The sequence below is a fragment of the Azospirillum sp. UENF 312511 genome (genome assembly GCF_058780635.1).
In genome coordinates, this window is record NZ_JBSNCG010000005.1 from 1,019,730 (window position 1) to 1,076,841 (window position 57,112).

Genomic DNA, 57,112 nt, shown 5'->3' on the forward strand with positions numbered 1-57,112 from the left:
GCTTGTCCTGCCCCTTGCGAGCGGTCCCCAGATTGAACCACACCGCCGGAGCGTTCGGCGCCACCGCCGCTGCCTGACGGCCCAAACGCTCCGCCTCCGCGAGGCGTCCCAGTTGGAACAGCACTGCCGAGAGGCTGAGCAGCGTGTCCGGACTCGCCGGATGCAGCGACCGCGCCTGCTCGAGCACCCCGGCGGCCCGGTCATAAGCGGCCATCCTGAACAGGGTGTTGCCGATGTTGAGCAGGATTCCGGGGTGATGCGGATCGCAACGACGCGCCCGCTCGAACGCGCTCATGGCGTCGTCGTAGCGCTGGCTTCCGAAGGCGGCGTTGCCGACCGCCGCATGGAGGTCCCGCCCGAACCCCGCGATCTGCGGAGTCAGGGCGGCGCCCCTGGTCGCCTGTTCGTACAACGCGACGGCGCGTGCCAAATCGCCTTTCTGGGCCAAGGCCAGGGCGTCCGACAGTTTGCGCATGTCCGGCGAAGGGCCGCCGGGATGCCTGTTCTTGTTCATGGTCGATGCAACCCGAATTGCGTCGTTTCGCACAACAGAACGGGCCGCGCCGCGATCGCCGCGGCCCGGTCCGCAAGAGCCGAACCGCCGGCGCGGAACGCTCCATTAGGTTATGCTAACGCGACGCCGCCCCGGGGAGCAGAGCGTTGTTGTCGGGCCTGCCTTTACACGCATGCCGTGCCCGGACCGTCAGGCGTCCCCGGCGATCTCCGCCAGAAGCTGGACCTGGAAGGACAGCAGGAAGGCCGCCCGCTCCTGCGCCCGCGCCCGGCCGGCCGGGGTCTGCATGGTGTTGGGAAGCAGCAGCAGCTTCGCCTTGAAATGGTCCAGCGCGTATTGCAGGTCGTCCAGCGGGCGGGTCTCGGCCATCGGGTCCTCGCCGTGGAACAGCGCCCGCTTCATCAGGCCGGAGGTGGCGAAGCAGCGGGCGATGCCGATGGCCCCCAGGCTTTCCAGCCGGTCGGCGTCCTGGACCAGCTTCGCCTCGATGGTCAGCGGCGGGATGCCGGCGGAGTAGCTGTGCGCCTCGATGGCGTGGCGGGTGGCGGGAATCAGCGCGTCCGGGAAGCCCATGCCGCGCAGAACCTCCTCCGCCCGGTCCGCCGACAGGCGGGAGGCGCGGCTGCGGTCCGGATGGTCCTTGGGCACGTTCACGATGTCGTGGAGCAGGGCCGCGGCCAGCACGACGAGCATATCGGGCGGCGGTCCGCCCTCCCGTTCGGCCTCCGCCGCGGCCAGAGCCTTGGCGGTGCGCCAAACGCGAAGAAGATGGTCGATGTCGTGGGCCGGGTCCTCGGCCGCGTTGGAACGCAGCCATGTGGTGATGGAGCTTTCCCAAACATCGACATCGCTGAGCACAACATCTTTTGGCATGAGCGCTCGTCCTCTTTCGTGCTTTTTACATAATATGGGGATGGGCAGGGCTGTTGTCCCGAAATCATTTGTGGGCGGGCATCCCCCACCCCGAATCGGGACTCCCAAATCAGGCCCCCCTTATCCGGAATGGTTGCGTCGCGCCGAATGCCCGATGACCACGGACCGTCCCGCCGTTAAGGTGACGCCCGCCCGGAACGGGCCGACCGACAGGCAGAGGGGAGACATGCAGCCGATCATTCAGGTGCGTGGGCTGGAAAAGACCTACGCCACCGGCTTCCAGGCGCTGAAGGGGGTCGATCTCGACATCCGCCGCGGCGAGATCTTCGCCCTGCTGGGACCGAACGGGGCCGGCAAGACGACGCTCATCAGCACCGTCTGCGGCATCGTCAACGCCACCGCGGGCACCGTGACGGTGGACGGGCACGACATCGTGCGCGACTGGCGCGCCGCGCGCTCGCTGATCGGCCTCGTCCCGCAGGAACTGACGACCGAGGCGTTCGAGAGCGTCTGGGCCACCGTCAGCTTCAGCCGCGGGCTGTTCGGCAGGCCGCCCGATCCCGCCCACATCGAGAAGGTGCTGAAGGACCTGTCCCTCTGGAACAAGAAGGACAGCAAGGTCATGGCGCTGTCCGGCGGCATGAAGCGCCGCGTGATGATCGCCAAGGCCCTGTCGCACGAGCCGCGCATCCTCTTCCTCGACGAGCCGACCGCCGGGGTGGACGTGGAGCTTCGCCGCGGCATGTGGGAGATGATCGGGCGGCTGCGCGACAGCGGCGTGACCATCATCCTGACCACCCACTACATCGAGGAGGCGGAGGAGATGGCCGACAGCATCGGCGTCATCTCCAACGGCCGCATCGTGCTGGTCGAGGACAAGGCCGCGCTGATGCGCAAGCTGGGCAAGCGGCTGCTGACCCTGCAGCTCCAGAACCCGCTGGAGTCCATCCCGGCGGAACTGGCCGGCTACCCCCTGACCCTGTCCGGCGACGGGCGGGAGCTGGTCTACAGCTTCGACACGCAGGACGACCAGACGGGCATCGCCCGGCTTCTCCGCAAGCTCGGCGACCACGGCATCGATTTCACGAACCTGCACACCGAGGAAAGCTCCCTCGAGGAGATCTTCGTCAGCCTTGTGAAGGAGCGGGCATGACCTCCCCCATCAACCTTCATGCGGTCAAGGCCATCTATCTGTTCGAGCTGGCCCGCACCTGGCGCACGCTGTTCCAGAGCATCGCGGCGCCGGTGATCTCGACCTCGCTCTACTTCATCGTCTTCGGGGCGGCCATCGGCGGGCGCTTCACGGCGGTGGACGGGGTGAGCTACGGCGCCTTCCTGGTGCCCGGCCTTGTCATGATGTCGGTGCTGACGGAAAGCGTGTCCAACGCCTCCTTCGGCATCTACATGCCGCGCTATTCCGGCACGATCTACGAGGTGCTGTCGGCCCCGATCTCGGCCTTCGAGACGGTGCTCGGCTATGTCGGGGCGGCGGCGACCAAGTCGATGATCCTCGGCGTGCTGATCCTGCTGACCGCCCGGCTGTTCGTCGATTACTCGATCCAGCACCCGGTCTGGATGGTCGCCTTCCTGGTGCTCACCTCGGTCACCTTCAGCCTGTTCGGCTTCATCCTGGGCGTCTGGGCGGACGGCTGGGAGAAGCTGCAGATCGTGCCGATCCTGGTCATCACGCCCCTGGCCTTCCTCGGCGGCAGCTTCTACTCGATCAGCATGCTGCCGCCGCTGTGGCAGAAGATCACCCTGTTCAACCCGGTCGTCTATCTGGTCAGCGGCTTCCGCTGGAGCTTCTACGGCCAGGCCGACGTGCCGGTGGGGATCAGCCTCGCCATGACCGCGCTGTTCCTGGCGCTCTGCCTGACGGCGGTCTGGTGGATCTTCCGCACCGGCTACAAGCTGAAGAACTGATCGGCACGGATGGCGGGGGTTATGCCCCGCCGTCCAGCATCCCGTGGGCGCGGTGCCACTCCTCCAGGGATGCCGGCGGGTAGTCGTCGCTGCGCTCGTCCCCCGGCCCGGCCTCGACCGGGACCCAGTTGGCCTTCGACCCCAGCATCATGTGGACGTGGGCCGGCGCCACCGGCAGGGGACTGTCGATGGCGCTGGCGAAGGGGTGGACCAGCTCCGGCCAGCGCGGGTCGATCACCCACAGGGCGGAGCCGCAGCGCGCGCAGAAGCGCCGCTCGCCGGGGCTTTCCTCGCCGTCGATGCGGGCGTGGAAGACGGAGATGTGCTCCGCCCCCGTCACCTCCAGCGTGTCGGCCTTGGCCCCCAGATTGATGGCGTAGCCGCCCCCGCCCGCCGTCTTGCGGCAGATCGAGCAGTAGCAGCGCAGGTAGGGGACCGGCGCGTAGGCGTCCACCGAGAATCGCACCGCGCCGCAGTGGCAGGACCCGTCGAGCTTCATCCGTCCTCTCCTCCCGTCCTCGGGCGCCCGGCTGCGGCGCCGCACCCGTCCAACCCGCCCGGTCCGGGAAAGTTTCCGGGGGGACGCCACCCTTACACGTCGACCACAGGGGCCATCGCCTCGGCCATCGCCAGCAGGGCGGCGTCCTGGAAACGCGGCGCCACCAGCTGCACCCCCACCGGAAGCCCGCGCGGCCCGCGGCCGCAGGGCATGGCGAGGCAGGGGACGTGCAGCACCGTCCAGATCGAATTGAAGATGTGGTCACCCGTGGTGTGCAGCCCCTCCGGCGCTTCGCCCGGCGCGGGCGGGGTCAGGATCACGTCGATGGACTCGAACAGGGCGGCGAAGCGCGGCCGGCAGGTGTCGGCCACGTCGTAGGCCTCGGTCAGGGTGCGCGCGGTGATGCCGTGGTTGTGCTCGCAATGGTCGGCCAGTTCGGGATGCAGCCGGTGGCGGTCGCTGATGTAAAGGTCGAGGAAGGATGCCCGCCCTTCGCCGCGGCGGATCACGTCCTGCACCTCGGCCAGGGTTGAGAACTCCTCCGGCAGTTCGAAGGGCACGACCACCGCGCCGGCCTCCTCCAGCCGCTTCGCGGCGAGCAGCAGCGCCGCCTCGCCCGCCGGCTCGATGCGCGACCAGACGGGGGAGCGGCAGAGCCCGACGCGCAGCCCCGCCAGGGTGACCGGCGGCGTCTTGCCCATGCCCTCCAGCTGGAACGCTTCGGCCATCAGCGCGAGGTCGGCGACCGAACGCCCGTACCAGCCGAGCGTGTCGAGGGACACCGCGTAGTGCTTCATCCCCTCGCGGCTGACCACGCCCCAGGTCGGCTTGAAGCCGTAGATGCCGTTGAAGGCGGCGGGGCGGATGTGCGAACCGCCGGTCTGGGTGCCGAAAGCCAGCGGCACATGCCGGTCCCCCACCGCCGCCCCCGACCCGGAGGAGGAGCCGCCCGGCGTGTGGGCGAAGTTGACCGGGTTGCGCGTCGCCGCCTTGCGCCCGCCGGAGGCGAACTCCACCGTGTCGGTCTTGCCCAGCAGGATTCCCCCGGCGCTGCGCGCGATGGCCACGCAGGCGGCGTCGCGGGCCGGTCGGTGACCCTGGAAGATCGGCGAGTTCTGGGTGGTCGGCAGGTCGGCGGTGTCGATCACGTCCTTCACGCCGAAGGGCAGGCCGTGCAGCGGGCCGGCGGCGGGGCGCTTGTCGGCCTCCCGCGCGGCGGCCAGCGCCAGGGCGGGATCGACGGTGATCCAGGCGCGCACCTGCGGATCGCGGTCTTCGATCCGCTCCAGGCAGGAGCGGACCAGCGCCTCGCTGGTCAGTCGGCCGTCGCGGATGGCGTGGGCGGCCTCGCTGGCCGTGAGTTCGAACGGTTCCATGGCGGGTCCTTTCGGTGAGTCAGGCGGGCCGGAGACTCGAAGGGGAAGGGCGGGGCGCTGGCGGTGGTGGTCGGTCGCCGCCTGGAAGGCCGCCCCGGCGCGGAAGACCAGCGGCTCGTCGAACCAGCGCCCGACGATCTGCATGCCCACCGGCATCCCGTCGCCGTCGAAGCCGCAGGGCACCGACATGGCGGGCAGGCCGAGCGCGCCGAAGCCGTAGGTGAAGCGGCTGACCGCCCGCGTCGCCTCGATCATGTCGCCGCTGTCGTAGATGCGCGGGGCCACGATGGGGGTGGTTGGGGTGAGGATCAGGTCCACCCGCTCGAACAGCGTGCGGAACCGCAGCTTCCAGGAGGCCAGCCAGCGCCGCGATTCCGCGTACTGCACGCCGCTCACCGGCAGGCCGAGCTGCAGGCGGCGCAGCACCTCCGGCCCGATGGACTCCGGCGCGGTTTCCATCTTGTCGAGGTGATACTGCGCCATGTCGGCGACGAGCAGCGAGAAGGCGGTGCGGGCCTGCGCCACCTCCGCGTCCTCGATGGTGACGTCGACCAGGACGGCGCCGGCCTTCTCCAGCACCGCCGCCGCGGCGCGCACCCGCTCCGCCACCGCGGGCTGGAGGGCGTCGAAGTAGAAGTTGCGCGGCAACCCGATGCGCGTGCCGGCGATCCCCGCCTTCAAGTCCGGCAGGAAATTGCCGAGCGGGGCGTCGACCGAATTCGGGTCCTCCGGGTCGTAACCGGCGATGGCGGCGAAGGCGCGCGCCACGTCGGCGACGGAGTAGGCCAGCGGGCCGACGGTGTCGAAATCGACGCTGCACGGGATCATGCCGGTGTTGGACACCCGGCCGACGCTGGGCCGCAGCCCGACCACCCCGCAGAGTGCCGCCGGGATGCGGATGGAGCCGCCGGTGTCGGTGCCGATGGAGACCCGGCACAGCCCGGCGGCGACCGAGGCCGCGGACCCGCCGCTCGACCCGCCGGGCACCCGTCCGGTGTCCCAGGGATTCCGGCAGGGGCCGTGATGCTCGTTCTGGTTCGTCGAGCCCAGGCAGAATTCGGACAGGTTGTTGCGTCCGACCAGGATGGCCCCGGCGTCGCGCAGGCGGCGGATCAGCGGGGCGTCCCGATGCCCCATCCGGGCGAAGCGGCCGGAGGAGCCGTAGCTGGTCGTCTCCCCGGCCAGTTCGAAGCAGTCCTTGACGGTGACCGTCACCCCGTCCAGCAAGCCGGGCCAGTCGCCGGCCGCCCGCGCCTCGTCCTGCGCCCGCGCCCGGCGGATCGCCCCGTCGGCGTCCACCGCCAGCAGGGCGTTGACAATCGGGTTCAGGCTTTCGATGCGGGCGAGGCGGGCGCGGGTTTCCGCCTCGCTGGCGCCGGGCATGGAAGGGCTGCCGCCGCCGGACCGGGCCGGATGCGTTGTCGAAAGATCGGACATGCGTTGCTGCTTTCCGCTCGCGTGCCGGATGGCTTCGGACGAACTGCTCCGGCGACGGCCTGTTGAAGTCGCTTGGTTGCGCTTGGGTGTGGAACCGCCGGGTCAGGCGGCGTCCGCCAGCGCCAGATGGGCGATGACCGCATCCAGCGGCATCACGTCGGCGTATTTCTTGCCCATGTCGAACAGGTTGGCGCGGTGCGGCTCCTCAGCCCGGTCGCCGACGCACTCCTCCACGATGATCGGGCGCAGCCCGTGGGCGGAGGCGTCGATCACGCTGGCCCGCACGCAGCCCGAGGTCGTGCAGCCGGTGACCAGCAGCGTGTCGACCGCGTTCGCCCGCAGCCAGGACGACAGGGCGGTGCCGAAGAAGGCCGAGGCGTGCTGCTTGCGCACGATGAACTCGTTGGGCAGCGGCGCGACCTCCGGAGCGAAGGCGACGTCCGGGGAATTGGCGGTCAGGGTCAGCAGCGACGGAATCTTCTCGCCGAACGGGCCGATGCCGCCCGGAGCCTCCGGCGCGATGAAGCAGGCATGGGCGATTGGCATGCCCAAGGGGCGGACATGTCCGAGCAACTTTCCCGTGGCGGTGATGGCGCTGTTGATGTTGAAGCCGCCGAAGGCGTCCTCGCGCGTGAAACCGATCTGGAAGTCGATGACGAGGAGGGCGCACTTGCGGCCAAAGCCGAGCGGCTTGCCGATGCCCTGGCGCTCGTAGATGGAAAGATCGCTCATTTCAGGAGGTTCCTTCTTCCGCTGCTGCGCCGCATCACGGGCGCCCAATCAGCATACAACGAGGTATTTTTGCATTCAAAGTCCATAGTTTCACCATTTCAAACCTGCCTCTGCCCGCCTTTTGCGCAGATATGCATATTGCTGTATTCATAAGCAATGCCACGAAATACATCGCTAAATACCTGATTTAGAATGATTTATAGGCGGCCTGCGACAGTCCGTCGCAGGGTGGCACGATTCCTGCGAATTTGGTCGGGCATAAGGGTCCAGCGCAGATTGTGTGCAAAAATAGACCGGACAAATCTTGGCGCTGCCCGTAAAATCTTTGACACAGAGGAGCAGGCTTATGGACGGGATCAATCGCAAGGAACGGGCCGGCCAGATCGAGCGGAGCGGCGTCAACCGCCGCCAGTTCGGCACGTTGCTGGCCGCCGGCGCCCTGGTGGCGGGCAGCGGCTGGCCTCTGCCGGCGTCGGCGGCACCGCCGGTCCTGCGGGTGCGCATCGGCAGCGACATCGGCAACCTGGATCCCGCCCGCATTTTCCAGATCGAGAACCAGACGGTCGCCACCCAGATCTTCAACGGGCTGGTCAAGTACGACGAGGCGAGCAACGCCATCGTCCCCGACCTCGCCACCGGCTGGGACATCTCCGGCGACGGCACCGTCTACAGCTTCGCCCTGCGCAGCGGCGTCACCTGGCACAAGGGCTTCGGCCCCTTCACCTCCGACGACGTGAAGTTCTCGTTCGAGCGCGTGCTCGACCCGCAGACCGGCAGCAGCTACAGCGGGCAGCTCGCCTCCATCAAGTCCATCGAGACGCCGTCCCCCGACAAGGTGGTCATCACGCTGAAGGAGCCGAATTCCGGCTTCCTGCACAAGGTGTCGGCCTTCAACCAGGGCTGGATCGTCAGCCGCAAGGCGCTGGGCGAGATCGGCGACAAGGCCTTCGCGCTGAACCCCATCGGGACCGGCCCCTTCGTGTTCCAGAACTGGGCGCCGGGCCGCGAGGTGAAGCTGTCCGCCAACAAGGACTATTTCGCGGGCGCGCCCAAGGTCGAGGAGGTGCAGTTCCGCGTCATCAAGGACGAGACGGCGGCGGCCATCGCCCTGGAGAACGGCGAGATCGACATCTTCTTCGGCCTGCAGCAGCCGGAGGTCATCCAGCGCCTGAAGGGCGGCGGGCTGGTCACCGTGCTCGACCGCGACGCCAACCACACGATCAACCTCGTCCTCAACACCTCGATCAAGCCGCTGGGCGACGTGCGGGTGCGGCAGGCGATCCACCACGCCATCAACCGCAAGGCGCTGATCGACGGTTTCTTCAAGGGCACCAAGTCGGAGGCGAGCGGCGTCCTGACCTCCTCCTTCCAGGAATTCACCGATCAGGTCCCGCTGTTCCCCTACGACCCGGCGAAGGCCAAGGCGCTGCTCAAGGAGGCCGGTGTGGGGTCCTTCACGCTGGACCTCGTGGCGCCGGGCGCCAACCCCTACGACAAGATCGTCGTGCCGATCGCCAGCGACCTCGCCGCCGTGGGCATCGACGCCAAGATCAAGGTGCTGGAGCGCGGCGCCTACCTCCAGGCGCGCAACAAGGGCACGGTCCCGACCTGCATCACCGGCGTCGTCGGCGCCCCCGACCCGGACAGCCCGATCCTGTCGCTGTTCGCCAAGTCCTCCTTCCCGCCGGGCCTCAACACCGCCCATTACGAGGGCATCGAGGACATGATCGCCGCCGCCCGGCAGGCCCAGGGCGACGCCGCCCGCAAGGAGGTCTACGGGAAGATCCAGGCCAAGGTGATGGGCGACGTGCCGGTGGTCCCGCTCTACGCCGACCACCTGTTCATCGCCCATACCAAGAAGGTCTCCGGCTTCGTCCAGAACTCCCTGTTCACGATGAGCGCCTATCCGGTCTCGCTGCTGGAGGCGTGACGATGGACCGGCTTCTTCGCCAACTCTCGCAGCTCGCGATCACGGTGTTCGGCATCGTGACCGTGACCTTCTTCCTGGTCCGGATGATCCCCGGCGACCCCGCCCAGTACATGCTGGGCGACTACGCCACCGAGGAGGCGCTGGCGACTCTGCGCGCCCAGCTCGGCCTCGACCAGCCAGTCTACGTGCAGTACGGGCTCTACGTGCTGCGCGCCGTCACCGGGGATTTCGGATCGTCGGTGGTCACCGGCCGCCCGGCGCTGGAGGAGATCCTGTTCAGCCTCCCGGACTCCGCGATCCTGGCCTTCGCCGGCCTCGCGGTGGCGGTGGCGATCGGCATCCCGCTCGGCATTCTCACCGCGGAGCGGCAGGGATCGTGGAGCGACATGCTCATCATGATCGTGGCGCTGTTCGGCATCTCCTTCCCGGTCTTCTGGCTCGGCCTCGCCTCCGTCCTGCTGTTCTCGCAGGAGCTGAAATGGTTCCCGGCGCTGGGGGCCAGCTCGGGCGGCGGGTTCCTCACCCACCTGCACCATCTGGTGCTTCCGGCGGGCGTGCTGGGCATCTCGGTCGCCGCCTACATCACCCGCCTGACCCGCTCGGCGATGCTGGAGGTGCTGGGCCAGGACTGCATCCGCGTCGCCCGCGCGATGGGCGTGCCGGAGCGCCGGGTGGTGTGGCGGCTGGCGCTGAAGAACGCGCTGGTGCCGATCCTCGCCATCGTCGGGGTGACCTTCGCCTGGTCGCTGGGCAGCGCCATCCTGATCGAGGTGGTGTTCAGCCGGCCCGGCATCGGCTCGATGATCCTGAAGGCGGTCTCGGCCCGCGACTACCAGCTCGTCCAGGCGGGCGTGCTGGTGCTGGCCGTGGCCGTCGTCCTCGTCAATAGCCTGCTCGACCTCGCCTACGGGCTGGTCGATCCGCGCCTGTCCACACGGTGACACATGGCAGCCACAGCAACCCTCTCCGCGTCCGCTTCGGCGCGGCGGTCGTCCCTGATGCGCTATTTCCGCCATCCGGGCTTCCTGATCGGCGTGATCCTGCTGACCCTGCTGCTGATCGTGGCGGTGGCGGCCCCCTGGATCGCCCCGATGTCGCCGCTCGAAACCGACCTCGCCAACACGCTGGCCCCGCCCTCGGCCGCGCATCTCCTGGGCACCGACCAGTTCGGGCGCGACGTGCTGTCCCGCCTGATCTGGGGCACCCGCATCTCCCTCCAGGTCGCCGTCGCGGTGATGGCTCTGTCGCTGTCGCTGGGGATGGTGATCGGCGCGGTCGCCGGCTTCTTCGGCGGCTGGGTCGAGCGGGTGACCGTCTCGATCATCGACATCCTGCTGGCCTTTCCCGGCTTCCTGCTGGCGCTGGCCCTGGTGGCGGCCCGCGGCTCCTCGCTGGAGTTGGTCATCATCGCGGTGGCGCTGGCCTTCACGCCGCGGGTCGCCGCGGTGATGCGGGCGGTCGTCCTGACGATCAAGCCGCGCACCTACGTCGAGGCGTCCCGGGCCATCGGCATGGGCACGATGCGGCTGCTGTTCCTGCACGTCGTGCCGAACAGCCTGCCGCCGGTGATCGTGGTCGCCACGGTCAGCGCCGCCACCGCCATCCTGGCGGAAGCGGGCTTGAGCTTCCTCGGCCTCGGGGTCCAGCCGCCGGCCCCGACCTGGGGCAACGTCATCGCCGACGGGCAGAGCTTCCTGGCCTCCAACCCGCTGATCTCGCTGTCGGCGGGGATCTGCATCGCGGTGATGGTGGTCGCCCTGAACCTGCTGGGGGACGGCCTGCGCGACACGCTCGACCCGCAGATGCGCCGCTCCTCCGGACGCGTGCTGTGAGGACGCCCCCCATGCCAAACAAGGCCATGCCGAACCTTCACCCCGTGGCGCCGGCGGCTCCCATCGCCTCCGCCACGGCCCCCCGCCCGGTCGCGCTGGAGCTGCGCGATCTGACCACGGTCTTTCCCGGCGACGACGGACCGGTCACCGTCATCGACGGCGTGTCGCTCGCCGTGCGGGCCGGCGGCACGCTGGCGGTGGTCGGCGAGTCCGGATCGGGCAAGTCGATGACCTTCCTCTCCGCGCTCGGCCTCGTCGCGGCACCCGGCCGCGTCCGCCGCGGCGAGGTGCGGATCGACGGTGCCGACATCCTGCACCAGCCGCCGGAGCGGCTGCGCCGCCTGCGCGGGGCGGTCATTTCGATGATCTTCCAGGACCCGCTGACCGCGCTGAACCCCGTCTTCACCATCGGCGAGCAGATCGTCGAGGTGCTGCGGGCGCACCAGCGCATCGGCCGCGCCGCCGCCCGCGCCCGCGCCATCGAACTGTTGGCCCGCGTCCAGATCCCCGACCCGGCGCGGCGGGTGGACGACTACCCGCACCAGCTCAGCGGCGGGCAGCGCCAGCGCGTGCTGATCGCCATGGCCATCGCCCTGTCGCCGAAGATCCTGATCGCCGACGAGCCGACCACGGCGCTCGACGTGACGGTGCAGGCGCAGATCCTCGACCTGCTCGCCGACCTCCAGGCGGAGACCGGCATGGCGCTGGTCCTCATCACCCACGACCTCGGGCTGGTCGCCAGATACGCCGACGACGTGGCGGTGATGTACGCCGGGCGGCTGGTCGAGACCGGCTCCATGGAGGAGGTTTTCACCAGGCCCCGCCACCCCTACACCCGCGCGCTGTTCCGCAGCATTCCCCGCCTCGACGGCCCGGTGGACGAGGAGCTTCCGGCCATCGAGGGCCAGCCGCCCAACGTCGCCCGGCTGCCGCCCGGCTGCGCCTTCGAGCCGCGCTGCACGGTCGGCCGCGGGCGGGCGGACTGCTGCACCCGGCGGCCGCTGCCGCTGGCCGGCGACCGCTCCGGCCACCGCAGCGCCTGTTTCCACGAAGACCTGCCCGACCGGAAGGAGGCCAGCCGATGAGCGACACCCTCTCCGCACCCCCTCCGGCCCTGGAACTCGTCGACGCCACCCGCGTCTTCACCCGCCGCGGCGGCCTGTTCAAGGCGGCCGGCAAGGCGGTGCGGGCGGTGGACGGCGTGTCGCTGACCATCCGCGCCGGCGAAACCCTCGGCCTCGTCGGCGAGAGCGGCAGCGGCAAGAGCACGCTGGGCCGCCTTGCCCTGCGGCTGGTCGAGCCGACCAGCGGGCGGCTGCTGGTCGACGGGCGCGACGTGACCGGCGTGTCGAAGGCCGAGATGCAGGCGATGCGGCGCGACATCCAGATGGTCTTCCAGGACCCCTACGGATCGCTCGACCCCCGCGTCACCATCGGCCAGAGCATCGCCGAGCCGCTGAAGGTCCATGGCCTGTGGGACAGCGACGGGCCGCAGAAGGTCGCCGGGGTGATGAGCCTCGTCGGGCTCGACCCCTCGCACGCCGACCGCTACCCGCACCAGTTCTCCGGCGGCCAGCGCCAGCGCATCGGCATCGCCCGCGCCCTGACGCTCGACCCCAAGATCCTGGTGCTGGACGAGCCGGTGTCGGCGCTCGACGTGTCGATCCAGGCGCAGATCATCAACCTGCTCCAGCGCATCCAGCGGGAACGCGGGCTGTCCTACCTGTTCATCGCCCACGATCTGGCGGTGGTCCGCCACGTCAGCCACCGCATCGCCGTGATGTATCTCGGCAAGGTCGTGGAGATGGCGGAGCGCGACAACCTCTACCGCCGGCCGCTGCATCCCTACACCGTCTCGCTGCTGGCGGCGGTGCCCATCGCCGACGTGCGGATGCGCAACCGACGCCGCACCTCGGTGACGATGGGCGAGATCGGCTCGGCCACCAACGTGCCGCCGGGCTGCCGCTTCCACCCGCGCTGCTATAGGGCGCGGCTGGTCGCCGCGGCGGGCGGCGGGCCCACCGAGCGCAGCGGCGACGCCCTGCTGCCGCGCGCCTGCCTGATCGACCAGCCCGCGTTGAAAGCCTGCGGCGGCGCCGATCAAGTCGCCTGCCACTTCCCCGAAACACCGGAAACCCGCTCCGAGGTCGCCACGGCGGTCCTTCAGGACATCGGCTATCCGCCCATCCGCCCCATCACCCTGTAATCGGCCCCCTGCAATCGGCTTAAGGATCATCCTATGTTCAGCGTCACCGACGAACTCAAGGACAACTATTCCGGCGTCTTCCAGAACCGGATCGGCTTTGGGCGGAAGGCCGCCATCATTTCCATCGACTTCATCGACTTCTACACCCAGCCCGGCGCTCCCTTCTTCGGGCAGGGGGTGGTGGACGCGACGATCGCCAGCGTGCCGCTCTACGCCGCCGCCCGCCGCGCCGGCCTGCCGGTCATCTACACCAAGGTCGTCTATGACGCGGCCGGGACCGAGGGCGGCATGTTCGTCAAGAAGATCCCGGCGCTGCGCGCCTTCACCGCCGACAACCCGCTGGCCGAGTTCGACGCCCGCGTGACGCCGGAGCCGCAGGACGTCGTGCTGGTCAAGCACCATTCCTCCGCCTTCTTCGGCACGCCGCTCAGCACCATGCTGCGCGTGATGGAGTGCGACACGGTGATCCTCACCGGCTGCTCGACCAGCGGCTGCGTGCGGGCCACGGCGGTGGACGCGGTGTCCCACGGCTTCCGCGTCATCGTCCCCGCCGAATGCGTGGGCGACCGCCACCAGGCCCCGCACGATTCCGCCCTGTTCGACATGAACGCCAAGTACGGCGACGTGCTGCCGGTGGCGGAGGTGATGGCCTACGTCGAGAAGCAGGCCGAGGCCGTGGCCGCCTGATCCCTCCCAACCGCCTCTGACCCCATCCGAACTGTCCATCCGAACTTTATGGAGCGGTGGCGCGCCCGCGGCCGACCGGCGGGCGCGCCCCTGAGCAATCTGCCGACATGATGCCCCTTTCCAATCCCCTCCAGTGGTGCCTGCTGGTGGGGGCGACCCTCCTGTTCACCGCCCTGTTCATGGTGGCCGGCCTTCCCGGCGCGACGCTGCTCGGCCCGATGGCGGCGGCGATCCTGCTGGGGGTGCGCGGCGCCTCCATCGAGCTGCCCAAGCGCTTCTCCTGGCTGGCCCAGGCGCTGACGGGGGGTGTCGTCGCCCGGTCCATGGACGTGACCATCCTGCATGACGTGGCGCTGCACTGGTTTCCCATGCTGATGGCGCTGTCCACGATGCTGGCCGGCGCGGTGCTGGTCGGCTGGCTGCTGGAACGGTCGGGCCGCTTTCCCGGCGGCACCGCCCTGTGGGGAACCATGCCGGGCGCCGCCCCGGCGATGATCGCCATGGCCGGCGATTTCGGCGGCGATCCGCGCTTCGTCGCCGTGATGCAGTATCTGCGGGTGATCGTGGTCGTCGTCCTGGCCTCGCTCGTCTGCCATTTCCTGCTGGGCAGCGTTCCCACGCCAATCGGCGTTCCGGGCGCCGTTCCCGGTGCCGTTCCCGCGCCATCGGCCTCCGTCGCCTCGACGCTGGCGCTGGTGGCGGTCGCGCTGGCCGGCGGGTGGGCCGGCACCGTGACACGGCTTCCGGCGGGGCCGCTGCTCGGCCCGATCCTGCTCGGCGGCACCCTCAACATGACCGGGCTGGTGGTGCTGGATTCGCCGTCCTGGCTGATCGCCGTCGCCTTCACGATCATCGGCTGGACGACCGGCCTGCGCTTCCGGCGGGAGTTGCTGCGCGATCTGGTGGCGTCGGTGCCGCTGATGCTGCTGTCCACCTTCGGTCTGGTGGCGATGTCGCTCGGCTCCGCCTGGCTGCTGGTCACGCTCACCGGCAAGGACCCGCTGACCGCCTATCTGGCGACCAGCCCCGGCGGGTTGGATTCGGTGACGGTGGTGGCGTTGGGCAGCGCCGCCGACGTGCCCTTCATCCTCACCCTGCAGACTTTGCGGCTGTTCGGGACGATCCTGATGAGCGTTCTGCTTGTGCGATTCCTGCGCCGCCGATAGAACGCAATCCCTTGCCCCGCCATTTTCCAACCGCCGGCGCCCGACGCCCCGGCCGGAGGACACCGTGACCCCGTTCAGCGATGAGAAGGCGACCGGGACCGTCCGGTCCGAGCAGGTCGGCTCCATCATGACCGCCCTGCGCAACCGGGTGCTGGAGGGCAAGCTGCTCCCCGGCACCAAGCTGAAGGAGGCGGAGCTGGCCGCCCAGTTCGGCGTATCGCGGACCCCGATCCGCGAGGCGCTGGTGGCGGCGGAGCGGGAAGGGCTGGTCACCTACGAGACCAACCGCGGCTACACGGTGCGCCAGTTCACCCGGCGCGATCTTCTGGAGAGCTATGAGATGCGCAGCCTCCTGGAGGGGCACGGCTGCCGCATCGTGGCGGAGCGCGGCCTGCCGCTCGACGTGGAGCGGGCGCTGCGCAACGGCCTCGACCGCGCCGAGGCGCTGATATCCGGCGACAGCCCGCTGGAGGGAGAGGCGCTGGAGCAGTGGCGCCTGTTGAACCAGCGCTTCCACACCACCCTGATGGGGCTGGTGCCGAGCGGGCTGTTCAACCGCTCCTTCCAGACCGTCTACCGGGTCCCGAAGATCTACGACGTCCTGGAGATGGAGAAGGACGGCCCCACCCTGCGCCAGTACAACGAGGAGCACCGCCGCATCCTCGACGCCATCGCCCGCCGCCAGAGCGGGCGGGTGGAGTTCCTGATGCGGGAGCATCTCCAGGGGCCGTGCGATTTGCTTCTCCGCCGGATGGATGAGGCGCCGGGCGGCTGAGGGGGCGTGTTGCTGTGCTGACGGTGCCCCCTCCCTAACCCTCCCCCTCTACGAGGTGGAGGGGAGTGCCGCCGCTTCGCAAAAGGCACCCTCTCCCGCGAAGCGGGGGAGGGCCGGGGTGGGGGAAACCCTGCCATTTCATGCACTTACCGACCCACCATATACGCGTCGTATATTCCACGCCCCCCACCACCCCCCTCGAATCTATACGCGCATCGGGCGCAGCCTGATCGTGCCGGACACAGCCGTGCCGGCATCCGATCCACGCTGACGCGCGTCCAACTGTCAGGACGCGCCCCGGAGGCAACCATGCTGGACATCATCGCGCTGGCGATCACCGCGGCCTTCTTCGCCGCGTCCATCGCCTATGTGCACGCCTGCGACCGCTTGTGAGGGGGGCTGGGCCATGATCGTCGATTACGCGCTCGGCGGCCTCGTCGCCGCCGGGTTGCTGGCCTACCTCGTGTACGCCCTGATCCGCCCTGAACGGTTCTGAGGAGACTTTATGACCGTCAGCGGCTGGATTCACATCCTGCTCTTCGCCGCCCTCGTGGCCGCCGTGGCGCGCCCGCTCGGCGGCTACATGACGCGGCTGTTCAACGGGGAGCGCACGCTGCTCTCGCCGCTGCTCGGACCCGTCGAGCGCGGGCTCTACCGTTTGGCCGGGGTGGACGCGAAGGCGGAACAGCATTGGGTGACCTACGCCGTCGCCATGCTGCTGTTCAACGTCGCCGGGCTGCTGCTGCTCTACGCGCTGCAGCGCCTGCAGGGCGTTCTGCCCCTGAACCCCACGGGCATGGCGGCGGTCCCCGCCGACCTCGCCTTCAACACCGCCGCCAGCTTCGTCACCAACACCAACTGGCAGAATTACGGCGGCGAAAGCACGATGAGCCACCTCGTGCAGATGGCCGGGCTGACCGTGCAGAACTTCGTGTCGGCGGCGACCGGCATCGCGCTGGCCGTGGCGCTGGTCCGCGGCTTCACCCGCAGCGCGGCGCGGACGGTCGGCAACTTCTGGACCGACCTGACCCGCGGCACGCTCTACCTGCTGCTGCCGCTCAGCCTGCTCTACGCGCTGTTCCTGGTGTGGCAGGGCGTGCCGCAGACGCTGGCCGGGACGGTGGACGCCACCACGCTGGAGGGTGTCAAGCAGACCATCGCGCTCGGCCCCGTCGCCTCGCAGGAGGCGGTCAAGATGCTGGGCACCAACGGCGGCGGCTTCTTCAACGCCAACTCCGCCCATCCCTTCGAGAATCCGAACGCCCTGACCAATCTGGTGCAGATGCTGTCGATCTTCGCCATCGGCGCCGGGCTGACCAACCTGTTCGGGCGCATGGCCGGGGACGAGCGGCAGGGCTGGGCCATCCTGGCCGCCATGGGCCTGCTGTTCTTTATCGGCGTCGCCGCCGTCTATTGGGCGGAAGCCCAGGGCAACCCGGCCTTCGCCGCCCTCGGGCTGGACAACGCCGCCGGCAACATGGAGGGCAAGGAGACCCGCTTCGGCATCGCCATGAGCGCCCTGTTCGCCGCAGTGACCACGGCGGCCTCCTGCGGCGCGGTCAACGCCATGCACGACAGCTTCATGCCGCTGGGCGGCATGGTGCCGATGGTCAACATGATGCTGGGCGAGATCATCGTCGGCGGCGTCGGAGCCGGCCTCTACGGCATGCTGCTGTTCGCCATCGTCACCATGTTCGTCGCCGGGCTGATGGTCGGGCGCACGCCGGAGTATCTGGGCAAGAAGCTGGAGGCGAAGGAGGTCAAGATGACCATGCTCGCCGTCCTCTGCCTGCCCTTGATGATGCTGGGCGGCACCGCCTTCGCCGTGGTGCTGGACACCGGCCTTGCCGCACTCGCCAACGCCGGGCCACACGGCTTTTCGGAGGCGCTCTACGCCTACGTCTCGGCGGCGGCCAACAACGGCAGCGCCTTCGGCGGGCTGTCGGGCAACACGCTCTGGTACAACCTGACGCTGGCCGCCGGGATGCTGGTGGGCCGCTTCCTGGTCATCGTGCCGATGCTGGCGGTCGCCGGCTCGCTCGCCGCCAAGACGCGCAGCGCGGCCTCGGCCGGCACCTTCCCGACCCATGGCGGCCTGTTCGTCGGGCTGCTGGCCGGCGTCATCCTGATCGTCGGCGGCCTGACCTTCTTCCCGGCGCTCGCCCTCGGCCCGGTGGCCGAGCATCTGGCGATGCGCGCCGGCCTCCTCTTCTGACCGGGGACCTTCCATGGACACCCATTCGAAAACCGCCACCCGGACTCCGGCCTCCACGCTGCTGGACCCGGCCATCCTCCTGCCCGCCGTCGCCGGCTCCGTCCGCAAGCTCGACCCGCGGCTGATGGCCCGCAACCCGGTGATGTTCTGCGTGGAGGTGGTGGCGGCGCTGACCACGCTGCTGTTCCTGCGCGATCTCCTGACGGGCGCCGGGCTGACCGGCGCTGGGAGGATCGGCTTCTCCCTGCAGATCGTGCTGTGGCTGTGGTTCACCCTGCTCTTCGCCAACTTCGCGGAGGCGGTGGCGGAGGGCCGCGGCAAGGCCCAGGCGGCCAGCCTGCGCCGCACCCGCACGGAGACCACCGCCAAGCGGCTGGCGGGTGAGGGCTGGGAGAGCGTTCCGGCCACCCTCCTGAAGCCCGGCGACCTCGTTCTGGTGGAGGCGGGCGACCTCATCCCCTCCGACGGCGAGGTGGTGGAGGGCGTGGCCAGCGTCAACGAGGCCGCGATCACCGGCGAATCCGCCCCGGTCGTCCGCGAATCCGGCGGCGACCGCTCCGCGGTGACCGGCGGCACGCAGGTGATCTCCGACTGGATCAAGGTGCGGATCACCGCCGCCCAGGGCAACACCTTCCTCGACCGCATGATCGGGCTGGTCGAGGGCGCGCAGCGGCAGAAGACGCCCAACGAGATCGCGCTGAACATCCTGCTGGCCGGCATGACGGTCATCTTCGTCATCGCCGTGGCAACCATCCCCAGCTTCGCCGCCTACGCCGGCGGGTCGGTCGGGGTGCTGGTCCTGGCGGCGCTGTTCGTCACGCTGATCCCGACCACCATCGGCGCGCTGCTGTCGGCCATCGGCATCGCCGGCATGGACCGTCTGGTCCGCTTCAACGTGCTGGCCATGTCGGGCCGGGCGGTCGAGGCGGCGGGCGACGTGGACACGCTGCTGCTCGACAAGACCGGCACGATCACGCTGGGCAACCGGCAGGCGGCGGAGTTTCTGCCGATCTCCGGCGTGGCCGACCGCGACCTCGCCGACGCCGCCCAGCTCGCCTCGCTGGCCGACGAGACGCCGGAGGGCCGCTCCATCGTCGTTCTGGCGAAGGAGAAGTACGGCATCCGCGCTCGCGACATGGCCGGGCTGCACGCCCGCTTCGTGCCCTTCACCGCCCAGACGCGGCTGAGCGGCATCGACAGCGACGGCGTGACGATCCGCAAGGGTGCGGTGGACGCGGTGCTGGCCCATGTGCGGACCCTCGGTACGGGCGCCGCCCACCAGGGCAACACCGTCACCGCGCTCCGCCCCGATCCCGCCCTGGAGGCGGCGGTGCGCGAGGTCCAGGCCATCGCGGAACGCGTCGCCAAGTCCGGCGGCACGCCGCTGGCCGTCGCCCGCGACGGCAGGCTGCTCGGCGTCATCCACTTGAAGGACATCGTCAAGGGCGGCATCCGGGAGCGCTTCGCGGCGCTGCGCCAGATGGGCATCAAAACGGTGATGATCACCGGCGACAACGCCATGACCGCCGCCGCCATCGCGGCGGAGGCCGGGGTGGACGATTTCCTGGCCCAGGCGACGCCGGAGATGAAGCTGCAGCTCATCCGCGACGAGCAGGCGCGGGGCAAGCTGGTCGCCATGTGCGGCGACGGCACCAACGACGCCCCGGCGCTGGCCCAGGCCGACGTCGGCGTGGCGATGAACACCGGCACCGTCGCCGCCCGCGAGGCCGGCAACATGGTCGACCTGGACAGCGACCCGACCAAGCTGATCGAGATCGTGGAGATCGGCAAGCAGCTGCTGATGACCCGCGGCGCCCTGACCACCTTCTCCATCGCCAACGACGTGGCGAAGTACTTCGCCATCATCCCCGCCATGTTCCTGGCCTTCTACCCGCAGCTGGGCGCCCTGAACGTGATGGGGCTGGCCAGCCCGGAGAGCGCCATCCTGTCGGCGATCATCTTCAACGCGCTGATCATCGTCGCGCTGATCCCGCTGGCGCTGCGCGGCGTCGCCTACCGCGCGGTGGGCGCGGCCCGGCTGCTGCGCCGGAACCTGCTGATCTACGGGCTGGGCGGCCTGATCGTGCCCTTCGTCGGGATCAAGCTGATCGACCTCGTCACCGCCATCGGACTCGTGTGAGGACCCCGCCATGCTGAAGGAACTGCGCCCCGCCCTCGTCATGATCGCCGCGATGACCGTGGTGACCGGGCTGATCTACCCGCTGGCCGTCACCGGCATCGCCCAGGCCGTCTTTCCCCATCAGGCCAACGGCAGCCTGATCGAGCGGGACGGGACGGTCGTCGGCTCCGCCCTGATCGGCCAGGGCTTCACCGGGGAGGGCTATTTCCACGGGCGGCCCTCCGCCACGCTGGGGCTGGGCCCGTCCGATCCGTCGAAGAGCGTGCCGGCGCCCTACAATGCCGCGGCCTCCGGCGGCTCCAACCTTGGACCAACGTCGCAGGCGCTGGCTGACCGGGTGCGGGAGGAGACGGAGCGGCTGAAGGCCGAGAATCCCAACGCCCCGGTGCCGGTCGAGCTGGTGACGACCTCGGCCAGCGGCCTCGACCCGCATCTGTCGCCGACCGCCGCCGATTTCCAGGTCCCCCGTGTCGCCCGCGCCCGCGGCCTGTCGGAGGCCCAGGTCGGCGCCCTGGTCACCATGAACACCGAGCCGTCGCCGCTGGGGCCGCTGGCGGAGCCGGTGGTCAACGTGCTGCGGCTCAATCTCGCCCTCGACGCCGCCGCGGCGACGCATTAGCTGAAGGTCAACAGGCGGCCCTGTTCCGTCTCCCGCACAGGCGGGGGAGGGGGCGGGGCCGTCGATCCGTTCCGAAGGCCGCCCCCGATGCCGAACGACCGAACCGCCGCCGCTGCCCGGCCTTCGCCCGAAGCGCTCCTGCGCGCGGCGGCGCGGGAGGGGCGCGGGCGGCTGAAACTGTTTCTGGGCGCCGCCCCCGGCGTCGGCAAGACCTACGAGATGCTGCTGACCGCCCAGGCCAAGCGGCGCGACGGGGTGGACGTGGTGGTCGGCGTGGTCGAGACCCATGGCCGGCGCGAGACGGAGGCGCTGCTCGCCGGCCTGACTGTCCTCCCCCGCCGCAAGGTCGAGTACAAGGGCCGCCGGCTTGACGAGATGGACCTCGACGCCATCCTCGCCCGCCGCCCGGCCATCGTTCTGGTGGACGAGCTGGCCCACACGAACGCCCCCGGCAGCCGCCACGCCAAGCGCTACCTCGACGTCGAGGAGATCCTCGCCGCCGGGATCGACGTCTACACGACGATGAACATCCAGCATGTGGAGAGCCTGAACGACGTCGTCGCCCGGATCACCCGCGTCCGCATCCGCGAGACGGTGCCGGATTCCATCCTCGACCGCGCCGACGACATCGAGGTCATCGACATCACGCCGGACGATCTGATCCAGCGGCTGAAGGACGGCAAGGTCTACGTTCCGCGCACCGCCGAGCGGGCGATCCGCCATTACTTTTCCCCCGGCAACCTGACGGCGCTGCGCGAACTGGCGCTGCGCCGCACCGCCCAGCGGGTGGACGACCAGCTGCTCACCCACATGCAGGCCCACGCCATCGCCGGCCCCTGGGCGGCGGGGGAGCGGCTGCTGGTTTGCGTGAACGAAGACCCGGCCTGCGCCGCCGTCGTCCGCTACGCCCGCCGTCAGGCCGAGCGGCTGCGCGCCCATTGGACCGCGCTGCATGTGGAGACTCCGCGCAGCCTGCGCCTGAGCGAGGCCGAGCGCGACCGCATCGCGGACGCGCTGCGGCTGGTCGAGAAGCTGGGGGGCGAGGCGGTGACCATCCCGGGCGGCGACGTCGCCGGCACGGTGGTCGAGTATGCGCGGACCAACAACGTCGCTCACATCGTCATCGCCAAGTCCCACCGCGGCCCCTGGGCGGAGCTGTTGCGCAGCTCCATCGCCTTCCGGCTGATCCGGCAGGCCGGCGGCATCAGCGTGCACGTCATCGCCGACGACGCCGAGGAGCCGATCCCGCCCAAGACGGTGCGCACCGCGGCCCCCCGGCGCCCGGCGCTGTCCTGGTGGCCCTACGCCGCCGCCACCGGCTACGTCGCGCTGGCGCTGGGCGTCGGGGAGGTGCTTCAGCAGGTGCTCGACGTCAGCAACGTCGCGCTGGTCTTCCTGACGGCGGTGCTGACCAGCGCGGTGACCGGCGGGCTGGGGCCGTCGCTCTACGCCTGCGTCGCCAGCATCCTGGCCTTCAACTATTTTTTCCTGAACCCGCTCTACACCTTCTCCATCGCCGATCCGGAGAACATCGTCGCGCTGTTCTTCTTCGCGGTGGTCGCGGTGATCGCCAGCAACCTGACCGCCCGCGTGCGCGCCCAGGCCGTCACCGCCCGGCTGCGCGCCAAGACGACCGAGGATCTCTACGGCTTCAGCCGCAAGCTGGCCGGGGTGGTCACCATGGACGACCTGCTGTGGGCGACCGCCCACCAGATCGCGGCGATGCTGAAGGTGCATGTGGTCCTGCTGCTGCCCGACGGCGGCACCGTCTCCGTCCGTGCCGGCTACCCGCCGGAGGACGAACTGCGCGAGGCCGACCTCGCCGCCGCCGTCTGGGCCTGGGAAAACAACCGGCCGGCCGGGCGCGGCTCGGACACGCTGCCCGGCGCCAAGTGGCTGTTCCTTCCACTGCGCACCGGGCGCGGCCCGGTCGGGGTGGTCGGCATCGACACCGACACCGCCCGCACCGGCAAGCCCGGCGCCCTGCTGACCCCCGACCAGCGCCGGCTGCTCGACGCGCTGACCGATCAGGCCGCACTCGCCATCGAGCGCGTCACGCTGGCGGAGGACGTGGACCGCGCCCGTCTGGCCGCCGAGACGGAGCGGCTGCGCTCGGCCCTGCTCACCTCGATCTCCCACGACCTGCGCACGCCGCTGGCCTCCATCCTGGGGTCGGCGACCAGCCTGACCGTCTACGGCGCCGGGATGGACGAGGCGTCGCGCCGCGACCTCGCCGCCACCATCCAGGAGGAGGCGGAGCGGCTGAACCGCTTCATCGCCAACCTGCTGGACATGACACGCCTGGAGTCCGGAGCCATCCGCCCGCGCACCGGCCCGGTCGATCTGGCCGAGACGGTGGGCAGCGCGCTGGGGCGGGCGGGCCGCATCCTGGCCGGGCACCGGGTGGACGTCGATCTGGCCGCCGACCTGCCGATGCTGGAGGCGGACGACGTGCTGTTCGAACAGGTTCTCTTCAATCTGCTGGACAACGCGGCCAAATACGCGCCAACAGGCTCGCGGATCGAGGTCGGGGCGGCGCGGGAGGACGGTCGGGTGCGCATCGAGGTGCGGGACGAGGGCGACGGCATCCCGGCGGCGGATGTCGAGCGCATCTTCGACAAGTTCTACCGCGTCCAGGCCCAGGACCGGCAGCGCGCCGGGACCGGGCTGGGATTGGCCATCTGCCGCGGCTTCGTCGAGGCGATGGGCGGCACCATCGCCGCCGGCAACCGCAAGGACCGCTCCGGCGCTGTCTTCACCCTGACCATGCCCGCCGCCGCCGCCCTGCCCAGTCTTGAGGGTCCCAGTCTTGAGGGGCCCGGCCTTGAGGAAGAGGGGACGCCATGAGGTCGGACACCCTGCCGCTGCGCGTCCTGGTGGTGGACGACGAACCGCCGATCCGTCGCTTCCTGCGCACCACCCTGTCCGCCCAGGGCTACGACATCGCCGAGGCGGAGGACGGGGCGGGCGCGCTGGAGGCGGTGCGGCGGCGTCCGCCGGACCTGCTCGTTCTCGACCTCGGCCTGCCGGGGATCGGCGGGCTGGAGGTGATCCGCCGCCTGCGTGCCGACGGGGTGGCCGCCCCGATCATTGTGCTGTCCAGCCGCGCCGACGAGGCGGGGAAGGTGGAGGCGCTGGACCTCGGCGCCGACGACTATGTGACCAAGCCCTTCGGCATGGACGAGCTTCTCGCCCGCATCCGCGCCGCCCTGCGCCACCGCCTGCAGCAGCAGGGGGAGCGCCCGCTGTTCCGCAGTGGCGACCTTGCCGTCGATCTGGTCCGGCGGATCGTGACGGTTCGCGGTGCCGAGGTGAAGCTGTCGCCCCGCGAGTACGACCTGCTGCGTCTGCTGGTCGCCCATGCCGGCAAGGTGCTGACCCACCGCTTCATCCTGAAGGAAGTCTGGGGTGCGGACACCGACGTGCAGTATCTGCGCATCTACGTCCGCCAGCTCCGCCAGAAGATCGAGACGGAGCCGGAGCGGCCCTCGCACATCCTGACTGAGACCGGCGTCGGCTACCGGCTGCGCGCGCCGGATTGATCCCGCCCCCACATCCGTTGCAACCCACCGCTGCACGCTAAACCTGCTGCGCCGTGGTTGGATTCGTGCGACAGAACCCCCAGGGCCGCTGTTTCAGGCGCAAGCCCCAACAAAAAAGATGACCGCACACCGCAATTGAGCCCAACCGAAGCCTTCGAAGAGATTTTCATATGGAAAGCGTCGATCTCTGGTCGCAACTCACCGCCTTTGGGCAGGTGGTTGCCATCGACCTCGTTCTCGCCGGCGACAACGCCATCGTGGTCGGCATGGCCGCCGCCGCCGTTCCCGTGGAGCAGCGCCGCAAGGTGATCTTCTGGGGCATCGGCGCCGCCATCATCCTGCGCATCTTCTTCGCGCTGATCACCACCCAGCTTCTTGCCATCATCGGGCTGACCCTGGCCGGCGGCGTGCTGCTGCTGTGGGTCTGCTGGAAGATGTTCCGCGAGCTGCGCTCCGGAGGGGCGGACGAGGTAACGCCCGACGAGGCGCTGGCCGCAACCGGCTCCGGCTCCGGGGACGCCGCGGTCGGTGCGGCGGTGGCGACGACCACCTTCGGCGCGGCGGTCTGGCATATCGTGGTGGCCGACGTGTCGATGTCGCTCGACAACGTTCTGGCCGTGGCCGGGGCCGCCAAGGACCATCCGACGGTCCTGGTCCTCGGCCTGCTGCTGTCGGTCATCCTGATGGGGGCCGCGGCCAACGTGATCGCCCACATCCTGCACAAGCACCGCTGGATCGGCTGGATCGGCCTCGCCATCATCACCTACGTGGCGCTCGACATGATCTGGCGCGGCGGCAACGAGGTCCTGACCCAGGCCCACTTGCTCTGATGAACCGAAAAACCCCCGCCCTTTCAGCGGGGGTTTTTTCTTCAGGCGCCAGCACCCTCCAGCAGCGCCCGCAAATCCTCCTGACGCTGGACCGTCCGGACCCCCAGCGTGCCGTCGCGGCCCCGGATCGCCACTTCCCGGCGCTCCAGGTTCTCCAACTGCCGGAGCCCCGCCAGTTCGGCGGCCGCGTCGGAGAAGACCACGGTGGCGCCCAGCGTCTTGGTCATCTCCTCCAGCCTTGCGGCGACGTTGCCGGTGTCGCCGATGAATTGCAGCGACCCGTCCTCCGAACAGGCCACCGCCCCGACCACGGCGAGGCCGGAATGCACCCCGGCCCCGAAGGCCAGCGGCTGGTCCAGCTCCTCCGCGAGGTCGCGGCTCAGCACCTCGATGTCGCGCCACAGGTCGGCGGTGGCGCGCAGCGCGCTGGCCGCCGCCGCGGTGGGGTCGTCCTCGTTGGCGAACATGCCCATCACCCCGTCGCCCGCGATGGCGATGACGTAGCCGCCGTGCTTCCGGATCGCGTCGGTGACCACCTGGACGTAGCGGGTGACGATGAACAGGGCGTCGAAGGGCAGCCGTTCCGCCGCCAGCGAGGTCGATCCCCGCAAATCCACGAACAGCGCGGTGATCGCCAGTTCCCGCCCGCTGTCCATGGGGGCGGTGACGGCGAAGGTGCGGCCGTTGTCCCGCGCCGACAGCAGCGGCGTCACCGACAGCGGCGCCACCGGGCGGAGCTGGCAGGCGAGACGGACGGCGCGCGGCGCCTTCATCCGCTCCAGCACCGCCCGTTCCGTGGCGTTGGGCGGCGGCAGGGCGTCCACCCCCTCGGTCACGCGGATGCGGCAGGTCGAGCAGCGCCCCCGCCCGCCGCACAGCGCGGTGTGCGGGATGCCGTTGGCGCGGCTGGCCTCCAGCACCGAGGTGCCGCGCGGGACGGTGACCGTGCGCCCGCCGGGATAGGCGATGCGGACCGGGCTGGTCGCCCGCGCCCGCCAGTTGCGGTATTGCCGCAATCCCAGCGTGCCGACCAGCAGCAGGACGTAGGTGTTGAACACACCGCCGCTGATCGCCGCCAGCGCGGCGCGGTTCTCCGCCTCCGGCGTGCCGGTGGGGGGCGGGCGGAACTGCTCCAGATAGGCGGGGTCGGCGGCGGCCCGGCGCTCGGCGTCCCAGCCGGCGTTGACGATCCCGGCCAGCGCCAGCAGCGGCAGCAGCATGGCGAAGGCGCCGAGCAGCGAGGCGCGGCGCCGGTACCAGGGCTTCGTCATCAGCCAGCCGCGCACCCCGATGCAGCCATGGATCCACACGATCACCAGCAGCAGGAGCTGGCGCCACAGCAGGGTTTCCGGCGCGGTGATCCAGTAGAGGACGATCGCCCGCGGGTAGGTCAGCGGGTCGTTGTAGAGGTCGTCCGACAGCATCCCGGCCATGCCGTGTGAAATCAGCAGCAGCGGGATGCACAGGCCGAGTCCGAGCTGCCACGCCTCCCCGGCGGGCATGCGCAGGTGGCGGCGCCGGTAGAGCGCCCACAGTCCCAGCCCGGCGTGGGTGACGAAGGAGCCGGCGAGCAGCGCCTGCCCCGGCGGCGTGTCCCACACCCACAGCAGGGTGCGCCGCGCCACCTCCATCCCCGGAAGCAGCAGCAACCCGGCGGCGTGGGCGAGGAAATGGGTGATGACGAAGGTGAACAGCGTCAGGCCGGTGAACAGGCGCAACGGGCGTTCGATCCGGCGTTTCATGAACGGGTCCCGGTCATGAACGGCGGCGGGCGGCGGATGGGACGGTCGTCATGTCGGTCGGCGGGCTCGGGCTGTGAAGGTCGGCTTCGGCGTGGCGTCCCCGGGCATCCTATGAGATCATCCCGCGCCATGCCACAGCCGGACATCCACACCCGTTCATGAGGCGCCGGAGCGAAACGCTGGCCGGGGCGGCGCTGTTCCGCTCCCTGTCCCCCGACGAGCTGCGGGCGCTGGAGGACCGCTGCCTCTGGCGCCGGGTGGAGGCCGGGCAATGGATCATCGATTTCGAGGATGAGGGGACCGACGTCTTCGTCGTCGCCGCCGGTCTGGTCCGGGTGACCATCCGCGCGATCTCCGGGCGGACGGTGATCCTGCGCGACATTCCCGCCGGGGAATTCTTCGGGGAGCTGGCGGCCATCGACGGCAAGGCCCGCTCCGCCGGCATCGTCGCCGTGACCAACGCCACGGTCGCCTGCATGCCCGCCCCGCTGTTCCGCGACTGCATCCACCGCCACCCCGACGTCTGCGATCAGGTGATGGTCCTGCTGGCCGGGGAGATCCGGAAGCTCGCCACGCGGGTGAACGAGTTCAACACGCTGGACGTGCGCCACCGCATCTATTCCGAGCTGCTGCGGCTGGCCCGGCCGGACGGGCGGGGGGAGCACAGCGCGACCATCTCCCCGCCGCCGCCCCACGCCGACCTCGCCGCCCGAGTCAGCACCCGGCGCGAGGCGGTCTCGCGGGAGCTGAGCGCGCTGGAGCGCGACGGGCTGCTGGAGAAGCGGCGGGGGGCGCTGGTGCTTCTCGACACCCGCCGCCTGCGGGAGCGGGTCCGGCAGGCGGCGGAGGAGGATTGACGGCGCGCCTTACGCCTTCACCGCCTCGGACTCGATGATGATCTGGATGTCGTCGCCGATGTTCGGCACGCCGTACTTCATGCCGAAGTCGGAGCGCTTGATCGTGCCGCGGGCGGAGAAGCCGACCGTCTCCTGCTTGCTGGCCGGGCTGACGCCGTCCTTGTTGAAGGTCACGTCGAGGATCACCGGCTTGGTGACGCCCAGCAGGGTCAGGTCGCCGTGCAGCTTGCCGGTCTTGTCGCCGGTCGTCTCGATCTTCGTGCTCTTGAAGGTCATCTTCGGGAACTCCTTCGCGTTGAAGAAGTCCGGCGACTTCAGGTGCTCGTCGCGCTTGGCGTGGTTGGTGTCGACGCTGGTGGTGTCGATGGTCACCGACAGGCTGCTCTTGTCCGCGGCGTCCTTGTCGAAGGACAGCTCGCCGGCGAACGTGTTGAAGCGGCCCATGGCCTTGGCGAAGCCCAGATGGTCGACGATGAAGACCACGGCGGTGTGGGCCGGGTCGAGCTTGTAGGCGACCGGGGCGGCCTGGGCGGTCAGCGGCAGGGCGACGAGGGCGGACAGGGCGGCGGCGGCGAGAAGACGCTTCATGATTCGGAAGTCCTTTGTCGGATGGAACGGGATGACTGGGGTGGGTCAGTAGCCGGACACGTCGGAACCGGCGGAGAGAAGGAAGGCAACGCCCACGGCGGCGACGGCCGGCACCAGGGCGATGGCGGTCAGCGCCACGGTGCCCATGGCCCGTCCTGCGGCGGTGCGCGGCAGGGGCAGGCGGTCGCGCAGCCGGTCGGCGAAGAAGGCCGGCAGGACGAGCAGCAGGGCTTCGGCGTGAGCGGAGGAGAAGAAGGTCAGGGTGGCGGCCAGCAGCACCAGGATGCCCAGCGCCGCCTGACCGGCGTTGCCCCAGGCGTGGCGCTCCACCGGCCAGTTCCACAGCAGCAGGCCGCCGGTGGCCGCGGCCAGCGCGAAGGCGAGCTGGGCGACGGAGGCCGAGGCGCCGACCAGCGCCACCCCGCCCACCGCCACCGCGGCGGCCAACAGGGCGACGCCGGGCGTCGCCGCTCCCTCGCCCTCGCCGGCGGTGCGTGACAGGGCGATCCAGCCGCCGGCCAGCAGCAGGACCGCGGCCGTGATCGTGTCCAGGCTGCCCGGCAGCACCGGCAGGGCGATCCACAGCAGCGCCGCCGTCACCCAGGCGCCGAGCAGCCATGTGCCGCGGCGGCGGTCCAGCCCGGCGAGGTCGGCGCCGACGCCGATGACCAGACCGGCCACCGCGCTCCAGAACAGGCGGCCCATGCTGGAGGGCGGCGGCAGGGCCGGCAGGCCGACGATCAGCGCGTAGGCCGCCAGGAAGGCGGCGGCAACACCCGCCGCCGCCAACCGGGGACCCCGCGTGCGCCCGCCGGCGAGACGGACCACACCGACGGCGGCGACGCCGACCACCAGGGGAAACAGGGCGGTCTGCACCACAAGATCATCGAGCAGAGCCATCGTCGGAACACTCCAAGCCGCAGGAAACGGGACGCGGGGCGGAGCCTGCCGGGATGGAACGGTCAGGCCAGCGCTTCGCGGCGCGGCTGGAGAGTGCCGTCACGGCTCGTTGGCGCCTGTGCGAAAACGCACATCGCGAACAGGGGCCGACAAGGCGGGAATATCAGAAGCCGTGGAAGCGGGTGAAGTCAGCAACCGGGGCGCGCTCAGTCTCCAGGCGGTTTTCCGGCGCGTCGGGGTCGGCGTGGCCCAGCGCCATGCCGCTCAGCAGGATGTCGCTGTCCGGGATGGCGAGATGGCGGCGGACGATGCGGTGATAGGTGATGAAGGCGGCCTGCGGGCAGGTGTCCAGCCCGAAGCCCCGCGCCGCCACCATCACATTCTCCATGAACATGCCGACGTCGAGCCAGCTTCCCTGCTCCATCCGCCGGTCCATGGTGAAGAACAGCCCGACCGGGGCGCCGAAGAAGTCGTAGTTGCGGGCGTGCTGGTGGGCCATCGCCTCCCGGTCGCCCTTGGCGATGCCGAGCAGGCCGTAGAGGTCCCAGCCGATCTTCCGGCGCCGCCCCAGATAGGGCTCGAACCACTGGGTCGGGTAATAGGTGTATTCCGCCCCGGCCTGATCGTCCGCCGGGTCGAAATGCGCGGCGCGCAGCTCCGCCGACAGCGCCTCGCGCGCAGCACCGGCCACCGCATGGACTTTCCAGGGCTGGATGTTCGACCCGCTGGGCGCCCGGCTGGCGGCTTCGAGGATCTCCACCACCACGGAGCGCGGCACCGGCTCGGCGGTGAAGGCGCGGACGCTGCGGCGACTGCGCACGGCGTCCAGGGCGGACAAGGGACGGGGATAGGGTTCTTCGGACGCCATGGGCGCGCTCCGCTGCGGACGGTGTCTCATGAACCCTGTCCGGGGAACGGCGGCCCTCTCAGGACCGAGAAGGACGGTCAGGCTGGCAGCAGGCGCTGCACCGCGTCAAGGAGCTGGTCCTCCTCGAACGGCTTTTCCAGGAAGGCGGTCACGCCGGCTTCCCGTGCACGGGCGAAGGTGGCGGGATCGCCGCGCCCCGACACCATGATGACGGGCAGGCCATGCAGGTTCGCGCCGAAGCGCTCGATGAACTCCAGCCCGCTCATCACCGGCAGATGCAGGTCGAGAACGAGGCAGCCCGACGGCTTGCCGTTGTACTGATCCATGAAACTCTGACACGACGCATAGTCGCGTACTTCGAAGGCACAGGCTTCGAGCAGCGCCTTCATCGAGTCCCGCACCGGCTCGTCGTCGTCGACGATGTAGACGATGCTATCGCCCGGTTCGGCCAAGACTGCCTCCAGCATCGGAAATCACGCGGAATAACGCCCGTCGTGGGGCGTTACAGGGAAGATAGAAGCCGACCGGCGGTGCCGGAATACGGAGTTCCCCTTATCGGGCGTGGTTTTGATGTGGATCAGTTGCCGCCGGCGCCGCCCGGCGGCCCGAATCACTCCCCTTTTGGGGTGATCCCGGCGGACAGGGCCATGCGGACCAGCGAGGGCAGGCTGTCGGCGCGCATCTTCTCCATCACGCGGGCGCGGTGGATCTCCACGGTGCGCGGGCTGATGGACAGCTCGAAGGCGATGACCTTGTTCGACTTGCCTTCGACCAGCCATTGCAGCACGTCGCGTTCCCGCGGCGTCAGGCTGGACAGCCGCTCCAGCACCTCCGGGGAGACGGCGGGAGCAGCCGGCGCGAGAGTCGGCGCCTGGGCGGCCGGCGGGGTCGTGAGCGGAACCGCGCGGGCCAGGGCGGCCTTCACGCTGCCGATCAGGGCCTGCTCGTCAAAGGGCTTCTCCACGAAATCGACGGCGCCGGCCTTCATGGCGCGCACCGCCAGGGGCACGTCGGCGTGGCCGGTCATGACGATCACCGGCAGGCCGCGCCCCTCCTGCACCAGCCGCTCCTGCACGTCGAGCCCGCTCATCTGCGGCATTCGCACATCGACCAGCAGGCAGCCGGGGCGCGACGGCGCGTCCGATTCCAGGAAGGCCAGGGGGGACTCGAAGCTCTCGACCCGGAAGCCCTCGCATTCCAGCAGGATCACGACGGAATCGCGCACCGCCTCGTCGTCGTCCAGGACGAAGACCGTCATGTCCGACGGGGGAAGTTCGGGCGGCAATGGGGGCTCAGGGCGCATCATCCTCTCCGGCAACCGGCACGGTGAAGGCAAAGGTGGCCCCTCCATCCCCCGGTTCCAACCACAGGCGGCCGCCATGGGCCTCGATGATCGACCGGCAGATCGACAGGCCGAGTCCCATCCCCTTCTCCTTGGTGGTCACGAAGGGCTGGAAGAGCTGGGCCAGGACGGTCTCGTTCAGGCCGGGGCCGGTGTCGCGGACGGTGACGCGCATCAGCGCCGCCGACTCCGGGTCGGGGCCGGTGGCGACCGTCAATTCCCGAATCCCCAACTCGGCCATCGCCTCGATGGCGTTGCGGACGAGGTTGAGGACGACCTGCTGGATCTGGATCTTGTCGATCAGCACCGGCCGCTCGTCGCCGCTCATCTCCAGCCGGACATGGACGCCGCGCTCCTTGGCGCCGACCAGGGCGAGGGCGCTGGCCTCCTCCACCACCTTGCCGATGCTCTCCACCGTGTGTTCGGTCTGGCCCTTCTCGATGAAGTTGCGCAGGCGGCGGATGATCTGGCCGGCGCGGGCGGCCTGGGCGGTGGCCTTGTCCATCGTCTCGCGCGCCTTGTCCGCCCCGTCCGGACGGTCGAGCAGGCGCTTCACCGCCTTGGCGTAGTTGATGACGGCCGTCAGCGGCTGGTTCAGCTCGTGCGCCAGGGTGGAGGCCATCTGGCCCATGGCGCTGACCCGGCTGACGTGCAGAAGCTCCGCCTGAAGCTCCTGAAGGCGCTTCTCGGTGGCCTGCCGCTCGGTCAGGTCGCGGATGAAGCCGGTGAAGCAGCGGTGCCCGGCCAACCGCACCTCGCCCACCGCCAGCTCCATGGGGAAGACCGAACCGTCGCGGAGCAGGCCTGAGACAACCCGCCCGATGCCGATGATCCGGCGCTCCCCGGTGGTCAGGTAATGGTCCATGTAGCGGTCGTGCTGCTCCCGGTAGGGGGAGGGCATCAGCATGCTGACGTTCCGTCCCGACACCTCGGCGGCGCTGTAGCCGAACAGCCGCTCCGCCGCTGGGCTGAAGGATTCGATCAGGCCGCGCTCGCTGATGACGATGATCGCCTCGGGCACGGTCTCCAGGATGGAGGTCAGGCGGGCCTCGCGCTCCCGCAGGGCGGTTTCGGCCCGCTTGCGCTCGCTGATGTCGCGGATGATGCCGATGTAGACCCCGCCGCCGCCGGCCTCCCGGCAGGCCTCGCCGACCGACAGTTCCATGGGGAAGGTGGTGCCGTCGCGGCGCAGGCCGGTGACCTCGCGCCCGATGCCGATGATCCGGCGCTCCCCGGTCCGGTGGTAGCGCTCCAGATAGCCGTCATGCTCCTCCCGGTAGGGTGGCGGCATCAGCATCTTGACGTTGTGGCCGATGACCTCCGCCGCCGTCCAGCCGAACAGCCGCTCGCAGGCCGGGTTGAAGGTCTGGATGCGCCCTTCGGCGTCGATGATGACGACCCCGTCCGGCACCGTGTCCAGCATGGCCTGAAAGCGCAGCATGAGGTCCGGATTTCCCGTCCCGATATCGTCCGCCATCCCCGTCCCCAACGTCTCTTGTCCCTAAAGCGAACATGCGTTCGCTTTAGACTCTTATCGCCTCATTCGCCGGCGGGCTTCGGCCGCATGTGCGGCCGGGACCGCCGGCGCGGTCCAAAGCGGAATGCAATCCGCTTTAGAACCCTTCTTGGCCCAAGAGTAGTTGAGTTGATTTCTCGGTCAACCGGGATTGGGGTGGGGATTGGGGGTTGCGGGCGGGAAGATCGCTCCCCGCCCCTGCCGGACCGGCGATTCACGCCGCCTGCTGGCCCTCCAGCGTGACCGCGCGGTCGTGCTGAAGCTGGGCCGCCACCTCCTCGGCGAGGCGGAAGGCCAGCGCCACGAGGTTGATGGTCGGGTGGTCGCAACCCATGCTGGGGAAGACCGAGCTGCCGCCGATGTAGAGGTTGTGCATCCCATGCACCTTGCAGCGCGCGTCCACCACGCCCTGCTTCGGGTCGTCGTGCATGCGGGTGGTGCCCATATGGTGCCAGCACCAGGAGATGCGCTCCGCCCAGGCTCGTTCGGCGGCCTCCTGCGGGTCGGCCTCGGTCACCGTGATCAGGCCGTTGCGGGTCAGCTCCGTCCGCACCAGCTCGTTGGTGCGCAGGAAGTTGTCGCGATCCTGCTCGGTCAGGCGCCACACCGTGTCGGCCCGGTTGAGGCCCAGCGCGTCACGCTCCGCCGCCAGGGTCACGCGGCTGTCCGGGTTGGGCACCGGCTCGACGATGGTTTCCAGCAGGAAGCTGCGCGTCACCCAGGCCGGGTTCACCACATTGTCGAACAGCGCGTAGGCGAGGTTCGGCAGGTGCAGCGCGATCTGCGGCACCGCCTCGCGCAGCAGGGCGCGCAGGTCGCCCTCGGCGTGGCCGAACTTGCGGCGGTCGGACATCAGCATGCGCAGGTCGTGCAGAGCCCGCACCCCGGCGGTCGCCTCGCCATGGTACTGCGCCACCAGATAGCTGCGCGAGTTCATCAGCCCCAGCCGGCGCTGCGTCTCCACCGTCGGCGACAGGGAGGCGGAGACGGGCAGATGCTTGGCGTTCAGCCGGCGGCGCGACAGGGTCAGCGTCATGTCGTAGAGGCGGCGGTGCCGCGCCTGATCGGTCAGGCGGACCGAGCCGGCCTTGATGCGCGGGTGGTCGGTAAAGTAGCGGCCGACCAGATCGTGACCGTTGCCCAGCCCGGCGCTCTGCACCCGGTTGGACAGCAGCAGCAGGCGGGCGTTCTCGATGCCGCCGCAGCACAGGACGAACTGCCGCGCGGTGACCGTGAAGCGGGCGCCGCTGAGCGCGGCGCAGCGCACCCGCTCGACCACCGTGGCGGAGTCGTTGGTCTCGAATTCGGTGACGTTGGCGTTCAGGTAGCAGGCGATGTTCGCGGCCTGGACGATCTCGTCGACGGAGGTCACGCCGACGCGCGGCTGGTCGCTGATCTGGGCGATCCGGTTCTCCAGCGCGCCGCCCTCGACCGGCAGCAGCTCGATCCCGTCCGGCGCCAGGGTCTGTTCCCAATGGCCGTTGTCATAAATGCTCGACGGCAGGTTCAGGTGGCTGTGGGCGCGGGCGTAATAGGGGGCCAGCATCTCCGGCCCGAAGGGCCAGCCGCTGTTGGGCACCCAGGGCCGCGCCTCCATGTCGATCGGCTCGAAGGGCCGGCAGAAGCCGCCCCAGCAGTTGGTGCTGCCGCCGAAATAGCGGCTGCGCGCGGTCGACAGCCGCTCGTAGGGCAGGCCGAGATTCTCGCCGGCGTAGAGCGACTGGGTGTGGCCGTCGGGGTCGAGCCCGCCGCTTTCCAGAAGGACGATCTTCCAGCGCGACCCGGCCAGCGCACGGGCTATGGCGAGCCCGGCGGCGCCGGCGCCGACGATGCAGAGGTCCGCGTCAAGGTTGGTGCCCGAGGACACCGAGCGAGCATCGAGGATCATGCTGCGCCTGCTTTTCTTTGGGGTTGAACGCACGGGACTCAGATAAATCCCAAGTTCCTGGTGCCGTTACTGAAATTGCGGGCTAGCCCGTCCAGTGGGATTGCCCCGGCACCACCCCCGTCGCCAGCATTCGCGCGGATTTTACCCGTTTCGTCAAAGGATTGGCCGCCCCTTCCCCGCACCCCTTCCGACGCGGAATCCAAAGGGGTAGCCCGGTCTTTTCCCGGATTAAAAATTCGGCGGAGTGCCCCCCAACGCCTGGAGGAGCGACACCGCGGCCAGCAGGCGGCTCTGCCGCACCGACAGGGCGCTTTCCTCGTCCGACAGGGTGGCGGTCTGGGCGGTCAGGACGCTGCTGTAGGGCAGGGTGCCGGCCCGGTACTGGTTCAGGGTCAGCCGCTCCGCCTCGCGCGCCAGCCGCACGGCGTCGTCCTGCACGGCGGCCTGCTGGGCCAGGATGCGCTGGGCGGCGAGCTGGTCCTCGACCTCCTGGAAGGCGGTCAGCACGGTCTGGCGGTACTGCGCCACGCTCTGGTCGAAGACGGCGCGGCGCAGCTCCACCTCGGCCGCTCGCGTGCCACCGTCGAACAGGGTCTGGGCGACCTGCGCCCCGACCGCCCAGATCGCCGTCGGCGCCTGGAGGAGCTTTGGCAGGATCGTCGCGCTGTTGGTAAGGGAGCCGGACAGCACCACGTCCGGGTACCAGGCCGACTCCGCGATGCCGATCTGGGCGTTGGCCTGGGCCATCTGCCGCTCCGCCGCCGCGATGTCCGGGCGGCGTTCCAGCAGGGCGGAGGGTACACCCGGCGGGATTGCCGGGACCGCGGCGGTCAGCGGCGCCGGTGCCAGCGCGAAGGCGGCGGGCGCCTGCCCGACCAGAACCGCCATGGCGTGCTCGAACTGGGCGCGCTGCACCCCCAGCGCCACGAGTTGCGACTCGGTGGAGCGGACCTGCGTTTCCGCGGTGAAGACGTCGGCCAGGGTCGCCGTGCCCACGGCGTGGCGGTTGCGGGCGATCTCCAGCGACTGGCGGTAGGCGGCGATGGCCCGCTCCAGCAGCGCCTTGCGCTCATCCGCCACGCGGAACTGGACGTAGGCGGTGGCGAGCTGCGCCTGCGCCGACAGGCGGGCGGCGGCAAGGTCGGCGGCGCTGGCCTGGAAATTGGCGTCGTTGCTTTCCACAGAGCGGCGGATGCGGCCCCAGAGGTCCGGCGCCCAGCTCGCCCCCAGCCCGGCGTCGTAGGTGGTCACCGGGGTTCCGCCGCGGCTGACGCCGGTGCCGGAAACGCTGCGGTTGCCCGACCCGACGGTGCCGGCCCGGTCGGCCCCGCCACTGACCGACAACGCAGGGAAGAAGGAGGAGCGGGCCTGATCGGACAGCGCCTTGGCCTGCCGGTAGGCAGCCTCCGTCGCCTTCAGGCTCTGGTTGTCGACCTCCACCCGGCGCATCAGCCCGTCCAGCACCGGATCGTTGAAGACCGTCCACCAGGGTCCGGGCTCCGCCTGTCCGGGGGCGGCGGGGCGCCAGCCGTCGTCGCGCGGGACGGGCGGCGCGAAGGCCACGGGGATGACGCCGCCCTCCTTGTAGGCCGGCGGCACGGCGGCGGAGGGCCGCTCGTAGTCCGGCCCCACCGCGCAGGCCGACAACAGCGTGAGGGCGCCGAACGCCGTGCCCAGAAGACGGGCGCGCCGCCCGATGATCGTCGTCATGTCAGGTCCATCCGCACGTCAATTTTCCTCTCCCCTCTGGGGAGAGGGGAGGGTGAGGGGGTTGCGCTTTTGCCGAACGCACCGCCACGCGCAACCCCCTCACCGGCCCTGCGGGCCACCCTCTCCCCAGAGGGGAGAGGGCTACGATAAGTGCCATCATGCCGCGACTCCCGCCTCGGGGCGCCGCCAGCGCCGGCGGCACCACAGCCGGAAACGGTCGAGGTACAGGTAGGTGACCGGCGTCGTGTAGAGGGTCAGCATCTGGCTGACCACCAGACCGCCGACGATGGCGATGCCCAACGGCTGGCGCAGCTCCGCCCCGTCGCCGGAGCCGAGCGCCAGCGGCAGGGCGCCCAGCAGGGCGGCGACCGTGGTCATCATGATCGGACGGAAGCGCAGCAGGCAGGCGCGGTGGATCGCGGTGCGCGGGTCCAGCCCCTCGCTCCGCTCCGCCTCCAGCGCCACGTCGATCATCATGATCGCGTTCTTCTTGACGATGCCGATCAGCAGGATCACCCCGATCAGCGCGATGATGCTCAGCTCCTTGTCCAGCGCCATCAGCGCGACCAGCGCCCCCACCCCGGCGGAGGGCAGGGTGGACAGGATGGTCAGCGGGTGGATGTAGCTCTCGTAGAGCACGCCCAGCACGATGTAGACGGCCAGCAGCGCCGCCAGGATCAGCACCGGCTGGTCGCCGATCGACTGCTGGAACACCCGCGCGGTGCCCTGGAAGCTGCCCTGGATGGTCGTCGGCACGCCGATCTTATCCATGGTGTGGCGGATAACGGCCAGCCCCTCGCCCAGCGAGACTCCGGGGGCGAGGTTGAAGGAGAGGGTGGTGGCGACGAACGGCCCCTGGTGGTTCACCGACAGCGGCGTGTTCTCCAGCGCGACGCGGGCGATCGCCGAGAGCGGCACCATCGTCTCCACCCCGGTGCTGAGCGCCGATCCGGTGGAGGCGGCGGTGCGGCCGGTGGTGGCGATCTGGTTGATGCGCTGGTTGCGCGCGGCCTCCGTGTCGGCGGTGGCGGCACCGGCGATGGCGCTCGTCGCCTGCGTCCCGCTGACCGCGCCGCCGGATTTGCTGATGAGGATGTCCTTCATCATCTCCGGGTCCTCGCGGTACTGGGGGGCGACCTCCATGATGACGCGGTACTGGTTCAGCGGGTTGTAGATGGTCGAGGCGGAGCGCTGGCCGAAGGCGTCGTAGAGCGTGTTGTTGATCTGGTTGAAGGACAGGCCCAGCCGTGCCGCGGCGTCGCGGTCCACCGTCACCTCCAGCGCCAGCCCGCGCTGCTGCTGGTCGGAGTTCACCTCCGTCAGCTCCGGCACCTGCTGGAGGGCCTGGGTCAGGCGGGGCGCCCAGGTCTGCAACTCGTCCAGCGTGTCGCCCTGAAGCGTAAACTGGTAGTTGGCGTTGGCCTGCCGCGCGCCCGCCCGCAAATCCTGCATGACCGACAGGTACAGGTTGGCGCCGGGGACCTGGGTGAGCTGGGTGCGCAGCCGGGCGATCACCGCGTCGGCGGTGACGTCGCGTTGCGCCAGCGGCTTCAGCGACACGGCCATGAAGCCGCTGTTGGTCCGGCTGCCGCCGGTGTAGCCCACCACCGTGTCCACCGCCGGGTCGGCCTGCACCAGCGCGACGAACCGCTCCATCTTCTCCTTCATCAGCGTGAAGGAGGTGCTCTGGTCGGCCACGACGAAGCCGATCAGCCGTCCGGTGTCCTGCTGCGGGAAGAAGCCCTTGGGGATGATCGTGAAGAGATGGACGCTGAGCGCCACGGTCGCCGCGAAGACCACCATGGTCAGCAGGCTGTTGTCGAGCGCCGCCGTCAGCGTCCGGTCGTAGAGGCGCAGCGTGCCGCCGCCGATCCATGCCCCGACCCGGCGCAGAGCGGCTACAATGCGGCCCGGCTCCCTGGCCTTGCGCGGCTCACGCAGCAGGACGGCGCACATCATCGGCGTGGTGGTCAGGCTGATGACCATCGAGACCAGGATGGCGATGGACAGGGTCAGGGCGAACTCGCGGAACAGCCGCCCGACGATGCCGCCCATCAGCAGGATCGGGATGAAGACGGCGACCAGCGACACGCTCATCGACAGGACGGTGAAACCGACCTCCCGCGCACCGCGCAGCGCCGCCTGGGTGCGGGACATCCCATTCTCGATGTGGCGGGCGATGTTCTCCAGCACGACGATGGCGTCGTCCACCACGAAGCCGGTGGCGATGGTCAGCGCCATCAGCGACAGGTTGTTCAGGCTGTAGCCGAGCAGATACATGGCGCCGAAGGTGGCGACCAGCGACACCGGCACCACCACGCTGGGGATCAACGCCGCCCGCGCGTTGCGCAGGAACAGGAACACCACCATCACCACCAGTCCGACGGCGATGATCAGCGTGTGCTCCACCTCGGCCAGCGAGGCGCGGATGGTCGTGGTGCGGTCGCTGGAAACCGACAGGTCGATGTCGGCGGGGATGGAGGCGCGCAGCTCCGGCAGCATGGCCTTCACCCGGTCCACCGTCTCGATGATGTTGGCCGCCGGCTGGCGGTTCAGCATCAGCAGGACCGACGGCTTGCCGTTGGTGATGCCGGCGTTGCGCAGATCCTCCACGCTGTCCGACACCTCGGCCACGTCGGACAGGCGGACGGCGGCCCCGTTGCGGTAGGCGATGACCAGCGACCGGTATTCCTCCGCCTTACGGGCCTGATCGTTGGTGTAGATCTGGAAGCGCAGCTCCCCGTCCTCGACGGCGCCCTTGGGGGCGTTGGCGTTGGCCGACGCGATGGCGGCGCGCACGTCCTCCAGCCCGATGCCGTACTGGAACAGGGCGCGCGGGTTCAGCTCCACCCGCACGGCGGGCAGCGAGCTGCCGCCGATGCTGACCTGCCCGATGCCCTCGACCTGCGACAGCTTCTGCTGGAGCACGGTCGCCGCGGAATCGTAGAGCTGCCCCTGGCTGAGCGTCGCCGAGGTCATGGTCAGGATCAGGATCGGGGCGTCGGCGGGGTTGACCTTGCGGTAGGTCGGATTGCTGCGCAGGCTGGACGGCAGGTCGGCGCGGGCGGCGTTGATGGCGGCCTGCACCTCCCGCCCCGCGCCGTCGATGTCGCGGTTCAGCCCGAACTGCAGCGTGATGCGCGTCGAGCCGGCGGAGCTGGAGGAGGTCATCTCCGTCACGTCGGCGATCTGCGCCAGATGCCGCTCCAGCGGCGTCGCGACGCTGGCCGCCATCGTCTCCGGGCTGGCGCCGGGCATCGAGGCGGTGACCGAGATGGTCGGGAAATCCACCTGCGGCAGCGGCGACACCGGCAGCCCGACGAAGCCCAGCGCCCCGGCCAGCGCCAGCCCGAGCGTCAGCAGGGTCGTCGCCACCGGCCGCCGGATGAAGGGCGCCGACAGGTTGGCCGCCCAGCTCATCGCGCGGCCCCTTCCGCCTGCCCGCCGGTACGCCCGCGCAGGCGCGCGGCCAGCCGATCGAAGGCCAGATAGATCACCGGCGTGGTGTAGAGGGTGAGAAGCTGGCTGAGGATCAGCCCGCCGACGATGGACACGCCCATCGGCTGGCGCAGCTCCGACCCCGTGCCGGAGCCGAGCATCAGCGGCAGGGCGCCGAGCAGCGCCGCCATCGTCGTCATCAGGATCGGCCGGAAGCGCAGCAGGCAGGCCTGATAGATCGCCTCGCGCGGCGGCTTGCCCTCCTCCCGCTCGGCGTCGAGCGCGAAGTCGATCATCATGATCGCGTTCTTCTTCACGATGCCGATCAGCAGGATGATGCCGATGATGGCGATGATGTCCAGGTCATGCCCGGCCAGCATCAGCGCGATCAGCGCCCCGACGCCTGCCGAGGGCAGGGTGGACAGAATCGTGATCGGGTGGATGTAGCTCTCGTAGAGAACGCCCAGCACGATGTACATCGTGACGATGGCCGCCAGGATCAGCAGGAGCTGGTTGCCCAGCGACGCCTGGAAGGCCAGGGCCGCGCCCTGGAAGCGGGTCAGCACGCTGGCCGGCAGGCCGAGGTCCTGCTCCGCCGCCTCGATGGCCTTGACCGCGGCGCCCAGCGACACCCCCGGCGCCAGGTTGAAGGAGACGGTGACCGCCGGAAACTGCCCGAAATGGTTGATCTGGAGCGGCGCGTTGCGCACCTCCATCCGCGCGAAGGCGGCCAGCGGCACCTGCCCGCCGCCCGCCGAGGGCAGATGGATGGAGGTGAGCAGCTGGTCCACCGTCATGCGGTCGGGGTCGGCCTCCAGGATCACGCGGAACTGGTTGGCCTGGGTGAAGATGGTGGAGACGATGCGCTGGCCGAAGGAGTCGTACAGCGCGTTGTCGATGGCCGCCGTGGTGACGCCGTAGCGCGCGGCGGTGTCGCGGTCGATGGTGATGGCGGCCGACAGCCCCTTCTCCTGAAGGTTGCTGGTGACGTCGGTGATCTCCGGCACCGCGGCCAGCCGGTCGATCAGCCTGGGCGCCCAGACGCGCAACTCCTCGGGGTTCGCGTCCTCGAGGACGAACTGGTACTGGGTGCGGCTGACCGTGGCGTCGATGGTCAGGTCCTGCACCGGCTGCATGAACAGCTCGATTCCGGGGACGGCGGCGGTGTTGTGGCGGATGCGGCGGATGATGTCGGCCACATGGTCCGTCCGCTGCTCCTTCGGCTTCAGATTGATGAGGAGGCGCCCGCTGTTCATGGTGGTGTTGGTGCCGTCCACCCCGATGAAGGAGGACAGGCTGACCACGTCGGGGTCCTTCAGCACCTCCACCGCCAGCGCCCGCTGCCGCTCCGCCATGGCGGCGTAGGAGACGGACTGGGTGGCCTCCGTCACGCCCAGGATCAGGCCGGTGTCCTGCGCCGGGAAGAAGCCCTTGGGGATGGCGGTGTAGAGCACCACCGTCAGCGCCAGCGTCCCGACGGCGACCAGCAGTGTCGTCCCCTGGCGGTCCAGCACCCAGCGCAGCGTGCGGGCGTAGCCGGCGATCACCGCGTCGAACCACGCCTCGCTGCGCCGCGCGATGGCGGACATCTCCCGCGGCTCGCGGTGGCGCAGCAGCTTGGCGCAGAGCATCGGCACCAGCGTCAGCGAGACGACGGCGGAGATCAGGATGGTGACGGCCAGCGTGATGGCGAACTCGCGGAACAGCCGGCCGACCACGTCGCCCATGAACAGCAGCGGGATCAGCACCGCGATCAGCGAGACGGTCAGCGACACGATGGTGAAGCCGATCTGCTTCGACCCCTTCAGCGCGGCCTGGAGCGGGGATTCGCCGCGCTCCACATGGCGGGCGATGTTCTCGATCATCACGATGGCGTCGTCGACGACGAAGCCGGTCGCGACGGTCAGCGCCATCAAGGACAGGTTGTTCAGGCTGAAGCCCGCCAGATACATCACCGCGAAGGTGCCGACCAGCGACAGCGGCACCGACAGGCTGGGGATGATCGTCGCCGGGATGTTGCGCAGGAACAGGAAGATGACCAGCACCACCAGCCCCATGGCGACCATCATCTCCGTCTGCACGTCCTCGACGGAGGCGCGGATGGTCACGGTGCGGTCGGTCAGCACGGCGACGTCGACCGAGCCGGGCAGGGCGGCGGTCAGGTTGGGCAGCATCTCCTTCACCCGGTCCACCACCTCGATCACGTTGGCGCCGGGCTGGCGCTGGATGTTCAGGAGGATGGCCGGCGTGTCGTTCATCCAGGCGCCCAGCCGGGTGTTCTCGGCGCTGTCCAGCACCTCGGCCACGTCGGACAGGCGCACCGGGGCGCCGCTGCGGTAGGCGACGACGAGGTCCTTGTACTCGTCGGCCCGGCGGAGCTGGTCGTTGGCGTTGATGGTGTAGTTGCGGGTCGGCCCGTCGATGGTGCCCTTGGGCGAGTTGACGTTGGCCGTGTTGATGGTGCTGCGCAGGTCGTCGATGTTCAGCCCATAGGCGGCCAGCGCCTGGACGTTGGCGCGGATGCGCACCGCCGGCCGGTGCCCGCCGCTGAGGCTGACCAGACCGACGCCGGGAAGCTGCGACAGCTTCTGCGCGAAGCGGCTGTCGGCGAGGTCCTGCACCTGGGTCAGCGGCAGCGTCTTGGAGGTCAGGGCCAGCGTCAGGATCGGCGCGTCCGCCGGGTTGACCTTGGCGTAGATCGGCGGGGCGGGCAGGTCGGAGGGCAGCAGGTTCCCGGCGGCGTTGATGGCCGCCTGCACCTCCTGCTCCGCGATGTCGATGCTGAGTTCCAGCCCGAACTGGAGCGTGATGACCGACGCCCCGGCGGCGCTGACCGAGGACATCTGGACCAGCCCCGGCATCTGGCCGAGCTGGCGTTCCAGCGGGGCGGTGACCGACGAGGTCATCACCTCCGGGCTGGCGCCGGGGAAGAAGGTCTGGACCTGGATCGTCGGGTATTCCACCGCCGGCAGCGCCGACAGCGGCAGGAAGCGGTAGGACACCGCCCCCACCAGCAGGATCGCCAGCATCAGCAGCGAGGTGGCGACCGGGCGGACGACGAAGGGGTGGGAGATGTTCATGGCGGCAGGCGCGCGTTACGACGCGTTGCGCTGGGGGCGGCGCTGCGGGCGCGGCCCCTCGCTGGACGGAGAGGGGGCAGGGGCGGCCGGCTGGGCCGAGCCGTCGGTCGCCGCCACCTTGGCGCCCTCGCGCAGCCGGTCGGCGCCCTGGATCACCACCGTCTCGCCGGGCTGCACGCCCTTGGTGATGACGGTCTTCGCCCCGTCACTGGCGCCCAGCGTCACCGGACGGACCGAGGCGGTGCTGTCCTCGCCGTTCACCACATAGACGTAGGTGCCGGGCGCCCCGCGCTGCACCGCCGCCACCGGGACCATCGGCACGCCGGCCAGCGTGTCCACCAGAAGCTGGACGTTGACGAACTGGTTGGGGAACAGCGACTGGTCGGCGTTGTCGAACTGGGCGCGCAGCTTCACCGTGCCGGTGGTCACGTCGATCTGGTTGTCCACCGTCGTCAGCGTCCCGGTCGCCAGCACGCGGTCGCGCGTCCGGTCGTAGGCGGTGACCGGCAGCTTCGCCCCGTCGCGCAGCCGCGCCATGATCGCCGGGATGTTGTCCTCCGGCAGGGTGAACAGGACGGAGATCGGCTGCACCTGGGTGATGACGACAATGCCGCCGGCCTCGCCCGCGGTGACGTAGTTGCCGGGATCGACCAGCCTCAACCCGGCGCGGCCCGACACGGGCGCGGTGATGCGGGTGTAGGACAGGTTCAACTTGGCGTTCTCCACCGCCACCTGATCGGCCTTCACGGTGCCTTCATACTGCTGCACCAGCGATTCCTGGGTGTCGCGCTGCTGCTTGGCGATGGAGTCCTGCTTCACCAGCAGGCGGTAGCGCTCCAGGTCCAGCCGGGCGTTCTTCAGCAGCGCCTGATCGCGCAGCAGCTGGGCCTCGGCCTGCTCGACGGCGAGCTGAAAGGGCCGCGGGTCCACCTCCGCCAGGAAGTCGCCCTTCTGCACGGCCTGCCCCTCGGTGAAGGCGACCTGGGTGAGCTGGCCGCCGACCTGCGGGCGCACCGTAACGGTGGCGAGCGAGGAGACGGTGCCGAGCCCGTTCAGCCGGATCGGCATGTCGCCCTTCTCCACCGTGGCGGTCACCACCGGCGAGGCGGTCGGCATGCCGGGCCGGAACCCGCCGGGGCCGCCACGGGCCGCCATTTCGGGCGCCGGGCGGAAGGCGAACCACCACACCCCGCCGCCGATCAGCGCCAGCACGACCAGCCAGGCCAGCACCCGGCCCAGAATCGAGCGGCGCTTGGGCGCGTCGGTCCGCTGGGCCTCGGGAGCCGTCCGGTCCCGGCGGGCCTCCGGCGCTGCCGTGGCGGGACTGTCCGACCCGGGCGCGGGCGGCGGTTTCAGGGGCGTGTCCAAATCCATCGGGTCCTTCATCGCCTGCGGGCGTCGTCCGGAAAGTCGCGTCGGGAGGGGTGCCGATGGCCCGGCCCTGATCCCGGCGGGACGCTATCACGGCGTCGCGCGCAGAATATGTCCAGAAGGGATTAGATTTGTAACGCTCGGTAACAGCGTCGAGGGGGCGTTTGAAGTCCCCTCTCCCCTCCGGGGAGAGGGTCAGGGTGAGGGGGGTGCGCTTTTGCCGGACGTGCCGGAAACGCGCAACCCCCTCACCGGCCCTGCGGGCCACCCTCTCCCCGCTTTCGGCGGACCGAAGGTCCGCCTGTCGCGTCAGCGCAAACTTCGTTTGCGCGTGAGCAGAGGGGAGAGGGCTATGTTACTCAGCCGCCAGACGCCAACCCCGTCACGAAGGCGGCGATGCGTCGGCAGGCCTCCGCCAGCTCCGCCTCGCTGACCGCGAAGGACAGGCGGACGCAGCCCGCTGCCGCCGGGCCGAAGGCGCCGGCGTCGAGGACCGACACGCCGGTTTCACGGAACAGCCGCCACGCAAACTCCATGGTCGGCAGGCCGGTGCCGCGCACGTCCACCAGCATGAACATGCCGGCCTCCGGCTTCAGGCAGCGCAGGCCGGGAACGGAGCCGAGCGCCTCCAGCGCGATGTCGCGGCGGCGGCGGTAGCCCTCGCGCATCGCCGCCACCGCCTCGTCGCCCTGCTCGACGGCGACCAGCGCCGCCTGCTGGACGAAGCCCGGCAGGCCGTAGAGCATGCACAGCGCCAGCGTGCCCATATGGGCGACCAGCGGCGCCGGGGCGACCACCCAGCCGGCGCGCCAGCCGGTCATGGCGTGCGACTTGGACAGGCTGTTGATGGTCACCGTGCGCTCCGCCATGCCGGGCAGGGAGGCGATGCTGATGTGCGGCCGGTCGAAGGTCAGGCTGGCGTAGACCTCGTCGGCGACCACCCACAAATCGTGGCGGCGGGCGAGGTCGGACACGGCCTCCAGCTCTTCCATCGACATCACGATGCCGGTCGGGTTGGCGGGGGTCGCCAGGAAGATGGCGCGGGTGCGCGGGGTGACCGCGGCGGCCAGCGCCGCCGGGTCCAGCCGCAGCGTGGCGGCGTCCGGGGCCACCGGGACCAGCGTGGCGCCTGACGCGCGGACACAGGCCTCGTAGGTCAGGTACATCGGCTCCGGCACCAGCACCTCGTCCCCCGCCTCGACGAGGCAGAGGGTGGCGTTGAACAGGCCGTTCTGCGCCCCGGCGCAGACGATGACATTCTCCGGCTCCACCGGCAGGCCGGTGCGGCGGGCGACGTCGCGGGCCAGCGCGGCGCGCAGTTCCGGACGGCCGGGAATCGGGGTGTAGTGGGTGTCGCCGGCGTGAAGGGCGGCGATGGCGGCGTCGCGCACCGGGGCGGGCGTGTCGAAATCCGGGTCGCCGACGCTCAGCACGATCACGTCCTCGCCGCGCCCCTTGGCGGTCCAGGCGGCGAAATGGATGTCCCAGGCCGCGACGCGGTCGCCGCGGATGCGGTCGGTGAGGGAAGAGAAACGCATCGGCGGAGGCTCCCTGGCAGGCTTTCCCGTTGGCCGGACACGGGTCACGGCGCAAGCCCATCCATATGCCCCAGGGCAATGCCGGGGCACAACCGGGCGTTTGAGAAGCGGCGGCGCAAGGCGGCCATTCATGCCCATTAGGACACCCTGATATGACCGACCGGCAATTGCAGCGCTGCGAAAACGGGGCCTATGACGGACCTCAAAGAAAAGAATGAGTGAATCGTCTGCCGAACAATTTCAACAGGCAACAAACGCCCGAGAACGTGCAAAGGATAACCATGTACCGCGATCGTATTCGCCTGAAGTCCCTGTGGGGCAAGGTGGTGACGCCGGAAGAGGCGGCCCTGCTGATCCGTGACGGCATGACCATCGGCATGAGCGGCTTCACCCGCGCCGGGGATGCCAAGGCGGTGCCGTTGGCGCTGGCCGAGCGCGCCGCGACGGAGCGGCTGAAGGTCACGCTGATGACCGGCGCCTCGCTCGGCAACGACGTGGACCGCATCCTGACGGAGGCCGGGGTGCTGGCCCGCCGCCTGCCGTTCCAGGCCGACCCGGTGCTGCGCAAGGCGATCAACCGCGGCGAGGTGATGTTCGTCGACCAGCACCTGTCGGAGACGGTGGAGCTTCTGCGCTCCCGCCAGATGGGGCCTGTGGACGTGGCGGTGATCGAGGCCTGCGCGATCACCGAGACGGGTGGGATCGTCCCCACCACCTCCATCGGCAACTCGGCGACCTTCGCCATCCTGGCGGAGAAGATCATCGTCGAGCTGAACCTGACCCAGCCGCTCGACCTGGAGGGGATGCACGACGTCTACATTCCGACGCGCCGCCCCTTCCGCGAGCCGATCCCGGTGGTGACGGCGGAGAGCCGCGCCGGCCTGCCCTACATCCCCATCGACCCGTCGAAGATCGCGGCCATCGTGGTGACCCGCAAGCAGGACAGCAGCGCCACCATCCTGCCGCCGGACGGTGAGACCAGGGACATCGCCGGCCACCTGATCGAATTCCTCGACCGCGAGGTGCGCCAGGGCCGGCTGGGCCGCTCGCTGAACCCGCTCCAGGCCGGGATCGGGACGATCGCCAACGCCGTGCTGCACGGCATGATCGACAGCCCGTTCCACGACCTGACCATGTACAGCGAGGTCCTGCAGGACAGCACCTTCGACCTGTTCGACGCCGGCAAGCTGACCTTCGCGTCGGGCTCCTCCATCACGCTGAGCGCCGGGAAATACGCGGAGGTCCTGCCGAGGATCGGCAGCTACAAGGGCCGGCTGCTGCTGCGCCCGCAGGAAATCTCCAACCACCCGGAGGTCATCCGGCGGCTGGGCGTGATCGGCATCAACACGGCGCTGGAGTGCGACATCTACGGCAACGTGAACTCGACCCACGTCAACGGCACGCAGATGATGAACGGCATCGGCGGCTCCGGGGACTTCGCGCGCAACGCCCACCTCGCCATCTTCGTCACCAAGTCGCTGGCGAAAGATGGGAGGATTTCCAGCATCGTGCCGATGGTCACCCACACCGACCACAACGAGCATGACGTGGACGTCCTGGTGACCGAAACCGGTCTGGCCGACCTGCGCGGCCTCGCCCCGCGCGAGCGGGCGGAGACGATCATCCGCAACTGCGTCCATCCCAGCTACCGCGAGCTGGCGCTGGACTATCACCGCCGGGCGCTGCAGCGCGGCGGCCACACGCCGCATCTGCTGGAGGAGGCCTTCTCCTGGCACCTGCGCTACCAGCAGACGGGCAGCATGCAGCCGGCCTGAGGTCCCGATGCCCTCCCCTGCGCAGCGGGGGAGGGTTGGGTGGGGGCCGCCGCGAGGGCCTGTTGCCTCGGTTCAGGGGCAGACGGCCTCGACGATCCGGCACACGTCTCCGGCGGTCCGCGGGGTGAAGCGGGCGAGCAGCCCGCCGCGCAGCTCGGGCACGATCAGCGACACCGGCTGTTCGGCGGGTACCGTCAGGTCATGGTCGAGGTCGCAGACGCTGACGTAATCCAGCCCGGTCATGGCGACCAGGAGCGATTGCCGCCCCCGCTCGTCGACGGCGTGGGCGATGGCCCGCCCGTTGGCGGCGGCGTAGGCGGCGGCCTGATCCCGGGTGTAGCGGGACACCGGCAGCACCCGCAGCGACGGGTGGCTGCGCAGGACCGTGGCGATGAGGGCGTTGAGGCCGCTGGACAGGCTCGGCATGGGGTTCCAAAGGCTTCCGACTGTGGAGCGCCATGCTACCACGAATTCGGCCGTTGGGGGCGCCACCCCCGCGTGATGCGAAAATGGTCACGCGGGGGTCACGCTCTTGCGGAGATATCAGCCGGCGCGGACCCGCGCGATGAAGCCGTGGATCTCATCGCGCAGCAGGTCGGAGTCGCGGGACAGGCTGTTCGCGGCGTCCAGCACCTCCGCGGCGGCCTCGCGCACGTCGGTGGCCGACTGGCTGACGCCGCCGATGTTGCCCGAGACCAGCCGGGTGCCCTGGGCGGCCTGCTGGATGTTGCGGCCGATCTCGTGCGTGGCGGCGGTCTGCTCCTCAACGGCGGCGGCGATGGCGCCGGCGATGGCGTCCACGTCGGCGATGGTCCGGGCGATGTTGCGGATGGCCGTCACGGTGCCTTCGGTGATCGCCTGGATCTCGGTGATCTGGCTGGCGATCTCCTCGGTCGCCTGGGAGGTCTGGGTGGCCAGCGCCTTCACCTCGCCCGCCACCACGGCGAAGCCCTTGCCGGCCTCGCCCGCCCGCGCCGCCTCGATGGTGGCATTCAGCGCCAGCAGGTTGGTCTGGCTCGCGATGTTCTGGATCAGGTTGACGACGTCACCGATCTTCTGGGCGGCGCTGGCCAGCCGCTCGACCAGCGCGTTGGTCCGTTCCCCTTCGGCCACGGCGTCGCGGGCGACCGTCGCAGCACCGTTGACCTGACGGCCGATCTCCCCGATGGAACTGCCCAGCTGTTCCGACGCCGCGGCGACCGTCGCGACGTTGGCCGACGCCTGCTCCGTCGCGGCGGCGACCGAGGAGGCCTGTTCCGTCGTCGTCTCGGCGGCGCCGGTCATCGTCTGCGCATTGCTCTGAAGCTGGCGGGCGGCCTGCGAGACGGCCTGGACGACGCCCTGCACGTTGGCGTCGAACTGGTCGGCCAGCGCCAGCATGGCGGTCCGGCGGTCGGCCTCCATCTGGCGCTTCTGCGCGTCGCTCTCCTCCTGCAGCCGCCGCATCTCCAGCCCGTTGTTCTTGAAGACCTGGAGCGCGCGGGCGAGCAGGCCGACCTCGTCCGTGCGCCCGGTTCCCTGGATGGCGACGGTCAGGTCGCCGGCGGCGATGGAGGTCATCTCCGACGTCAGGCGGTGCAGCGGACGCACCACGAAGAACAGCAGGATGGACCCGAGCAGGCCGAAGGCGAACAGCAGGCCGGCGCCCGCGACCGTGTAGAGCCGCGTCATGACCTGCTGGGAGAGGGCGGTGGCGCGCCGCTCAGCCTCCCGCGTCTCGGCCATGCTCTGCTCCACCCGCTCGCCCAGCGCGGCGGTCAGCTTCTGCCGGACCGGGCGGCCGACGTCGATGGACACGCGGATGGCGCCGTCGGTGTCGAAGCCGCGGGCCAGCTGCACGGTGGTCTGGGCGACGCGCTCATACTCCCCGACGATCGACTTGATGGCCTGGATGCTCTCGCGCTCCGCCGGGTCGTTGTAGGCCTCGGCCAGCGTGTCGATGGCGGACAGGGCCTTGGCGATGTTGGCCGTGAGCTGTGCGTTGGCGGCGTCGATGGCCTCGCGGGAGGAGGCGACGATGGCGTTCGCCTCGGTGTCCATGGCGTCGCCGAGCGCCGACTGGACGGCGATGGTCGCGCCGAGCCGGTCGGCGACCAGCTCGGTGATGCGGGCGGTGGAGCTTGTCAGATCGGAAATCGCGCTCCGGGCGGTCCAGACGAGGCTGGCGATGACGATCAGCAGGACGAGAACCGGAACGAGGATCTTGTGCAATAACTTGCGGTTCGAGAACCAGCGGTGCAGCGGCATGTCCAGGGCTTTCCAGTAAAGCGGGCTCGATCGGTGTGGCGGTGCGGGCGCCGGGAGCCGGGTCCAAAAAAATTCCCCCGCAGCCTTGCGGCATGCGGGGGGAGGTGAGACGCGCCGTCAGCCGGCCAGCCGATCCCAGCAGCCGTCTAAGGCCGGGGACAGCTTGTGCTTCATGATGCGCTGGCTGGGGGTGCGCTCGAACTCCTCGACCACCGCGATGTAGCGCGGATTCTGATAGGGAGCGAGCTGTTTTCCGAGCCAACCGGACAGCGACGGGATGTCCAGGGTCGCCCCGGCCTTCGGCTTCACGAACAGCTTGATGTCCTGCTCGCCGATGTCGGCGGCGACGCCGATGATGGCGCAGTCCTCGACGGAGGGGTGGGTGGCCGCCACATGCTCGACCTCCCAGGCCGACACGTTCTCGCCCTTGCAGCGCACGCTGTCGGTCATCCGGCCGTGGAACAGCAGCGTCCCGCTGTCATCGAGCGAGCCGAGGTCGCCGGTGTGCAGGGCGCCGTCCTTGAGCGCGCGGGCCGTGGCCTCCGGGTTGCGGAAATAGCCGGCGAAGATGGCGCCGGGCCGGTCGGTGCGGACGACGATCTCTCCCCGCTCGCCCTTCGGCACCGGCTGGCCGGCGCCATCCAGCAGCTCCACGCTGAACCACGGCATCGGACGGCCGACCGCGCCGACCACGCCCTCGTCGTTGCAGGTGGTGATGCTCGACGCCTCGGTCATGCCGTAGCATTCGCGGATCTGCACGCCGAACCGCTCTTCGAAGGGCGTCCAGGTCTCCTTGGGGCAGCCGCCGCCCCAGGCGATGCGCACGGGGTGGTCATGGTCGCGCGGCGAGACCGGCTGCTTCAGCAGGATTTGCAGGATGCCGCCCAGATAATGGATGTGGGTGGCCCCATACTCCCGCACCTGATCCCAGAAGCGGCTGGCGCTGAAGCGATCGACCATGGCGAGCGACACGCTGCGGATCAGCGGCATGACGATCATCTGCGCGCCGCCGATGTGGTACAGCGGCTCCCACACGAACAGCACGTCGCCGTCGCGTGCGGCGGAGACGCGGGCCACCGCCTCGCCGGCCAGCCGCATCATGCGGTGCGACACCAGCACGCCCTTGGGCCGCCCGGTGGTGCCGGAGGTGTACATGATGGCGAAGGTGTCGTCGGGGGCGGGCGGCGCCTCCTCGAAGGCGGCGTCGGACTCCAGCAGGGACTCCAGCCGCAGCGCCGCCGCCGGGTCGCCCTGGACGATCAGCGGCGTGCCGGCGGGCACCGCACCCGTCTCGGCGATCACCGGCAGGAACTCGGCCTCGGCGATGATGGCGCCGGGCTCCGAATGCTCCAGGATGTAGCGCAGGCCCTCGCCGCGCTGCTGGGCGTTGATCGGCACCCAGACCAGCCCGGCCTTGGCGAGGCCGAACAGGGTGGAGAGCACCAGCGGGCTGTTGCGCAGCATGAGCGCCACGCGGTCGCCGGGCTTCAGCCCCAGCCGCCGCAGCTCCGCCGCCACGCCGTCGGACTGGCGGTCGAGCGTGGCGAAGCTCAGCGCCTCGCCGTTGAAGCGGGCGAACAGGCGGGCGCGTCCGGTCCGGGCCGCTTGCGTGAACAGGCGGACGAACCCTTCTTCGAAATCGGACATGATGCGTATCTCGAATGCGTTTGGTCGGTTGGTTACGGCCGAAAGGGGTTGCGGATCACCGCGCCGGACGGCGCAGCCATTCCGCCATCAGCAGCAGGGCCATCACGATCGCGAAGACCACGACGGACACGGCGGCCAGCGTCGGGTTCAACTGGAGGATCATGTCGTCCCACATCTGCTTCGGAAGCGTGGTCTTGACGCCGCCGCTGACGAAGATCGCCACGGTCAGCTCGTCGAAGGAGGTGATGAAGGCGAACAGGAACGCCGCCACCAGACCGCCGCGGATCAGCGGGACGGTGACCAGCATCAGCGTCTTGAAGCGGTTCGCCCCCAGCGTCGCCGCCGCTTGGTCCAGCCGCCAGTCGTGTCCCTTGACCACCGCGGAGATCGCGACGAAGGCGAAGGGCAGGGCCAGCACCGTGTGGCCGATGATCAGGCCGAGGTCGGTGGCGACCAGCCCGATCTGGGCGAACAGGTAGAACAGCCCGACCGCGATGACGATGCGCGGCACGATCATTGGCGCCAGGAAGAAGGCGAAGATCGCTCCCCGCCAGCGCGAGGAGGAGCGGGCGAGCGCCAGCGCGGCCAGACCGGCCACCAGCGTCGCCAGGATCGCCGTGGCGAAGGCCACCGCGAAGGAGCGGATCGTTGCCGACACCCAGAGGTCGGAGTTGAAGTAGACGCGGAACCACTCCAGCCCATAGCCCGGCGGCGGGAAGTCGAGGAAGGGCGAGGTGGTGAAGGCGATGGGGACGACGACCAGCGCCGGGGCGACCAGGAAGACGATCACCGCCGCGGAATAGAGCGGCAGCAGCCGGTCCATCATCTTCGGCCCCAGCGCCCGCCCGACCGGGGCGCCCAGCGCCGTCGACGCCTTGGCGAGCGCCGACAGGATTTTCATCCCGGCGCTGCGCAGGTGGCCCTGACCGGCTCCGGTCCGCCCGGAACTCTCTCCCGACAGCGACGAGAGGCCGAACAGCCGGTCGTAGACCCAGCAGGTGACCAGCGCCGCGACCAGCATAAAGGTGGCCAGCGCGCCGGCGAAGGCCCAGTTCAGCATCTCCTGGATCTGCGAGATGATGAGCTGCGCCAGCATGGTTTGCTGCGGCCCGCCGAGCAGCGCCGGCACGATGAAGAAGCCGAGCGAGGAGATGAAGGTCAGCAGCCCGGCCGCGGCCACGCCGGGCAGCGACAGCTGGAAATAGACCAGCCAGAAAGCGTTGGCCGGCGGCGCGCCCAGCGTTTCCGCCGCCTGGACCAGCCGGCGGTCGATGGTGGTCATCACCGGCAGCATGGTCAGCACGGCCAGCGGCAGCATGGCGTGGACCATGCCGGCCATCACGCCGAACTCGTTGTGCAGAAGCGGCAGAGGGGACATCCCCGTGCCGGACAGGATCTGGTTGATGACGCCGGTGCGCCCCAGGATGACCATCCAGGCGAAGGTCTTCACCAGATAGCTGGTCCAGAAGGGCACCATCACCGCCAGGATCGCCAGCCCGCGCTGGCGCTCCGGCAGCTGCGCCAGCCAATAGGCCAGCGGATAGCCGAACAGGAGCGACAGCAGGGCGGTCAGCCCGGCGATGCGGAAGGTGCTCATCAGGACGCGGAAATAGACGTCCGTGGCGACGATGCGGGCGTAATGGTCGCCGGTCCAGGCCGAGGTCTCCAGGTCCTGGACGCTGAGGCCGAGCAGCCGCAGCACCGGGAACAGGAAGAAGATGGCGAGGAAGGCGAGGCCCGGGGCGGCCAGCCACAGCGGGCCGAAGCGCAGCCGCCGCCGCGCCGCGGCGAAGGCGCCGTCATGGTTCAGGGTGGCGGCGCTCATGACACCAGCACCCCGGCGTCGGCGCGCCAGCGCACCGCGACCACCTCGCCCAGCCGCGGCGGGGCGGTGCCGCGGCGCAGCCGGACGGTGATCGTCTCCTCGCCGCCGAGCGACACCAGGACGCGGGTCTCGGAGCCGGCATAGACGGTGTCCACCACCTCGCCGCGCACCTCGTTGTCGCCGTCGCCGTCGATGTCGAGCTGCTCGGGACGGACGACCAGCGTGCCGTCCTGGCTGTCCGGCGTGTCGGCGGACAGGCGGAAGCTGCCGTTGCCGGTGACCAGCATGGGCGCCCCGCTGCCGTCGCGCCGGACCTGCCCGCGGAAGATGTTCGACACGCCGATGAAGTCGGCGGCGAAGGCGGTCTTCGGGCGGGCGTAGATGTCGTGCGGGGTGCCGAGCTGCTCAATCCGGGCGTGGTTCATCAGGCAGATGCGGTCCGACATGGCCAGGGCTTCCTCCTGGTCATGGGTGACGTAGATGATCGTCGCGCCGGTCTCGCGGTGCAGGCGCTTGATCTCGTACTGCATATGCTCGCGCAGCTTCTTGTCGAGCGCCCCCAGTGGCTCGTCCATCAGGATGACCGAGGGCTGGTAGACGAAGCAGCGCGCCAGGGCGACGCGCTGCTGCTGCCCGCCGGACAGCTCCTTGGGGAAGCGCCCGGCAAGATGGCCGAGATGGACCATCTCCAGCGCCTCCTTCACGCGCCGCGCCAGATCCGCCGGGGCGACGCCGCGCATGCGCAGGGGAAAGCCGATGTTCTCCGCCACCGTCAGGTGCGGGAACAGAGCGTAATGCTGGAAGACGAGGCCGATGTCCCGCTTGTGCACGGGAGTCCGGGTCTCATCCTGCCCATCGATCAGGATGCGCCCGCCGCTCGGCTCCACCAGCCCGCAGATCATCTGCAGAAGCGTGGTCTTGCCGGACCCCGACGGGCCGAGCAGCGTCAGGAACTCGCCCGCCGGGACGTCCAGGCGGGTGGGTTCCAGCGCCGTGATGGCGCCGTACCGTTTGGTCAGGCCGTCGACCAGCAGCTTCGGCGTGGCGGCGGCCCCGGCCTGGACCGGCGCTGTCCGCGTCTGTGCGAGCGGTGAGAGCATGGCGGCGGGTCTCCTTTCCGAAGGCGGGCTTAGCCGAGGATCCAGGCGTTGAAGCGCTCGTTCATCTTCGCCCGATTGGCGCCCCACCAATCCTCCTTGGCGATGGTCATCACCTTCAGATTGTCTTCGAAGGTGGGCAGAGCCGGGGCGCGCTCCTTCGGGATGCTCTTGTAGGCGTCGAGGTTGGTCGGGCCGTAGGCCAGAACCTCAGTGAAGACGGCCTGACGGGACGGATCGGCGCAGAACTTGATGAACTGGCGGGCGGCGTCGGCGCGCGGGTTGCCGCGCGGGATGCCCCAGCCCTCGATCGAGTAGAGCCCCTGGTTCCAGTTGATCTTCACCGGGGCGCCGCCGTCGATCACCGCCTGGGCGCGGGCGTTCCACAGGGCGATCATGTCGACCTCGCCGCTCTGGATGAGCTGGCTGGACTGGGCGCCGCCCGTCCACCACACGGCGACGTGCGGCTTGATGCGGTCGAGCGCCTTGAAGGCGCGGTCGACGTCGAGTGGGTAGAGCTTGTCGAGCGGCACGCCGTCGGCCAGCAACGCCTGCTCCAGCGTGTCGATCGGGTTCTTGCGCAGCGAGCGGCGGCCCGGGAACTTCTCGACGTTCCAGAAATCGGCCCAGCTCTGCGGCGCGTTGGCGGCGAACTTGTCGGCGCGGTAGCCGAGGATGGTCGAATAGACGTCGGTGCCCATCCAATGGCTGGTCAGCGATTCCGGCATCAGGCCGGGCGCGTCCGCCGCGGTGAAGTTCAGCGGCTCCAGCAGGTTCTGCGTCATCAGGATGTCGCGGGCCGACAGGGTCAGGGTGCAGACGTCCCAGGTGTAGGACTTGGTCTCCACGATGGCCTTGAACTGGGCGGTCGGTTCGGCCTCGCGGGCGACGTTGACGACCTTGATGCCGGTGGCCTTCTCGAACGGGTCGTAGAAGGCCTTGCGGAAGGCCGGGCTGTAGGGGCCGCCCGGATCGGCGACGGTGATCTGCGTGGCGGCGAAGGCCGGACGCAGCAGCCCGGCGGGCAGGGTGGCGCCCAGCGCGACGCCGGCGGCCCCCTTCATCAGGCTGCGGCGGCCCATGGAGAAGCCGGAGGTCTTGCTCATGTGAAACTCCCTGTTCTGTGCGGCCGGGGCGTCTCTGTTGCCCCGGTGGAGAAGCGCCGCCATGGCGGCGCGGATGGGCGGATCGTTGCGCCCTTGGACTGGCTGTTGGACTGGGTGTCTGCTTTACGCGCGCTTCGCGGCGCGCTTGGCGAGGAACTCCTCCATCATCCGGGCCGGTTCGCCGGACGCGTAGGCCTCGCGCTGGATGCGCACGCCGGCGGCCAGGGCGTCGCGGAAGCCGGCCTCGGTCATCTCGCGGAAGCGCTGCTTGTCCAGGCGCATGGCGACCGGCGGCTTGGCGGCCAGCTCCTCGGCCAGGGCCAGCGATTCGGCCATGACGCGGTCCTGCGGGACGATGCGGTTGATCAGGCCGATGCGGTGGCTCTCCTCGGCATCCATCAGCCGGCCGGACAGCGTCAGGTCCATGGTGCGGGCCAGACCGATCATCTCCTTCATGATCCACGGGCCGGTGGTGCTGGCGATGCCGGAGTTGATCTCCGGCTGGCCCATGCGCACCCCGGCGTGGCCGATGCGGAAATCGCCGAGCAAGGCGACCTGGAAGGCGGAGCCGGCGGCGACGCCGTTCAGCGCGATGATCAGCGGCTTCGACAGGGTGCGCATGCGGTGGTAGAGGCGCTCCCACTCCGCCACCCACTCCTCGGCGCGGTCGGCGTCGAAGGTCTTGGTCTCGTTCAGGTCCTGCCCGGCGCCGAAGGCGCGGTCGCCGGCCCCGGTCAGGATGATCGCGCGCACACCGTCCTGGTTCTCGAACTGGTCGAAGGCGACGACCAGCTCGTCGCGCATCGCGGCGTTCCAGGCGTTCAGGATCTCCGGGCGGTTCAGCGTGATGATGCCGACCGGGCCGCGGACCTCGGTGAGGATGAATTTGAACACGGGACCACTCCTGTATGCGGGGCGTTTCGCGCGCCTTGCGGACGTTCCGGCGCCCCTCGGGGCGGCGCGTCGTATTGCAATACGATACTTGGTATTGAATAGCTTGGCTTGCTTTGCTAGACCTGTCAACGGTATCTCTCGCACACGAACCACAGGACCGATCGCCATGGCTCCGCGCCGTCCGTCTTCCCGACCGTCAGACACGGAATCCGCAACCGCCGTTGCGGACGCCTCGGTGAAGGAGGGGGGCGCCGCGCGCGCCGGCGATCCCCTGATGGTGATGTCCGTGGAGAAGGCGTTCCGCGTGCTGAACGCGTTCGACGCGACACGCCCGACGATGAGCCTGACCCAGATCGCCTCGATCGTCGGGTTGGACAAAAGCGCGGC

The 57,112-nt window shown here is 69.9% G+C and carries 45 protein-coding genes (2 of these 45 only partly in view); 20 read left to right on the forward strand and 25 right to left on the reverse strand.

All coding sequences use genetic code 11. The annotated features are described in order from the left end of the window. On the reverse strand, window positions 1–514 hold the start of the coding sequence (locus tag ACWPN7_RS33025; RefSeq protein WP_492273732.1) for an O-linked N-acetylglucosamine transferase, SPINDLY family protein. 1,406 nt of this gene lie to the left of the window's left edge; 514 of the gene's 1,920 nt are visible here — the first part of the coding sequence; its start codon is at window positions 512–514; the stop codon falls past the left edge of the window. Window positions 515–703: 189 nt separating this feature from the next. Then, window positions 704–1,387, reverse strand: a complete 684-nt coding sequence (locus ACWPN7_RS33030) for an HD domain-containing protein (RefSeq protein WP_145704657.1) — start codon at window positions 1,385–1,387, stop codon at window positions 704–706. 226 nt (window positions 1,388–1,613) lie between these two features. On the opposite strand from ACWPN7_RS33030, the gene ACWPN7_RS33035 reads away from it, so the two are divergent. Next, complete coding sequence (locus ACWPN7_RS33035) at window positions 1,614–2,540, forward strand: ABC transporter ATP-binding protein (protein WP_451995049.1); 927 nt, start codon at window positions 1,614–1,616, stop codon at window positions 2,538–2,540. Then, on the forward strand, window positions 2,537–3,310 hold the full coding sequence (locus ACWPN7_RS33040) for an ABC transporter permease (RefSeq protein WP_200478491.1): 774 nt from the start codon (window positions 2,537–2,539) through the stop codon (window positions 3,308–3,310). Before ACWPN7_RS33035 ends, ACWPN7_RS33040 begins: the two co-directional genes overlap by 4 nt. Window positions 3,311–3,329: 19 nt before the next feature. On the opposite strand, the gene ACWPN7_RS33045 is transcribed toward ACWPN7_RS33040, so the two are convergent. From ACWPN7_RS33045 to ACWPN7_RS33055, 3 genes are all read right to left on the reverse strand, one after another. Then, window positions 3,330–3,809: a GFA family protein gene (locus tag ACWPN7_RS33045; protein ID WP_451995051.1), complete on the reverse strand. Its 480-nt coding sequence runs from the start codon at window positions 3,807–3,809 to the stop codon at window positions 3,330–3,332. A 92-nt stretch (window positions 3,810–3,901) separates the two neighbouring features. Beyond that, complete coding sequence (locus ACWPN7_RS33050; protein WP_492273733.1) at window positions 3,902–6,622, reverse strand: amidase; 2,721 nt, start codon at window positions 6,620–6,622, stop codon at window positions 3,902–3,904. A 102-nt stretch (window positions 6,623–6,724) separates the two neighbouring features. Beyond that, window positions 6,725–7,354, reverse strand: a complete 630-nt coding sequence (locus tag ACWPN7_RS33055) for an isochorismatase family protein (RefSeq protein WP_492273734.1) — start codon at window positions 7,352–7,354, stop codon at window positions 6,725–6,727. 346 nt (window positions 7,355–7,700) lie between these two features. Between ACWPN7_RS33055 and ACWPN7_RS33060 the strand changes: the two genes are divergently transcribed. The 15 genes from ACWPN7_RS33060 to ACWPN7_RS33130 all read left to right on the forward strand — a co-directional run bounded on the left by ACWPN7_RS33060 (window position 7,701) and on the right by ACWPN7_RS33130 (window position 25,296). After that, window positions 7,701–9,284, forward strand: coding sequence for an ABC transporter substrate-binding protein (locus ACWPN7_RS33060; RefSeq protein WP_459197464.1), 1,584 nt, complete (start codon window positions 7,701–7,703; stop codon window positions 9,282–9,284). A 2-nt stretch (window positions 9,285–9,286) separates the two neighbouring features. Beyond that, window positions 9,287–10,225, forward strand: coding sequence for an ABC transporter permease (locus tag ACWPN7_RS33065; protein WP_014242069.1), 939 nt, complete (start codon window positions 9,287–9,289; stop codon window positions 10,223–10,225). A 3-nt stretch (window positions 10,226–10,228) separates the two neighbouring features. Next, the gene (locus ACWPN7_RS33070) at window positions 10,229–11,116 is read left to right on the forward strand and encodes an ABC transporter permease (RefSeq protein ID WP_492273735.1); all 888 of its coding nucleotides are present in this window, start codon (window positions 10,229–10,231) and stop codon (window positions 11,114–11,116) included. An 11-nt stretch (window positions 11,117–11,127) separates the two neighbouring features. Next, window positions 11,128–12,201, forward strand: a complete 1,074-nt coding sequence (locus ACWPN7_RS33075) for an ABC transporter ATP-binding protein (RefSeq protein ID WP_459197463.1) — start codon at window positions 11,128–11,130, stop codon at window positions 12,199–12,201. Further along, complete coding sequence (locus ACWPN7_RS33080) at window positions 12,198–13,322, forward strand: ABC transporter ATP-binding protein (RefSeq protein ID WP_459197462.1); 1,125 nt, start codon at window positions 12,198–12,200, stop codon at window positions 13,320–13,322. The genes ACWPN7_RS33075 and ACWPN7_RS33080 overlap by 4 nt, the downstream gene beginning before the upstream one ends. Before the next feature lie 33 nt (window positions 13,323–13,355). Beyond that, window positions 13,356–14,009 (forward strand): isochorismatase family protein, encoded by a 654-nt coding sequence (locus ACWPN7_RS33085; RefSeq protein WP_040136979.1) that lies wholly within the window; start codon window positions 13,356–13,358, stop codon window positions 14,007–14,009. A gap of 107 nt (window positions 14,010–14,116) precedes the next feature. Further along, the gene (locus tag ACWPN7_RS33090) at window positions 14,117–15,175 is read left to right on the forward strand and encodes an AbrB family transcriptional regulator (RefSeq protein ID WP_459197461.1); all 1,059 of its coding nucleotides are present in this window, start codon (window positions 14,117–14,119) and stop codon (window positions 15,173–15,175) included. 64 nt (window positions 15,176–15,239) lie between these two features. Then, window positions 15,240–15,950 (forward strand): GntR family transcriptional regulator, encoded by a 711-nt coding sequence (locus ACWPN7_RS33095; RefSeq protein WP_459197460.1) that lies wholly within the window; start codon window positions 15,240–15,242, stop codon window positions 15,948–15,950. 406 nt (window positions 15,951–16,356) lie between these two features. Beyond that, a complete protein-coding gene (locus tag ACWPN7_RS33100) occupies window positions 16,357–16,446 on the forward strand; it encodes a K(+)-transporting ATPase subunit F (protein WP_456530447.1) in 90 nt (29 codons plus the stop codon). A gap of 9 nt (window positions 16,447–16,455) precedes the next feature. Then, window positions 16,456–18,165, forward strand: coding sequence for a potassium-transporting ATPase subunit KdpA (gene kdpA / locus ACWPN7_RS33105; RefSeq protein ID WP_459197459.1), 1,710 nt, complete (start codon window positions 16,456–16,458; stop codon window positions 18,163–18,165). 13 nt (window positions 18,166–18,178) lie between these two features. Then, entirely contained in the window at window positions 18,179–20,305 is a 2,127-nt protein-coding gene (gene kdpB / locus ACWPN7_RS33110; protein ID WP_459197458.1) for a potassium-transporting ATPase subunit KdpB, read from the forward strand. Between the two features lie 10 nt (window positions 20,306–20,315). Next, window positions 20,316–20,924 (forward strand): K(+)-transporting ATPase subunit C, encoded by a 609-nt coding sequence (locus ACWPN7_RS33115; protein ID WP_459197457.1) that lies wholly within the window; start codon window positions 20,316–20,318, stop codon window positions 20,922–20,924. An 87-nt stretch (window positions 20,925–21,011) separates the two neighbouring features. After that, window positions 21,012–23,771, forward strand: a complete 2,760-nt coding sequence (locus ACWPN7_RS33120; RefSeq protein WP_459197456.1) for a DUF4118 domain-containing protein — start codon at window positions 21,012–21,014, stop codon at window positions 23,769–23,771. Beyond that, window positions 23,768–24,466, forward strand: a complete 699-nt coding sequence (locus ACWPN7_RS33125; protein ID WP_040136964.1) for a response regulator — start codon at window positions 23,768–23,770, stop codon at window positions 24,464–24,466. Before ACWPN7_RS33120 ends, ACWPN7_RS33125 begins: the two co-directional genes overlap by 4 nt. A gap of 170 nt (window positions 24,467–24,636) precedes the next feature. Continuing rightward, entirely contained in the window at window positions 24,637–25,296 is a 660-nt protein-coding gene (locus tag ACWPN7_RS33130) for a TerC family protein (protein WP_040136962.1), read from the forward strand. 41 nt (window positions 25,297–25,337) lie between these two features. Here the strand turns inward: ACWPN7_RS33130 and ACWPN7_RS33135 are convergent, their stop codons facing one another. Beyond that, window positions 25,338–27,038 carry an adenylate/guanylate cyclase domain-containing protein gene (locus tag ACWPN7_RS33135; protein WP_459197455.1) on the reverse strand — a complete coding sequence of 567 codons (1,701 nt, stop codon included), beginning with the start codon at window positions 27,036–27,038 and terminating at the stop codon, window positions 25,338–25,340. Between the two features lie 158 nt (window positions 27,039–27,196). Between ACWPN7_RS33135 and ACWPN7_RS33140 the strand changes: the two genes are divergently transcribed. Beyond that, window positions 27,197–27,895, forward strand: a complete 699-nt coding sequence (locus ACWPN7_RS33140; RefSeq protein WP_137117376.1) for a Crp/Fnr family transcriptional regulator — start codon at window positions 27,197–27,199, stop codon at window positions 27,893–27,895. Window positions 27,896–27,904: 9 nt separating this feature from the next. Here ACWPN7_RS33140 and ACWPN7_RS33145 read toward each other — a convergent pair whose 3' ends face one another. The 12 genes from ACWPN7_RS33145 to ACWPN7_RS33200 all read right to left on the reverse strand — a co-directional run bounded on the left by ACWPN7_RS33145 (window position 27,905) and on the right by ACWPN7_RS33200 (window position 46,134). Further along, window positions 27,905–28,483, reverse strand: a complete 579-nt coding sequence (locus ACWPN7_RS33145) for a YceI family protein (RefSeq protein WP_459197454.1) — start codon at window positions 28,481–28,483, stop codon at window positions 27,905–27,907. 45 nt (window positions 28,484–28,528) lie between these two features. Beyond that, on the reverse strand, window positions 28,529–29,383 hold the full coding sequence (locus ACWPN7_RS33150) for a hypothetical protein (protein ID WP_459197453.1): 855 nt from the start codon (window positions 29,381–29,383) through the stop codon (window positions 28,529–28,531). 163 nt (window positions 29,384–29,546) lie between these two features. After that, window positions 29,547–30,251, reverse strand: a complete 705-nt coding sequence (locus ACWPN7_RS33155) for a nitroreductase (RefSeq protein WP_459197452.1) — start codon at window positions 30,249–30,251, stop codon at window positions 29,547–29,549. A gap of 77 nt (window positions 30,252–30,328) precedes the next feature. Continuing rightward, complete coding sequence (locus ACWPN7_RS33160; protein ID WP_051141058.1) at window positions 30,329–30,703, reverse strand: response regulator transcription factor; 375 nt, start codon at window positions 30,701–30,703, stop codon at window positions 30,329–30,331. A gap of 158 nt (window positions 30,704–30,861) precedes the next feature. Further along, a complete protein-coding gene (locus ACWPN7_RS33165) occupies window positions 30,862–31,554 on the reverse strand; it encodes a response regulator transcription factor (RefSeq protein WP_492273736.1) in 693 nt (230 codons plus the stop codon). Further along, complete coding sequence (locus tag ACWPN7_RS33170) at window positions 31,544–33,034, reverse strand: PAS domain-containing sensor histidine kinase (protein WP_492273737.1); 1,491 nt, start codon at window positions 33,032–33,034, stop codon at window positions 31,544–31,546. Before ACWPN7_RS33170 ends, ACWPN7_RS33165 begins: the two co-directional genes overlap by 11 nt. 289 nt (window positions 33,035–33,323) lie before the next feature. Next, the gene (locus ACWPN7_RS33175; RefSeq protein ID WP_040136951.1) at window positions 33,324–34,997 is read right to left on the reverse strand and encodes an FAD-dependent oxidoreductase; all 1,674 of its coding nucleotides are present in this window, start codon (window positions 34,995–34,997) and stop codon (window positions 33,324–33,326) included. 228 nt (window positions 34,998–35,225) lie between these two features. After that, window positions 35,226–36,707: an efflux transporter outer membrane subunit gene (locus ACWPN7_RS33180; protein ID WP_459197450.1), complete on the reverse strand. Its 1,482-nt coding sequence runs from the start codon at window positions 36,705–36,707 to the stop codon at window positions 35,226–35,228. Window positions 36,708–36,863: 156 nt separating this feature from the next. Continuing rightward, window positions 36,864–40,127, reverse strand: a complete 3,264-nt coding sequence (locus tag ACWPN7_RS33185; RefSeq protein WP_200775552.1) for an efflux RND transporter permease subunit — start codon at window positions 40,125–40,127, stop codon at window positions 36,864–36,866. Then, on the reverse strand, window positions 40,124–43,225 hold the full coding sequence (locus tag ACWPN7_RS33190; protein ID WP_459197449.1) for an MdtB/MuxB family multidrug efflux RND transporter permease subunit: 3,102 nt from the start codon (window positions 43,223–43,225) through the stop codon (window positions 40,124–40,126). Before ACWPN7_RS33190 ends, ACWPN7_RS33185 begins: the two co-directional genes overlap by 4 nt. 15 nt (window positions 43,226–43,240) lie before the next feature. Then, window positions 43,241–44,599, reverse strand: coding sequence for an MdtA/MuxA family multidrug efflux RND transporter periplasmic adaptor subunit (locus tag ACWPN7_RS33195; RefSeq protein WP_407825702.1), 1,359 nt, complete (start codon window positions 44,597–44,599; stop codon window positions 43,241–43,243). Window positions 44,600–44,955: 356 nt separating this feature from the next. Further along, a complete protein-coding gene (locus tag ACWPN7_RS33200; RefSeq protein ID WP_040136948.1) occupies window positions 44,956–46,134 on the reverse strand; it encodes a pyridoxal phosphate-dependent aminotransferase in 1,179 nt (392 codons plus the stop codon). 281 nt (window positions 46,135–46,415) lie between these two features. On the opposite strand from ACWPN7_RS33200, the gene scpC reads away from it, so the two are divergent. Further along, the gene (gene scpC, locus ACWPN7_RS33205) at window positions 46,416–47,909 is read left to right on the forward strand and encodes a succinyl-CoA:acetate CoA-transferase ScpC (RefSeq protein WP_103040798.1); all 1,494 of its coding nucleotides are present in this window, start codon (window positions 46,416–46,418) and stop codon (window positions 47,907–47,909) included. Between the two features lie 72 nt (window positions 47,910–47,981). Here scpC and ACWPN7_RS33210 read toward each other — a convergent pair whose 3' ends face one another. The 7 genes from ACWPN7_RS33210 to ACWPN7_RS33240 all read right to left on the reverse strand — a co-directional run bounded on the left by ACWPN7_RS33210 (window position 47,982) and on the right by ACWPN7_RS33240 (window position 56,725). Beyond that, window positions 47,982–48,335, reverse strand: coding sequence for a hypothetical protein (locus tag ACWPN7_RS33210; protein WP_014242106.1), 354 nt, complete (start codon window positions 48,333–48,335; stop codon window positions 47,982–47,984). Window positions 48,336–48,452: 117 nt separating this feature from the next. Beyond that, window positions 48,453–50,156, reverse strand: a complete 1,704-nt coding sequence (locus ACWPN7_RS33215) for a methyl-accepting chemotaxis protein (RefSeq protein ID WP_451995092.1) — start codon at window positions 50,154–50,156, stop codon at window positions 48,453–48,455. Window positions 50,157–50,273: 117 nt separating this feature from the next. After that, window positions 50,274–51,803, reverse strand: a complete 1,530-nt coding sequence (locus tag ACWPN7_RS33220; RefSeq protein WP_459197447.1) for an AMP-binding protein — start codon at window positions 51,801–51,803, stop codon at window positions 50,274–50,276. 55 nt (window positions 51,804–51,858) lie between these two features. Then, a complete protein-coding gene (locus ACWPN7_RS33225; RefSeq protein WP_459197446.1) occupies window positions 51,859–53,628 on the reverse strand; it encodes an ABC transporter permease subunit in 1,770 nt (589 codons plus the stop codon). Next, window positions 53,625–54,728 carry an ABC transporter ATP-binding protein gene (locus ACWPN7_RS33230; RefSeq protein WP_459197445.1) on the reverse strand — a complete coding sequence of 368 codons (1,104 nt, stop codon included), beginning with the start codon at window positions 54,726–54,728 and terminating at the stop codon, window positions 53,625–53,627. The genes ACWPN7_RS33225 and ACWPN7_RS33230 overlap by 4 nt, the downstream gene beginning before the upstream one ends. Window positions 54,729–54,757: 29 nt before the next feature. Next, a complete protein-coding gene (locus ACWPN7_RS33235; protein WP_459197444.1) occupies window positions 54,758–55,831 on the reverse strand; it encodes an ABC transporter substrate-binding protein in 1,074 nt (357 codons plus the stop codon). Between the two features lie 123 nt (window positions 55,832–55,954). Continuing rightward, on the reverse strand, window positions 55,955–56,725 hold the full coding sequence (locus tag ACWPN7_RS33240; RefSeq protein ID WP_040136931.1) for an enoyl-CoA hydratase/isomerase family protein: 771 nt from the start codon (window positions 56,723–56,725) through the stop codon (window positions 55,955–55,957). Between the two features lie 235 nt (window positions 56,726–56,960). Here ACWPN7_RS33240 and ACWPN7_RS33245 point away from each other — a divergent pair, with 235 nt between their 5' ends. Next, window positions 56,961–57,112: the 5' end (the start) of an IclR family transcriptional regulator gene (locus ACWPN7_RS33245; RefSeq protein WP_308219645.1), read on the forward strand. It continues 664 nt past the right edge of the window; the window shows 152 of its 816 coding nt (coding positions 1–152); its start codon is at window positions 56,961–56,963; the stop codon falls past the right edge of the window.

What these genes read in the sequence shown, in the direction of transcription:
- kdpA (WP_459197459.1), top strand. Translation starts at nt 16,456, where the DNA reads ATGACCGTCAGCGGCTGGATTCACATCCTGCTCTTCGCCGCCCTCGTG.
- ACWPN7_RS33060 (WP_459197464.1), top strand. Translation starts at nt 7,701, where the DNA reads ATGGACGGGATCAATCGCAAGGAACGGGCCGGCCAGATCGAGCGGAGC.
- ACWPN7_RS33100 (WP_456530447.1), top strand. Translation starts at nt 16,357, where the DNA reads ATGATCGTCGATTACGCGCTCGGCGGCCTCGTCGCCGCCGGGTTGCTG.
- ACWPN7_RS33090 (WP_459197461.1), top strand. Translation starts at nt 14,117, where the DNA reads ATGATGCCCCTTTCCAATCCCCTCCAGTGGTGCCTGCTGGTGGGGGCG.
- ACWPN7_RS33045 (WP_451995051.1), bottom strand. Translation starts at nt 3,809, where the DNA reads ATGAAGCTCGACGGGTCCTGCCACTGCGGCGCGGTGCGATTCTCGGTG.
- ACWPN7_RS33150 (WP_459197453.1), bottom strand. Translation starts at nt 29,383, where the DNA reads ATGGCTCTGCTCGATGATCTTGTGGTGCAGACCGCCCTGTTTCCCCTG.
- ACWPN7_RS33165 (WP_492273736.1), bottom strand. Translation starts at nt 31,554, where the DNA reads ATGCGCCCTGAGCCCCCATTGCCGCCCGAACTTCCCCCGTCGGACATG.
- ACWPN7_RS33065 (WP_014242069.1), top strand. Translation starts at nt 9,287, where the DNA reads ATGGACCGGCTTCTTCGCCAACTCTCGCAGCTCGCGATCACGGTGTTC.
- ACWPN7_RS33225 (WP_459197446.1), bottom strand. Translation starts at nt 53,628, where the DNA reads ATGAGCGCCGCCACCCTGAACCATGACGGCGCCTTCGCCGCGGCGCGG.
- ACWPN7_RS33085 (WP_040136979.1), top strand. Translation starts at nt 13,356, where the DNA reads ATGTTCAGCGTCACCGACGAACTCAAGGACAACTATTCCGGCGTCTTC.
- ACWPN7_RS33215 (WP_451995092.1), bottom strand. Translation starts at nt 50,156, where the DNA reads ATGCCGCTGCACCGCTGGTTCTCGAACCGCAAGTTATTGCACAAGATC.
- ACWPN7_RS33175 (WP_040136951.1), bottom strand. Translation starts at nt 34,997, where the DNA reads ATGATCCTCGATGCTCGCTCGGTGTCCTCGGGCACCAACCTTGACGCG.
- scpC (WP_103040798.1), top strand. Translation starts at nt 46,416, where the DNA reads ATGTACCGCGATCGTATTCGCCTGAAGTCCCTGTGGGGCAAGGTGGTG.
- ACWPN7_RS33230 (WP_459197445.1), bottom strand. Translation starts at nt 54,728, where the DNA reads ATGCTCTCACCGCTCGCACAGACGCGGACAGCGCCGGTCCAGGCCGGG.
- ACWPN7_RS33235 (WP_459197444.1), bottom strand. Translation starts at nt 55,831, where the DNA reads ATGAGCAAGACCTCCGGCTTCTCCATGGGCCGCCGCAGCCTGATGAAG.
- ACWPN7_RS33055 (WP_492273734.1), bottom strand. Translation starts at nt 7,354, where the DNA reads ATGAGCGATCTTTCCATCTACGAGCGCCAGGGCATCGGCAAGCCGCTC.
- ACWPN7_RS33170 (WP_492273737.1), bottom strand. Translation starts at nt 33,034, where the DNA reads ATGCTGCGCTTTCAGGCCATGCTGGACACGGTGCCGGACGGGGTCGTC.
- ACWPN7_RS33115 (WP_459197457.1), top strand. Translation starts at nt 20,316, where the DNA reads ATGCTGAAGGAACTGCGCCCCGCCCTCGTCATGATCGCCGCGATGACC.
- ACWPN7_RS33200 (WP_040136948.1), bottom strand. Translation starts at nt 46,134, where the DNA reads ATGCGTTTCTCTTCCCTCACCGACCGCATCCGCGGCGACCGCGTCGCG.
- ACWPN7_RS33190 (WP_459197449.1), bottom strand. Translation starts at nt 43,225, where the DNA reads ATGAACATCTCCCACCCCTTCGTCGTCCGCCCGGTCGCCACCTCGCTG.
- ACWPN7_RS33185 (WP_200775552.1), bottom strand. Translation starts at nt 40,127, where the DNA reads ATGAGCTGGGCGGCCAACCTGTCGGCGCCCTTCATCCGGCGGCCGGTG.
- ACWPN7_RS33070 (WP_492273735.1), top strand. Translation starts at nt 10,229, where the DNA reads ATGGCAGCCACAGCAACCCTCTCCGCGTCCGCTTCGGCGCGGCGGTCG.
- ACWPN7_RS33195 (WP_407825702.1), bottom strand. Translation starts at nt 44,599, where the DNA reads ATGGATTTGGACACGCCCCTGAAACCGCCGCCCGCGCCCGGGTCGGAC.
- ACWPN7_RS33035 (WP_451995049.1), top strand. Translation starts at nt 1,614, where the DNA reads ATGCAGCCGATCATTCAGGTGCGTGGGCTGGAAAAGACCTACGCCACC.
- ACWPN7_RS33180 (WP_459197450.1), bottom strand. Translation starts at nt 36,707, where the DNA reads ATGACGACGATCATCGGGCGGCGCGCCCGTCTTCTGGGCACGGCGTTC.
- ACWPN7_RS33220 (WP_459197447.1), bottom strand. Translation starts at nt 51,803, where the DNA reads ATGTCCGATTTCGAAGAAGGGTTCGTCCGCCTGTTCACGCAAGCGGCC.
- ACWPN7_RS33080 (WP_459197462.1), top strand. Translation starts at nt 12,198, where the DNA reads ATGAGCGACACCCTCTCCGCACCCCCTCCGGCCCTGGAACTCGTCGAC.
- ACWPN7_RS33125 (WP_040136964.1), top strand. Translation starts at nt 23,768, where the DNA reads ATGAGGTCGGACACCCTGCCGCTGCGCGTCCTGGTGGTGGACGACGAA.
- ACWPN7_RS33120 (WP_459197456.1), top strand. Translation starts at nt 21,012, where the DNA reads ATGCCGAACGACCGAACCGCCGCCGCTGCCCGGCCTTCGCCCGAAGCG.
- ACWPN7_RS33155 (WP_459197452.1), bottom strand. Translation starts at nt 30,251, where the DNA reads ATGGCGTCCGAAGAACCCTATCCCCGTCCCTTGTCCGCCCTGGACGCC.
- ACWPN7_RS33140 (WP_137117376.1), top strand. Translation starts at nt 27,197, where the DNA reads ATGAGGCGCCGGAGCGAAACGCTGGCCGGGGCGGCGCTGTTCCGCTCC.
- ACWPN7_RS33130 (WP_040136962.1), top strand. Translation starts at nt 24,637, where the DNA reads ATGGAAAGCGTCGATCTCTGGTCGCAACTCACCGCCTTTGGGCAGGTG.
- ACWPN7_RS33210 (WP_014242106.1), bottom strand. Translation starts at nt 48,335, where the DNA reads ATGCCGAGCCTGTCCAGCGGCCTCAACGCCCTCATCGCCACGGTCCTG.
- ACWPN7_RS33075 (WP_459197463.1), top strand. Translation starts at nt 11,128, where the DNA reads ATGCCAAACAAGGCCATGCCGAACCTTCACCCCGTGGCGCCGGCGGCT.
- ACWPN7_RS33145 (WP_459197454.1), bottom strand. Translation starts at nt 28,483, where the DNA reads ATGAAGCGTCTTCTCGCCGCCGCCGCCCTGTCCGCCCTCGTCGCCCTG.
- kdpB (WP_459197458.1), top strand. Translation starts at nt 18,179, where the DNA reads ATGGACACCCATTCGAAAACCGCCACCCGGACTCCGGCCTCCACGCTG.
- ACWPN7_RS33030 (WP_145704657.1), bottom strand. Translation starts at nt 1,387, where the DNA reads ATGCCAAAAGATGTTGTGCTCAGCGATGTCGATGTTTGGGAAAGCTCC.
- ACWPN7_RS33040 (WP_200478491.1), top strand. Translation starts at nt 2,537, where the DNA reads ATGACCTCCCCCATCAACCTTCATGCGGTCAAGGCCATCTATCTGTTC.
- ACWPN7_RS33135 (WP_459197455.1), bottom strand. Translation starts at nt 27,038, where the DNA reads ATGAAACGCCGGATCGAACGCCCGTTGCGCCTGTTCACCGGCCTGACG.
- ACWPN7_RS33050 (WP_492273733.1), bottom strand. Translation starts at nt 6,622, where the DNA reads ATGTCCGATCTTTCGACAACGCATCCGGCCCGGTCCGGCGGCGGCAGC.